Consider the following 55,920-nt stretch of genomic DNA (forward strand, 5'->3'; position numbering starts at 1 on the left):
TGTGGATCGGTTGATTTGAAGGTTGAGTGGTGGGTGAGTTTCGCTTTTATGGGTGTATACAGTAGGTCCCTTTTGGATCGAAAGTAGGCGGTCATGGCTGACCGCTTTCGGCCAGAAGCAGTCATCCAGAATCGCTTACGAAATCGGAACATTCATCCGACGTTGCAGGCGAAGCGGGGCCAATCTCGGGCATATTGGTGAGCGTATCAGGCGGTCAAAAAGATCCGCTTGGCAATATGAATTGCTAGGCTCTGTACGAAAAGACTTGTCCTGACATCGTGTCCGACCTTCTTGCGCGGATCCATATAATCATCGAGAGGAAATTTTCAGATGACACAGGACAGAGAGCATCCACTAACTGAACTGATATCGATTGCGGCCAAAGCCGGTGTAGGGCTTTTGCCAGGAGGCGGACTACTCACTGCTGGCTATGAAAGCTTGCAGATTTTGAGTAAGCAGGCAGCGATTCAGATGGAGCGTCGAACTGAAAAGCGCTACGAGGAGTTCATCAAGAATGTCTTTGAGGGTGAGGTCACACCAGAGGTGACCCAGCATCTCACTGCTGATGATTACACCGCGCTCCTTTCGGGCTGTATGAACGATATGGAGAACGAGAAAGCCAAATACTATGGCCGTTTGGCGGCTGCGATCGGTAGAGGTGAAATCAAGGGCAACAGCAGGCGATTCATGATTATTACGCTCAGCCAACTATCTGAGATTCAGCTTCAAATGTTGCGAAAATCTTTCATAGCCTCCCAGTTTTCGTTACGTCCTAGCCAGGGCAGCGGGCAGTTGGATGCTATTCAGATATTGCAGATCAGCGATCCGATTCAGAATCATGAGTACAACGACCTCGTTAGCAGGTCACTCTACGACACTGACAAGCTCTCAGACTTAGCAAAAGACCTAGTTAAAGCTTGTTTCGATCCGCAAGAGCTTCAGCCAGCAGCCATCGGTCATTTAGAGTGGTATCCCAGAATAGTGGATATTATTTTTGACTCGAATAAGACAGATCTAGTCTTTTCGTTGATTGATGCTTGTTGGGCGTCAGCGATTCGTTCGACAAATCGGGGGATTCAGATGATTGATCGAGCAGTTCTAGCCCATTTCGCTAGTCCGCACGTCATGATCATGGGGAGCGACGCTGAACCCGATTATTTACCGACCTTGAAGGCACGAATGAAAGATAATGACGTTCTTTTTGTGTGCTATAACAATCACGAACCACTCATTCGAGCCTATTACCCCCACAGCACAGTCATCAATACGGGTGATTTGTCTACGGTCGAGATCACTGAGCAGGTAATGACGCGGATCAAAACGGCGAACGGCTTGGCAATTTAACCGATACAAGGAACGTTATGCGACGCATTCTGCGTAAAAATTATGCTGCATGTGTAGCCTACTTATAGCTAGCGTTTAAAAGGATAAGCAATGAGCCTGGAAAATAAATTGTCCGGATGGACTGGCCCTTCGAGTGACACCGAGCAGGACAAGCAGGATAGAACGGAGCGAATGATTCGCCAAGCGATAAACTCACACGAACCATTCAACAATTGCTCGTTGAAGGTTTATGCGAAAGGATCTTATGCCAACAACACTAATGTGCGCTCAGATAGTGATGTCGATATAGCGGTGGAATGTACAGAAGTTCTATATTGGGAGGAGCATGAAAAAGGAAATTATACGCCTGGCAAACCATATGAGGGGATTTGGACCCCAGCAAAGTTGCGAGCCGAGCTTCTTTCGGCTATGAATGCAAAATTCCCCGACCAAGTAGACTCCATGGGGTCTACCGCAATACAGATAAATTCTAGCTCAGCGCGCGTAGATGCTGATGTCGTTCCATGCTTTAGCTTTCAATATCACCTGAGCCATGAGACGAGAAATGGAACTAAAATATTCAAGACGGATGGCACTAGTATCGTTAACTATCCAGCTCAGCAAATGGAAAACGGGACAGCTAAGAACAGACGAACTGGTAATGCCTATAAAAAAGGGGCGCGACTTTTAAAGCGCGTTGAAAACGCAATGGCAGGAGATGAAATGTTTCGCGAACTGCCATCCTTCTTTATGGAATGCCTAGCCTACAACTGTCCAGACACCGTGTTTGCTCATTCAACCTGGACAGAATGCTTCAGAGCTATGCTTCTTCATATTTGGGACAGTCTTCAAGGTGAAGAGCCGGACTCTGGGCGCTGGGTAGAGGTGAATGAATGTTTTTTTCTATTTCATCCAAATCAAAAATGGACTCGTGAAGATGGGCGCGAGTTTTCAAAAGCAGCTTGGAACTACTTTGGATTCAAATAATGCGCAATGTAACACTTAAAAACTCGCTGTATCTGCTAGTCGGGATTTCAGCAATTGTTTGGTTCTCGATTGCCTACTTCAGCGAGCTAGATCTATCTAAGATGCTGGATTTTTTTGGATTAATTCCGAAAGTTGTGAGCATTGATCTTTTGGTGGTAGCAGTATTTGTTAAATGGGGATGGAGATTTCAAATATTTAGAGGTTGGCTTGTTCCATTTCCGAATTTAAATGGAAGCTGGGTGGGCTTTATTTATTCGGATTGGAAAAATCCAGAGACGGGCGCAAAGCCGCCTCCTATACCAGTAATGCTGACTGTGAATCAATCTTTCTTCCACATTAGCTGCATGATGCGTACGAGTGAAATGGAAAGCTCTTCGTATTCTGAGGGCTTTCTTATCAATCCTGATCGACAGATTAAAAGCGTAGCTTATACCTTTACTAGCAAGCCCAGACTAAGCTTGAACGAGCGGAGTATTCCCCATGATGGAGCAGCAGTATTTCAGATCATTGAGAAGCCAAAACAAAAGCTAGTGGGTAGGTATTGGACGGAAAGATTAACAAAGGGTGAGATAGTTCTACGGTACTACTCAAAAGAACTTCTAGATGAGCTTCCAGAAGACTTGGGCGAGCATCCTGTAACAGAAGTTGATAATCGACGCTAACTAGGTGTTACTATCGTGCTGGCTGCTCTACAAGTTATAGCTGCTTTAGCTCGGCAAATTATCTCGCGAACTCTTAATGTCTAACAGGTCTTTACGGACAATACAAATCGACAGGAGGCTTGTTTGGTAAATACTACTAAGCCTTCTCCGAACGTACACATTATCAATGTTAATGCTCTTACGTCCTCATATTCATAAACTTGCGACTGACGGCTATTGGTCGGGAGCAGCTCATACTCCTACGTCTGTTTATGGCCGGTAGTTGCCGTTCATTAACGGTCACTACCAGTCAAGAATAGTCAAGAGATATAAGCATCCCAATGCACGCTGCGCATTACTAAACGACCGGTCACCTTTGACAGTAATGCAAGCAAGCGAGCTAGACCTACCCCTGCATCATTGATCTGAATGTACGGAGCAAAACTATCCTGCACCAATAGCACTCCATCGTTCTTAATCAGAATTCCCTTTGTGAGATCTAAATAGACATCTGGCTGACCTGCAGTAGGCAGTTCAGTTAGCTTTCGCTCAATGACATCCAAGGCGGATCCGCCGTATGTGAGAACGACATTTAATATTCTTGCATACGGCCAGTCCAGATCACCTAATTGAACACCCTCTAATGTGCTTGGTACCAACGTGTTGACACTTGCAATGTTGATCGCAATAGTTTCGAGAGTAGATGGTGATATTTGTGTTTTAATTTCAAAAGTTGCTACAGCTCCCTCCTGAAATATAAGATCATGACCACTGGCGAAGGGTAGTCGTGGCATCGACCGTAACATCAGTACGATATCTTGTTGTTTGGACCGCTGCCCACTCGAGTCAATAATCATCCCACTTACAACGCTGGTCATTTCTGGGAGATGCGCAATAAGAAAATCTTGGATAAGACGCTCACGCGCTGAGCCAGCAGTAGCAGAGTGACCTAGCACGTTGCTCATTTCATATTGAGCATTTAATGCTTTCACAGCTCCTTTGCAGTATTCGACTAGCGGTTTCATTAGACAACTCTTTTTTGATTTTACGTAAGCCACGATTCTGAGGGAGTCCAGGAGTGGTTGCAAATGGCCGATTTTTGCCCACCTGCGTAGGGCAGCTATTGGCCCTAAGCGGTCGGCCATCAACGTCCGCTTCTGGCCGAAACGAGCCATTCGCGGACGACCTCTATTGGCCGTATGCTGCCTATCGCGAAGGGTCGCAATCGGCCAAGTAGTCATCCGATCTCGTTTTTTAGCTATCTTCTGGTCATGCGAAATGACCCACCCTTCGATTTCTTCAGAGGTCGGTTCATGAATTCGAATCTTACAATCTCAAATTTTTTGGGTCCGTGGTGTGGGGATTCACCTACAGGTCTGATGCAGCGTTGCAGGGCGGTCTGGGATACCCCTTTAGCAAATTTGACCGACCTGATGGTTGCCACTTTTTTGAATCAGGACATCGCTGTCACGCAGATGCTTATAGAAGCAAAGCGCCGCATAAAAGAGCAGGAACGAGATGGGAGCGAGTACTTCGAGGGCCAGCTTCTCGAAGCCATGAAGAGCGTGCAGTCAGGGGAGTAAGTCATCCCTTCGCCGCTTGAATCCAGTCTTCAGTCAAGGCGTTCGATGGCGCGTGCAAGATTTGCGCGTGCCTGTTGCTCGAATGCGTCGAAGTACGCTGCGGTCGTATAGAGGCGCCCGCGCGCCAGGAAGCCTTCAAGGACCTGGCGCCGTTTTTGGCGGTACACCGGCAGAGGCACAAACTGGTATTCGTGGCGAATTTGCTGGTCGTATTCCTCGAACCGTTCGAACGACGCTCCAAGGATCGCCAGGTCCGTGTCCACCAACACCGCTTCGTCTGCCGACGCCGGGGCGCCGTCGTGTCGCGTCACCATGATCAGGTTGTAAAGCCTGTGTCGCGTTTCATCGCCTAGGCCACTATCACGTGCCACGTCGTCCAACCATTGCGCGCTGCGCAGTTCGTTGTCGCTGCGAAGGGGGTCGTAGATCGCGTCATGAAACCATAGCGCGAGGTCGATTTCGGCGGGGGCCAGGCAGGTCGCGTTGACGAATCGGCGCACTTGAAGGCATTCCTTCAGATGCTGGAGGTTGTGGTAGGCGCGGTGCGGCTCGCAGTAGTGTCGAATGAGTTCTTCGTATGTCTCGCGTGACACACGTACGACGCCAAGCTCCGCCCAGACGCGAGCCCAGGCGTCGAAACCCGTGACATCAGCCGCGTCTAGGTCGCCGTGTGTGCTGGCCGTGAATTGACCGTTCTCTTCTGGCGAACCCGTCATCGTTTCTCCTGCGCTTCAAAAATGAAAAAGGTATTTATTGGGCATCACCCGCCGGTTCATCTTCGACATCTTCCGGTGGCGCTCCGTAAGGTGCGCCAATCTCGACCCGATCAGCCTTTACCCAACCGGTATAGTCGTCGCCGCTCTTGGCGATGAAGTTCACTTCCAGCCATGATTCGTCTTCAAGGCTGGAGTAAACGGTGAGAGAGTCGCCGGGTATTACGAAAATCTTCTTATTGGCACAGGCTTCATCTGGTGCTTCGTGGAAATGCAGGCGCCCGGTGCCAATGACCTTGCCTTGCACTGACGGATGAAACTCAGGCACCGTTCCGGAGATCTTTTCCGCCAGGGCAGAACAGTTGACAGCGGCCTGGCTCAGGCTGCTGAAAAGGCACAGGCACAGGCACAACACGCTTGAGCGCAGGTACATCTTGGCGAATTCCGTTTGGGGTGGAGGCGTAAAGGATAGTTAAGTCGCAAGCTATTGGAAAAGAGACCTATCCAGAGGAAAAGAAGACAGCATTATTTTTCACGGTCAGCTGTGTTTGCAGGACGAAGCAGTCACCCATGTTCCGCTGCCAGCATCGACCTGAACTGGGAAATGATCTCTGGAGATAACCCGGCAGCTTCGAACACTGCGCAGGTGAAGCTCACAGGGGCAGGGCCTGGAGCAGTGATGATGCAGTCCGCAACCACAGCGACTGGGCTGCTTCGATAAAACTCATTTCCTTCATAACCCACGGTATTTTTTTGCAAGAAGTCGGCGCTGTTCGAGGTATGAGGAACCGTGTCGAGAAGCCCGGCCCTGGCCAGTGCCAGCGTTCCCCCGCAGATACCGGCAATTGTCGCTCCGCTTGATCGACTCGCCTGAAGAAAATCGCCAATATCGGGTGCTTCCGCACGTTCCCAGACCATGCCTCCAATGATGACGACAACGTCTGGTTTCCACTCCAGGCATTCTTGCAAACTGCTATCAACAGTTACGGCCAATCCACCCTGTGAGCGGAACTGCCCCGTAGCAGGAGCGAAAAACCTGACGTCGATCCCGTAAAAAGGGGACGCAGTTCCAGCGATGAAAGCATATTCCCAGTCCGCAAAACCGGGTGTCAGTATCAAACCCACGCGTGCCATCAGTCAGAATCCTCCATGAATGCCAAATGCCTGCCACGGCATTTTCGTTAAGCCGCAGCGAGTCAGTACCATCGGTTACAAACTGGCTTTTTTGTCTGCAGGTGATTGCGCCAGAAACTCCGCTATCAGCGATGCAACCTGCTGCTGAATCACTTCCCGAGCACGACCGCCATCACCATCCCGACAAATGATCCCATCCCCCGGCACTTCCTCCTCAAGCATTTCCTCCGCCCCGGGCTTACACATCGACATGAAGCTGAAATGGCTCGCATCGCTGATCTCGATGTAACGGCTAGACGCTGGGGGCAGGCGCTTGGCCAGGTTGGCAGATTCCAACTCAGCGGGAAGTTCTTGCGACGGTACCCCGGCAGCGATCACCAGAGCGGGGATAGGCAGCGCGGCCAAGCTTTTATCGGTCAGGCCCCGTGAAAGGCCGAGGTCCAATGTCACCACCGCAGTGACGCGTTTATCGCGCCAAGCGGCGGACAGTTCGGCCTTTGATTCAGCGGTGCCTGCGGGATTCATCTGTTCGTAAACGGTGCAGCTGGCTAGCTGCGGGTGGGTGCTGCAGTCTTGGGCGAAGCGCTCTGGGTCGAAGCGAGCGCCGGCAATCTCCAGGGCCGTCCAGCCGCCGAGTGAATGGCCCACGGCTGCAATTCGACCATTGGCGACCCGGCCAAATTTTTCAGGCTGGGTCGTGACCGCATCGATGGCTCGACGCAGATCAACGGGCCGCAGCCATAACTGCGCCGCCGCTTGGGGGCTGCGGTCATGGGTGGTGCTGCCGGGGTGGTTGACGGCGGCGACGATGTATCCCTTGTGGGCCAACGCACTGGCCAGCCAGATCTGGTTGCTCCAGTTACCCCTGTATCCGTGAGAGAGCACCACCAATGGATGTTCGCCGGCCGTTGGCGGCGCGTTACGCACGGCAGACGCGCCGACAAACACCGCGTTATCGGCGATCAGTTGCGCGGTTTCGGTCGTTGCGCCGGGGTACCAGACGACCATCTCCAATGCGCGGCCATTGTGCGGATCCGACAGGGTGGAAGATTGGAAACCGACGGGGTTTTCATCAGCCAATGCGGTCGTTGTCAGGCAGGCCAACAACAGGGCGCCGAAAGCTGTTTTCAATGTCGTTTCTTCCTTGATTAGACGAATGGGGGGCGATGAGCACGGGCATTAAAGCTCAGATTCGAACCGCTGCGCATCACTTTCATCAACCCGAGAAACTAGTCCCCGAAAGCAAACCCCGATGGTGCGAATCGGTCGCTGGTGTCCATACGAATATTGCGCAGCGCCACGGTTTCCAAGTGTGACGCGTAGAGCGACTCCGAGAAATAGCTGATCAGAATGGAACGACGGCGTGCGCCGATCACGTTCAGGCTGCCCGCATGCACCAGATCGACATCGAACACCAGGATGTCACCGGCAGAGCCCGAAAGCTGTATGGCGCCTGACTCGTCATTGAAGTCGAAGGGCGGGGCATCCGGCTCGGGGCGGTGGCTGCCGGGGACGATCCGTGTCGCGCCGTTTTCGGGGCCGTAATCGTCGAAGAAAGCCAGGGCGATGGCGATGTCGCCTGGCCGTTGGGCTGACAAGTCGCGGTGCAATTGTTGGTGGCCGTTACCGGCAAGGGGCTCGCGGCCTTCCACTTGGGAGAGGAAGAACCGCTCGCCGATCAATTCACCCGCCACGGCCAGTAGCTGGGGTAGACGACACACGGCCTGAATCTTCGGATCATCGTCCAGCATCGAACAGCGCCAGTCGATGCCGCGGGGCACTGGCCATTGGTCCGACGGTCGCACGCCTGCATCGAACACGGCACGAAGGTCGGCCAGCCACTCGTTCGGGATTGCTTGACGGAGCAGGGCGTAGCCGTCTTGGTGGAGTTGTTTGTGGTCAGCCATGGTTCGTCCTTGGGCGGGCATTTGGAAGGCTAGTCTGTAAACCAAAGTGGGACCACCCGACATTGGTAAAGGACGGCGACCAGAGACAATCCCGGTAGGTTTGCAGTTATCATCCAGCCACCATCCAAGAAAAGGACTTCACTGATGAAGCGTTTGTTCGCCTGCACCCTCCTGACACTGGCCGTCATCGGCTACGCCAAGGCCGACCAGAGCACCTTCGAAGAAACGAACCAGTGTTCGGAAGATATCGATTGTCAGGGCGATTTCATCTGCAAAAACGGCCAATGCGACAGCCCTCAGCTCCAGCGAAGCCCTGTTGCAAAAAACACCGCCAAGACTCAAGCCGCACCACCCGCGCCTCCGGGTGTTGCCTATCAACCGCTGCCCGTCAATACCGAGCGTGCCGGACCTTTCACCACGCAGACTGAGGCGATGGCAACTGCGCTGAATTATCAATCGCGAGCGGGTGTGATGAACGTCATGGAATCCATTGTCGAGCAGGCCGAGTACACCGGTTATGTGACGATTGAAAAGGCTTATACGTTTGGTCCGAACAAGTATGTGCTGGTGGTTTCCACGGGGGAGGGTGGCAATGCTTGCCCGGCGTCGACCTATGTATTCAGTTTCGACACCCAGGCCGAGCGCGTTGATGGCAAGCGTGAAGTGGACGGGTGTTCTGAATTGGTCGAGGCCATGGCGCAAGGGAACAAGCTCATGGTCAAGAAGGAGGGCGCTGCGACTGTTGTTTATAACGGGATTGTCGAGTAGTTCAGGTCGACGATGCACCCGTGGCGAGGGAGCTTGCTCCCGCTTGAATGCGCAGCGCTCACGAAAGGGGCTGCTGCGCAGCCCAGCGGGAGCAAGCTCCCTCGCCACAGGTTATCGGCGGGCAGGCTTATAGGGTGGTACCTGCCGGTGCCGCATCCAATCTTCGGGCAATCACATCCATCACGTCGCACCCATCACGCAGTGGGATGCAGCACAGTTGTGCGAGGTCCTGAAGGGTTGCGGGGTCGATGGTCTGTTCATCACGCATCGCCAGATTCTCCAGGAATTGGGTGGCGGCACGGATTCATCATGCGAGCCTTTGAATACGGCCAAGTGAGGGACAAGCTCGTTTCGATCTTTTCCTGCCCAGTGATAAAAACCTGAAAATAGAATTTTGTGAACGTCGAGTACAGTCTGGAAGGTAATGGGTTTCTTTTTCGCCAGACAGGCAAGAGCATCTTCGATACTAGCCTCGAAGGAAAGATGTTCAGATTCTTTTACTTCAATAGGATCTTTAAGACGTGGTGAGTTTTGAAGATATCCAGCGGTTTCGAAATCACCGAACGGATCAAAACTCATGCGCTACATTTCTTGGCGCGTCTTTTCTCCTGAAGGTACTCGCCTTGGAGCGTCAGGATCTGCGACTTACTCAGAACGCCTTTTCTCTTGAGATTGACGAGCAACTGTTCGATGCCATCCAACTTGACGACGTCTCCAGCCAGACGAGTGATGGTTGCAGCCATACGGCTTATACCGTCTAGTTCAGCCGTGACGTTGTGGGCTTTAGCAAGCTTTCGGACCTGAGTTGCTACACTGTCGGTAGCGGTTTGCATCATTGGGGAGTCCTCCACTACAGCCAAACCACGGCATGGAGCTGTTCTTTCGTGGCGAGGGAGCTTGCTCCCGCTTGAGTGCGCAGCGCTCACGAAAGGGGCCGCTGCGCAGCCCAGCGGGAGCAAGCTCCCTCGCCACAGGTTGTCGGCGGGCAGGCTTATAGCGGGGCGCCTGCCGGTGCCGCATCCAATCTTCGGGCAATCACATCCATCACGTCGCACCCATCACGCAGTGGGATGCAGCACAGTTGTGCGAGGTCCTGAAGGGTTGCGGGGTCGATGGTCTGTTCATCACGCATCGCCAGATTCTCCAGGAATTGGGTGGCGGCACGGATTCGGTAGGCGGCTGAGTCGAGCAGGATGTGTAGCGGGGCGGTGGTGTCGACGTAGAGGGGTTGATCGTCGGCGTTGCTGGTAAGGCCCATGTATTGATTCATAAGTAAGCTCCACTGGATAGTTTTGCCCACTGCGGGTCGCCAAACCCGGCCACCATTTGGGCGACTCGAAGACTATAGTCGCCGCCGCAAAAAATACGCAAGGGATTGATAGCGAAGGAGATTCCCAATCATATGTAGGACGTTGCCATCGTCGTAAGCATCCGAGCTGTACGTCTTACAACCCTGTAGTCTCGTTACCTACATCAAGCTCATTCCCTCCGATGCGTAAGACATTTCTGTAGTCTAACCTTCAGTTTCCGCCCTTCCCCCCCATTTGCCCCCCGACGCCTCCCACAATCCAATCGCGCATTCCCATCCGGCGCGGGATAATACGGCCCTGCTTGGGGTCATAAGCGTTTCCCCCCTCGTTGGTATTGGCGTCTCAGAAGGATCGAACGCAATGACAGATTGGCTTCAGAGCTCTGGAGAAATGGCTGAACGGGTTCGGCGCCATCCCTGGGGGGACACGCCGCTCGGGCCGCCTTCGCAGTGGCCTGATGTGCTGAAGACCACCGTGGCCCTGAGCCTTGCCTCGCATTTTCCCCAGGCCATCGTGTGGGGGCCGGACCTGATCACGTTGTACAACGACGCGTTCCTGCCGATCCTCGGCAGCAAGCCCGAGGCGCTGGGGCGGCGGTTCGATGAGGTGTGGCGGGAGGTCTGGAGCGATATCGGGCCGATCGTGCGCGCGGCCTTCGATGGGCAAGCGACCTTTATAGAGAACTTCCCCCTGGTCATCGAGCGCGGCGGCGGTCCCGAGCAGGCTTATTTCACGTTCTGCTACAGCCCCATCCGTGACCAGTTCGGCAAGGTCGTGGGCATGCTGGATACGGTTACCGAGACCACTTCCACGGTGTTCATGACCCAGCGGCTGGCGGTGCTCGATGCCATTGGCAATGCCGTGGCGAATGCCACCGACCCGCAGAGCATCATGGCAGCCACCACACGGATCCTGGCGGCGCACCTGAACCTGTCCAATTGTGCTTACGCAGACATGGATGAGGACGAAGACGGCTTCACCATTCGTGGTGATTGGGCCAGGGTGGGTTCGCCCCATATCCTTGGGCATTATCGACTGGCTGATTTTGGCCGACTGGCGGTCACTAAGCTGCGGGCCGGCAAGCCGCTGGTGATCAACGATAACCTCAAGGAACTGGCGTCGGAGGAAGCGGCGACATTCCAGGCCATTGGCATTGCGGCCACCATCTGCGTGCCGTTGATCAAGGGCGGGCGATTGACCGCGTTGATGGCGATCCACGATAAAACGCCGCGGGTCTGGTCATCCAACGACCTGGCGCTGCTGATGGAAGTCACCGAGCGATCCTGGGCCCACATCGAGCGCGCCCGTGCCGACGCTGCCGTGCGCGAAGGCCTGGCGGCCCTGGCCGAATTGAACGCGACGCTGGAAGAACGGGTCGAGGAGCGCACCACGCGCTTGAAACAGACCGAAGCGGCGCTGCGCCAATCGCAAAAGCTCGAAGCCATCGGCCAGCTCACCGGCGGCGTGGCCCATGACTTCAACAACCTGCTGACCATCATTCGCTCTTCGGTCGACTTCCTGCGCAAACCCAGCCTGTCCGAGGAGCGTCGGCAACGCTATATGACGGCGGTGTCCGAAACCGTGGAGCGCGCCTCCAAGTTGACCAGCCAGTTGCTCGCGTTTGCCAGGCGCCAGCCGTTGAAGCCGCAAGTCATCGATGTGGGCAAGCAAGTGCAGAGCCTGGGGGACATGCTGCAAACCGTCACCGGGGCGCGGATCCAGGTCCACGTCGAGTTGTGCGATCGGCCCTGTTACATCCGGGCGGATCTGAGCCAGTTCGAGACCGCGCTGATCAACATAGCCCTCAATGCCCGGGATGCCATGAATGGCCAGGGCACGTTGTGGCTTCGGCTCAGTTGCGGCGGTGGCATGCCGCCGATCCGTGGTCATGCCGGGGCCGGGCAATCCTTTGCTGCCATTGCCCTGGCGGACACGGGTACCGGTATTGACTCGCCAGTGCTCGAGCACATCTTCGAACCCTTCTTCACTACCAAGGAGGTGGGCAAGGGCACGGGGCTGGGCTTGTCCCAGGTGTTTGGCTTTGCCAAGCAGTCCGGTGGCAACGTCGATGTTTCGACCGTGGTGGGTGAGGGCACGGTGTTCACCTTGTACCTGCCGGAGGTGGCGCCCGAGAAAAACCACGAGCCTGTCCGGGAAGAACACACGCATCTGCTGCCGGAAAAGGGCAAGCGTCGGGTGTTGATCGTGGAAGACAACCTGGAGGTGGGGCGTTTTGCCAACCAGATCCTTCAGGACCTGGGCTACGAAACCGCCTGGGCGACCAACGCCGAAGAAGCGCTGGAAATGGTCGGCCCGGATGCGATGGCATTCGACGCGATATTTTCTGACGTAATGATGCCGGGGATCAGCGGCATCGCCCTGGCCAGGGAACTGCGCCAGCGGCGCCCGGATTTGCCGGTGGTGCTGACTTCTGGTTACAGCGAAGAGTTGGCCCACAGTGGCCATGAGGGCTTTGAATTCTTGTCCAAACCCTATTCGGCCGATCAGGTTTCCCGGGTTTTAAACAGGACGATACTGGGGGCTGAATGAGTGTTTCCTTGTTGAAACAGTGAGTTCCATTCGTCGGCCAAGGGCTTTGTTGAATCAACAGTCTGTTGATGACCGACTAGTCTCATTGTCGTGACGGTCGATATTTTCAGGCAACCGGTTGTTGCCGGTATGGGCCTCGATGAAAGGGGAAAGGCAATGGGAGCACCGTACAGCGAGGAGAACACTGCCGCGTATCCGATCAATGAAGGGTTGCAGTGTGGCCAGTCGGCCTATCATGCAGACTTCGGTGACGAGCCGATCAAGTCCATCAAGACAAAGGTGGCCAAAGTGCAGCGAGGGGAAAAGGCCAAGTTCTTGCCCAGGGTCCCGGTCAGAAAGTGACGGTGGATCATGGTAGGGGAGCTTGCTCCCGCCGGGCTGCATAGCAGCCCTTTTTTTGACCGTTTTTACGCTCCTGGGTGGGAACGTCGCCAGGGACGCTCCGCGTTCCGCTTCTGGGGTCTCTACACAGATATTTTTCATCTTTTCTCAACGGGCGATTTCTTTCACGTTTCTTTCACAAGCAAGTACGTACTCTCAGCTCATCCGTTAGAAAGCAGTACCTGCCCGTTTCCCCAGCGGGCTTTTTTTTGCCTGTCATAAAATAAACCGCCGTTTCGTTGTCCAACCGTCATGGCTGACGCTGTCTGGCGTAAACTCGCGCCCGCGCGCACCGGCCATTTCTCCCCGATGCGGCATTTTTGAGGTTTCTATCATGCGTTTGACTTTGTCCACCTTGGTACTGGGGTTGGTAGTTGCCCAGGGCGCGATGGCTGCCGGCGACGGTACCGCCGCGGTCGGCGGTGGTCTGGGCGGTGTATTGGGCAACGTGGTCGGCCAGCAGATGGGCGGCAGCACCGGCGCCGCGATTGGCGCGGGCGTTGGCGGTGCAGCTGGCAGTGCGGTGGGCGCTCGCAAGGGCAGCCGCACCGAAGCGGCCATTGGCGGTGGCTTGGGGTCGGCCGGTGGTTCAATTGTCGGTAACCGCCTGGGCGGCTCCACCGGCTCCACCATCGGTGCAGGCATCGGCGGCGCGGCGGGCGGCGCGTTGGGTAGCAACCTGTCCAATGACAACGACCGTCATTCCAGTGGCAAGAAGTACAAGCACAAGAAAAAGCATCGTTAAGCGGATGCTTGGATGAAGAGACCCGGCCTTGTGCCGTGATCCTGTTCGCTTGGAAAAAGCGGCGCTTCTTTCAGAAATGGGAAGCGCCTTTTTTTGGGCTTCTTTTGGTTGAAAGTGTACGGACCGGACACATGGTTGACGGGTGTGCGGGGACATGGTTGACACTTTCCAGCGAGCCGCCGTAACGGCGGAACCATAAGCGGCCGTTACCACAAAAACGGATATACACTCCAACCTGCCCCCCCCCAAAAAAACGGCAAATCAAAATCTCCGGAACGATTGCCATCCCCCCCGCTTCGAACACATACATCAACAATTGCGAGGTGTACCATGACGCCGCAAACGCAAGGCCAGGAAGAACAAGACTCCTCGGGCACGCCTGTCGTCAATGACCCGGGCAATGAAGACCCCGGGTCCCTGATGGATGACGCTCAGGTTCCCTTGATCGAGGAGGATGAAACCCCGGAATACCCGCTGCCTTCGCCCACCAACTCCCTGAGTCGCGACCAGCGTCCGCCCGATGACGATGCGGGCGTCGAGCAGGTACCCAGCGACGATGAGGATGTCGAAGCGACCCCGGATGACCCGGACATCGCCGGTGACGATGCCTCCGGCAAGCCAAGCTGATCGCAGGCCCGTCTGTCGATTCAGTGGCACCATCGTCCCGCCACGCGTGCCACACATCAGGTAAGGATCTTGAAAAGGAGACTCACCATGATGAAGTCCAACATGACAGCGCTGACACTCGCCGGGATTCTTTCGCTCAGTTCACTGGCTGCCTTGGCAGAATCTTCGGGCGGCACGCCCCCCGTGGACAAGGGCGGGATGCCACCTTCCTCAGAAATGGAGGCCGGCTCCAATTCCGGTGCCAACGGTAACGCCTTGCCCCCGGGCTCCGTGAGCGGCGGGAACGGCGGCGATGCCAACGGCAGCAGCACCAGCCCCGGTACGGGTAGCGGTTCGATGAGTGGAGGCAGCACGATGGGCGGTGCCGACACCGGCGGTGGGACCAACGGCGGAACCGGTACCAGCGACAGCGGTGGCAGCTCGGGCGGCAGCAGCTCGGGGTCGGGCGGCTCCGGCAGCTCGGGACAATAACCATCCCTTCACACCCATCCGCTTTCTGTGGCGAGGGAGCTTGCTCCCGCTGGGTTGCGAAGCAGCCCCCACGATCCTACGGTTGCTGCGCACCCGAGCGGGAGCAAGCTCCCTCGCCACGACCCCATCCATGGATTGCCCATTGCCGGTTCCAAGCCCCCTTCGTTATCCTGCTGAATCCTTTAAGGCGAACACGCTGCCCTGGCCGCACCTGAGCCATCCCTGGAATGTTGTGTTGATAACGGATCAGATGCGATGAATGCACCGCTGAAAGAGTTTGGCCCGATCAAAGCTGTGATTTTCGACATGGATGGGTTGTTGCTGGACACCGAGGGGATCTACACCGAGGTCACGTCCATCATCGCCGAGCGCTACGGACGCACGTTCGATTGGAGCGTCAAGCAGAACATCATCGGCCGCGGGGCCACGGACCTGGCCAATTACGTCGTCCAGGCGCTGGAGTTGCCGATCACCCCCGAAGAGTTCCTGGTCATCCGCGAGCCCCTGATGCGCGAGCGCTTTCCTCACGCCCTGGGGATGCCCGGTGCGGAGGAGCTGGTGCGGCATTTGAAAGCCCACAACGTTCCGATTGCGGTGGGCACCAGTTCGTCGAGCCCTACGTTCGCACTGAAAACCACCTTGCACCGGGACTGGTTCGCACTGTTCGACTTCATCGTAACGGCGGACGACCCCGAGGTCGGCGCGGCGAAACCCGCGCCGGATATCTTCCTCACCGCTGCCCGGCGCCTGGGTGTCGATCCGCGCGATTGCCTGGTGTTCGAGGATTCGCCGTTCGGCGTAACCGCCGCGAAAGCCGCCGGCATGACCGCCATTGCCATTCCGGATTCGGCCATGGCGGATGAAAAATACGCCCACGCCGATGGGATCATCCGCTCCTTGAAAATGTTCCAGCCGAGCCTTTGCGGTTTACCGGAGTTGGAGTGGGCCTGACAGCGAAGGGCTGCTGCGCAGCCCAACGGGAGCAAGCTCCCTCGCCACAATGATCGGCTCGGATCAGGCGCCAAAACCACCGTCGATGGTCAGGCTGGCACCGGTGATATAACCAGCTTCCGGCCCTGCCAGATAAGCAACGAAGCTGGCGATTTCATCGACATTGCCGTAGCGCCCGACAGCCATCAGCGACAGCAGGCTGGAGGCGAAGTCGCTGTCGGCCGGGTTCATGTCAGTGTCCACCGGGCCGGGCTGCACGTTGTTGACGGTGATGCCGCGTGGGCCGAGGTCACGGGCCAGGCCTTTGGTCAGGCCCACCAGCGCGGATTTGCTCATGGCGTAGGTCGCGCCGCCGGCGAAGGGCATGCGGTCGGCGTTGGTGCTGCCGATGTTGATGACCCGGCCACCTTCGCCCATGTGCCGCGCTGCCGCCTGGGTAGCGACGAACACGCTGCGCACGTTGACGGCCAGGGTCTGGTCGAAATCTTCGAGTTTGAATTCATCCAGCGGCCCCATGGCCAGCACACCCGCGTTATTGACCAGGATATCCAGCCGTCCAAAAGCTTCGACGGTGGCGGCGACGGCGTTACGAACGGCGTCGGCGTCGGCGCTGTCTGCCTTGATTGCCAAGGCCTTGCCGCCCGCTGCGATGATGCTGTTCTGCAGTTCTTCTGATTTTGCGCCAGAGCTGACGTAGGTGAAGGCCACGGCGGCGCCTTCCGCGGCAAGGCGCTTGACGATGGCGGCGCCGATGCCGCGAGAACCGCCCTGGATCAAGGCGACTTTACCGTTCAGTGCTTGGGTATTCATGATGTTCTCCAAAAAGTGCCGAGGCGAGGTGCCGCGGTGATGGAGCGAGTATCAAGAAGGTGCCGTGGGCTGTGTAGACCGTCATTGCTATAGTCTGTCTAAACCAAAAGTTTAGAGTGAGGCTCATGGAGACCTTCAACAGTATCGAATGCTTCGTGCGCAGCGCCGAAGTCGGCAGCTTTGCCGAGGCGGCGCGACGTCTGAGCGTAACCCCGGCCGCGGTGGGTAAAAGCGTCGCCAAGCTGGAGGCGCGAATGGGCGTACGCCTGTTTCAGCGCAGCACCCGCAGCTTGAGGCTGACCGAAGCTGGCCAGTTGTTCTTGAGGGAGGTCGGCAGCAGCTTCAACACCATCCAGAACGCCGTCGCCAACCTGGCCAGCGCCGGTGGGCAACCGGCGGGAACGCTGAAGGTGAGCATGGGCACGGCGTTCGGTCGATTGTATGTCGTACCGTTGCTGGGGGAATTTCTGCGACGTTATCCGGCGATCAACCCGGACTGGCATTTCGATAACCGCCAGGTAGACCTGATTGGCCAGGGGTTCGATGCCGCCATCGGCGGTGGTTTCGAGCTGCCCCAGGGGGTAGTGGCGCGCAAATTGACGGTGGCTCATCGGGTGCTGGTTGCGTCAACCGACTACCTGCAAACCCATGCCGCGGTGACAGAACCGGAAGATTTGTCACAGCATCAAGGCATCCTGATTCGTTCACCACAAACCGGGCGCGTGCGTTCCTGGCAACTGACCAGCCGCAATCGGGAACACAGCCCGCTGACGCTCAAGACGCGCATGACCATGAGCGATTCGGAAGCCGATTGCGCGGCCGCCACCCAAGGGCTGGGCATCGGCCTGGTGAGCATGCCGATCGCCGTTCCCTTCCTGGAAAGCGGGGCGCTGCAACGGGTGTTGCCGGACTGGTATGCCGACGATGGCAACATCTCCATCTACTACGCCGAACACAAGCTGTTGCCAGGCAAGACCCGGGCGTTCGTGGATTTCATCATCGAGCAGTTTGCCGAGCAGGGGTTGGCGCGGCGGTTTAGTGCGGTTTGAGCTGGGCACCAGACCGACTCGGGACACTTCGGTCCAAGCCTGTGAACTCACCGCCCAAACCGCCCCGGCCAGCCAATGATGGTCTTGGGCCGAGGCGTCGCGTAGGTGCGCACTTTCGACGTCGACAACCCCAGCCGCACCAGCGATTCAGCAATGGTCACCGCCGCCGTCACGCCATCGACCACCGGCACGCCGGTGCGCTGGCGGATCTGCTCGTCGAGCCCGGCCATGCCGCCGCAGCCCAGGCAGATCACTTCGGCCTTGTCCTGGCTCACTGCCAGTTCCGCCTGTTGCACGATGGCGTCAATCGCCCGTTGCGGGTCCTCCTCCAGCTCCAGCACCGCCAAACCACTGGCCCGTACCGAGGCGCAGCGGTCGAACAGGCCGGACAGCTTGAGCCGGTCTTCGATCAGCGGCACAGTACGGTCCAGGGTGGTGACCACCGAATAAGCGTGGCCGAGGAACATGGCGGTACTGGCGCCGGCATCGGTGATGTCCACCACAGGCACGTTCAGCAGTTCTTGCAGACCTTCGCGGCCATGCTCGCCGTAGCCAGCCTGGATCACCGCGTCGAACGGCTGGTCATAGGACATCACCCGGTCCATCACCGCAATGGCCGCCAGGTAGCTTTCAAAATTGCCCTCGATGGAATCGGCACCGAAATGCGGCGTGAGCCCGACGATTTCGGTGCCCGGCGCGGCCACGGCCTGGGCCTTGCGGGCGATGGCCTGGGTGATGGATTCGGTGGTGTTGACGTTGACCACGAGAATTCGCATGAACTGTCCTCCTTGATGCATGAAAGTAAGCGACCCGTACCGGCCGGGCCGTTTGAGGGATCAATGATGAACGTTATCCACAGCGATGGATTCACCGCTGACGTCCTCGTAATTCGGTTGGCGCTTGGCAATGATCAGGTACAGCAGCCCTGCAATCGAAGCGCCAATCAGCCAGGAAAATGGCGAAACGCTGTCAAAACCAGGCACCAACGCCAGGATAATCGCGATCAGCGCCGCCGGAATGAACGCCGCCACCGCGCGCAGGTTGACCCCGTTGCTGTAGAAATACGCACCGTTTGGGTCCTCGCTGTACAGTTGCGGCACGTTGATGCGGCCTTTTCGCAGCAGCCAGTAGTCGACCATGATCACCCCGTACAGCGGCCCGAGCAGGGCACCGAGGCCGGAGAGGAAATACACGATCACCAGGGGGCTGTTGTAGAGGTTCCACGGCAAGATCAGCACGGCAATGGCGGCGCTGATCAACCCGGCGCGGCGGAAGGTCAGGTACTTGGGCGCCAGGTTGCTGAGCACGAACGCCGGGGCGACGAAGTTGGCCATGATGTTCACCGCCACGGTGACGATCAGGAAGGCCAGGCAGCCCAACACGAGGAAGAAGGTGTTGGGGATCGAGGCAATGACCTGGGTCGGGCTTTCAATGATTTGTCCATTGATCTGGAACTGCGCACCGCAGAGCAGGATGGTAATCCCGGCAAACACCAGGATGTTCACCGGCAAGCCCCAGAAATTACCGACGATGATGGTCCGGCGGCACGGCGAGGAGCGGGCGAAGTCGCAGAAATTGAGAATCAAGGTGCCGTAGATCGACAGCCACAGCGCCCCACCGGCAAAGATATTGCGCCACATTTCACCACCGGCCAGCGGCTCGCGGATCGACCAGGCAATGGTGGCGCCAGCCTGGGTATACATCCAACCGGCCAGGGCCGCGACGGTCACCAGGATCACCGGGCCGGCGAAACCTTCATACCGGCGCACCGTCTCCATGCCGTAGGCCAGGATCACCAGTTGCACGAACCAGATCGCCACGAAACACACCCAACCCAGGCTCGACAGGCCGAGGATCGAGTCGCGGTCGTAGTCGGCGAAGCCTGGGTGGATCGCCACCAGCAACACGCGGAACACCACCGACGCCAGGTAGGTCTGGATACCAAACCAGGCAATGGCGATGACCGCCCTGATCAAGGCCGGAATCTGCGCGCCATGGATCCCGAAGCTGATCCGGCTGATCACCGGGAACGGCACCCCGGTTTTCTGGCCCATGTAGCCGGACAGGTTCATGAAGCCATACACCAGCGCCGCGCCTATCCCGAGGGACAGCAAGATCTGCCAGCCACCCAGGCCCAGGGCATAGAGACCGATGGCGAAGGAGTAGTTGGCGATGTTATGCACGTCATTGGTCCACAGGGCAAAGATGCTGTAGCGACCCCAGCGTCGACCTTCGGCCTTGGTCGGCGCCAGGTCTTTGTTGTGCAGCCTCGGGCTGAGGGCCAGGGACGTGGCAGTTGTGTCGTCGAGGGCCGTGGTGGCGGAGGGCAGATCCAGCGCGATGTTATTGGAGAGACTTGTACGCATTCCGGCAGGCTCCTGATTCTCGGCGCAGCGATGACTGTGCATGAGCGCGGGGCTCGACAAATCTTCGTCGCGGCGGGCGAGCATCATTGATTACGGGGCATCTGCAGCCTGTACGGGATAGGGCGCTTCAGGCTTGCGGATCTAAAGTGTGTGTATGTTTTATGTAAGTTGTATACAAAACACGTGTCAGATCAAGCCAGATCTATGCCACTTACGGATCTATCCGCAGAAGCGCTAATTTCGTTTCGTTATGATCTTTGAATAACTGACTGAAATACCTAAATTTAAAATTGACCGTTTAAACAGGTATTTATTTTTTGGCGAACGTCAGTGGGTTGGAACGGCTGGCGAGGCGGGAAGGTGTGTGTAACTTTTGGGGCATTAACGTAATAAGTGCACACAAAAATGCCACTTGAAGTGACATTTTTGTGTACAGATGGCGGCGGACGCTTAGACGGTCTTGGATTTGGCGATGATGTTCCCGGCGTGCAGCCCGCATTCTTTCTGCGTGGCTTCTTCCCACCACCAACGGCCTTCGCGCTCGTGCTGGTTTGGCAGCACCGGGCGGGTGCAGGGTTCGCAGCCGATGCTGATGAAGCCGCGTTCATGCAGGCTGTTGTAAGGCAGCTCGAGCATGCGGATGTAGCCCCAGACTTCTTCGCTGGTCATCTGCGACAGGGGGTTGAACTTGTACAGGGTGCGCTCCGGGGTGGAAAACGCCGTGTCGATTTCCAACACCGCCACCTGGCTGCGGGTGCCGGGGCTCTGGTCACGGCGCTGGCCGGTGGCCCAGGCGCGGACATCGGTCAGTTTACGTCGCAGGGGCTCGATCTTGCGGATGCCGCAGCACTCGCCGTGACCGTCCTTGTAGAAGCTGAACAGGCCTTTTTCCTTCACGAAGGGTTCAAGTTTCGTGTAGTCCGGCGAAACCAGCTCGATGTCGATCTTGTAGTGCTCGCGTACCTGATCGATGAAACGATAAGTTTCCGGGTGCAGGCGACCGGTGTCGAGGCTGAACACCTTGACGTTCTTGTTCAGTTTCCAGGCCATGTCCACCAGCACCACGTCTTCGGCGCCACTGAACGATATCCACAGGTCGTCGCCGAACTCGGCGAAGGCCAGCTTGAGGATGTCCTGGGGGGACTTGTTGGCATAGGTCGTGGCGAGTTCCACGACGTCGAACGATGGGCTCATCAGGGCGGTTTCCTACAGGTCGGTGGCGCTGGGCGCTCTATATGGGGCTGATGGTAACAAAAGCTGTCGGGGCTGGCGCGCTCCTGTGCGTTGCGCAGGCTTCGACGAATGGCTAGAGTCGGCAGGCCTTTTGTTCGCTCAACCGATAAACATCAGAAAAAATGGGAGTGTCTTGTGGAAATTGCCTGTCTCGATCTGGAAGGTGTGCTGGTCCCGGAGATCTGGATCGCCTTCGCTGAAAAAACCGGGATTGACTCCCTCAGGGCAACCACTCGGGACATTCCCGACTACGACGTGCTGATGAAGCAACGGTTGCGCATCCTCGATGAACACGGCCTCAAGCTTTCCGACATCCAGGAAGTCATTGCTACCCTCCAGCCGCTGGACGGCGCCATCGAGTTCGTCGACTGGCTGCGCGAGCGCTTCCAGGTGGTGATTCTGTCCGACACGTTCTATGAGTTTTCCCAGCCGTTGATGCGCCAGTTGGGCTTCCCGACATTGCTCTGCCATCGCTTGATTACCGATGACAGCGGGCGGGTGACCGGCTACCAGTTGCGTCAGAAAGATCCCAAGCGCCAGTCGGTCCTGTCCTTCAAGAGCCTGTACTACCGGGTGATTGCGGCGGGGGATTCCTACAACGACACCACGATGCTGGGTGAGGCCGACGCCGGGATTCTGTTCCATGCGCCTGAGAACGTGATCCGTGAATTTCCGCAATTCCCGGCGGTGCATACGTTTGCTGAGTTGAAGCGGGAATTTATCAAGGCGTCGAACCGCAATCTCAGCTTGTAAACCAGAGCGGGTTGTTGATCGTTCCCACGCTCCGCGTGGGAATGCATCTAGTGACGCTCTGCGTCACAAGCGGACGCAGAGCGTCCAAGGGGCGGCATTCCCACGCGGAGCGTGGGAACGATCAGTGAGGCTTAGGAGTTGTTCAGAGATTCTGCAAGGTTTCCAGCAGCACTTTCACCTTGGTAATCGACTCCTGATACTCCGCCTGCCAATCCGAGTCCGCGACAATCCCGCCGCCGCCCCAGCAGCACACCTGTCCATCCTTGACCAGCAAACTGCGGATGGCGATGGAGCTGTCCATTTCCCCGCGCACGTCCAGGTACAGCAACGAGCCGCAATACAGGCCGCGTCGGGTCGGTTCGAGTTCGTCGATGATTTGCATGGCACGGATTTTTGGCGCGCCGGTGATCGAGCCGCCGGGGAAGCTGCCGGCGATCAAGTCCAAGGCGTCCTTATCCACAGCCAGTTCGCCGGTCACGCTGCTGACCAGGTGATGCACATTCGGGTAGCTTTCCAGGCTGAACAGCTCCGGCACCCGCACCGAGCCGATGCGGCAGGTGCGGCCCAGGTCGTTGCGCAGCAGGTCGACAATCATCAGGTTTTCCGCCCGGTCCTTGGGGCTGGCCAGCAGCTCGGCGGCGTGGGCCGCGTCTTCGCTGGGGGTTGTGCCGCGGGGCCGGGTGCCCTTGATCGGCCGGGTTTCCACCTGGCCTTCGCTGACCTTGACGAAGCGTTCGGGGGACAGGCTCAGCACGGCGCCGCCATCGGGCAGGCTCTGGAAGCCGGAAAATGGTGTTGGGCACGCCGCCCGCAGCGCTTGGTAAGCGGCCCAGGCGTCGCCCTGGCAGGGCGCGCGAAAGCGTTGGGCAAAGTTGACCTGATAGCAGTCGCCGGCCTGGATATACGCCTGGATGCGTTCGAACGCCTGTCGATAGGCTTCGGCGCTGAGGTCGGGGGTCATCGGTCCTTCGAGGCTGAAGACGCCAACCGATGCCGCAGTCGGCTGGCTGAACAGCGCGATCAGGCGCTGGCGTTCGTCTTCGCCACAATGAGGGTGGAAGACCAATTGGCTGGTGCCGGCCTGGTGATCGCTGACCAGCGCCCAGTCGTACACGCCAAAACGCGCGTCGGGCAGTTGCAGGTCGTCCTTGGCGTGGGATGGCAAGGTTTCGAGGTGTCGGCCAAAGTCATAGCTCAAGTAGCCGATCACGCCGCCGGCAAAGGGCAATTGCACTGTGGTCGGTAGTTCCGCGTCACCTAGCTGCGTCAGCTGAATGCGCAGGCGTTGCAGGAAATCGCTACCGCTCTCGTCGGGCAACACGGCCAGTTGTTCCAGCGGCCAGGCACTGAGCAAGTCGTAACGCCCGCGTTCAGCACTCGGCCGGCCACTGTCGAGCAGCACGCTACCGGGGGCATGACGGATCGCCGCGAAGTACTCGGCGGGGTTGGCGTGGTAGGGCAGCGGGTATACGGAGCAGGTTGGCATGGGCGGGGCGGGTCAGCCGTTCAGGCGGGGGAGCGATTGTAATCCCCTGTAGGATTTGCTCCTAGGGGGATGTCGGAGATGAGTAAGTATGGAGGGGCTATCGAAAATATTCGGGTGTGAACACCTTGTGGCGAGGGAGCTTGCTCCCGCTGGGTTGCGCAGCAACCCCCAGGCAGTTGAACGCGGTCAGCCTGATGCACCGTGGTGCCGGGTTTGGGGGCGCTTCGCACCCCAGCGGGAGCAAGCTCCCTCGCCACAGGGGCAAACTTCAAACCTCAGTTTCAGCCCTCAGCCTTCAACCGGCGGAATATGCCCAAACAACGCCTGGGCAAACGCCACGCGCTCTTCCACGGTTTCGGTAACGCCGCGGGCCTTGAGTTCTTCCAGGTGGGCTTCCACTGCGTGGGTGCGCAAGGTCAGGCCGCAGTCGTTGGCGATCTGGATGTTCAGGCCTGGCCGGGCGTTCAGTTCCAGGATCAACGGGCCTTTCTCCTGGTCCAGCACCATATCGACGCCGATGTAGCCCAGCCCGCACAGTTCATAGCAACCGGCGGCCAGTTTCATGAAACCGTCCCAGTAGGGCAGTTGCACGCCGTCCACCGCGTTGGTGGTGTCGGGGTGTTTGGTGATGATGTTGTTCAGCCAGGTGCCGCGCAGGGTCAGGCCCGTGGCGAGGTCGACGCCCACACCGATGGCGCCCTGGTGCAGGTTGGCCTTGCCGCCGGACTGCCGGGTTGGCAGTCGGAGCATGGCCATCACCGGATAGCCCATCAGCACGATGATGCGGATGTCCGGCACGCCTTCGTAGCTGATGCTCTTGAAGATCTGGTCCGGCGTCACGCGGTACTCGATCAACGCCCGGTCACGGTGCCCGCCCAAGGAGTACAGGCCCGTGAGGATGCTGGAGACATGGTGCTCGATTTCCTCATGGCTGATGATCTTGCCGGACACCGTGCGGTAACGGCCTTCGAAGCGGTCGGCGATGACGATGATGCCGTCGCCGCCAGCGCCCTGGGCCGGCTTGATCACGAAGTCGGTGCGCCCGCCGATGATCTCGTCGAGCTTGTCGATTTCCTTTTCGGTGGAGATCACCCCGTACAGCTCCGGCACATGAATGCCAGCGGCAATGGCCCGTTCCTTGGTGATGATCTTGTCATCGACGATGGGGTACAGGCTGCGCTTGTTGTACTTGAGCACGTAATCGGCGTTACGCCGGTTGATGCCCATGATGCCCCGGGCTTCCAGGGCCTTCCAGGTCTTCCAGAAGCCGAACATCAGGAGTCTGCCTTGAGGAAGGCCTTGAACCGCACCAGCTCGGTCAGGCGGTAGCCGCGATAACGACCCATGGCCAGCATGAAGCCCACCAGGATCAGCAGGATCGCTGGGAAGGTGAACACGAAGTAGACCAGTTCCGGCACGCTCATGATCAGGTGCGCCAGGGACGCGGCGAACAAGGTGCCGATGGCGACTTTCATCGCGTGGCCGGCGCCGCGCTCTTCCCAGGTGATGGACAGGCGCTCGATGGTCATGGTCAGGATCACCATCGGGAACAGCGCCACCGACAGGCCGCGCTCCAGGCCCAGCTTGTGGCTGAACAGGCTGATGGCGGCGATCAGCACCACCACGAACGTCAGCACCACCGAGAGCCTTGGCAGCATCTGCAGCTTGAGGTGCTCCAGGTACGAACGCAGCGACAGGCCCAGCGTGGTGATCACCGTGAACAGGATGATGCCGAAGCCCAACTGGGTTTCACGGAAGGCCAGGGCGATCAGCACCGGGGTGAAGGTCCCCAGGGTCTGCAGGCCGATCAGGTTGCGCAGGATCAGGATCACCAGAACGCCGATCGGGATCATCACCATGATCATGAAGGTTTGCTGGGTCTGCAGCGGCAGGCCGTAGAGCGAGTATTCGAGGAAGTTGGCGTCGGTGTTCTCGTCCGTCAGCTTGGCCAGGCGAATGGCGTTCATTTCGCTGTTGTTCATGCTGAAGGTGACGGTGGCTTTCTTGCCGCCATCGACGGTGATCAGGTTTTCATCGCCGGTCCACCACAGCAGGCGGTCGGTGGGCAGGCCCTGTTCGCCGGTGTCCGGGTTGAAATACAGCCAGTCGGTGCCGTTGAAGCTGCGCAGCCACAGTTCAGGTGTCTGCGGCTGCTCGGCCACCAGGCGGATGGTGTGGACCTTTTCCACCGGCACGTGGGCGATGGACAGCACCAGTTCGACGATGCGCGCCTTGTTGGCCGAGGACGGGTCGCCGGCCAGCAACAGCTTGACGTTGTCGTCGTTGAGGTTGTTGACCCGCTTGATCGCTTCGCTGATGAACGTCTCGACGTCGGCCGAATGCTGGCGGATCGGCGCGAGCAGGGCTTCGGCGGCCAGTTTCTCCGGGCCTTCGACGGCGATGCTGTCGCGGAAGGTCGGGCCCTTGACCTTGGTTTTCTCGGCACTGTAGCGCTTGGTCAGCACCAGGCGGTAATACAGGGTCTGGTTGCCCTTGGCCCGACGGGCCGACCACGTCACCTTGCGGTTACCGTCGACCCGGTTCACCGCCACCCCGTAATTGTTGGAGATGAAGCTTTCGTTGAGGCTGACGTAGTCGCGGCTCAGGGGCGGCACGAACATCTGGATCTTCACCGGATCCTTGGCGTTGGGCACGAACTCGACCTTGGCGTCGATGTTCCACAAGTCGTCGGTGGCGTCTTCGGTGACCGGGATGCCGAGCACGAAAATCTGATAGGCCGTCACCGACAGGCCCAGCACCACCAGGATGGCGATCAGCATTTTCAGATGGAGGGTAAGGGAGCGCATTGGAATTACTCTGCGGTTTGAGCGGCATTGGCGCAGGCGGGTTTGCCGGCAGCGTATTTAAGACTGGGGTCGACCAGCGCATCGAAGCGCTTGAGCGCCTCGGAACCGATCAGCAACGGGTATTGGAAGGCGCTACGGTCGGTCAGGTTCACTTCGATGCTGCGCAGGGCCGAGCCCATGCAGATGTCCAGTTCGATGACCGGCCGGGCCGTGTATTTCTTGCCTTCTTCCGGGTCGTAGTCACCGGCGCGGCGCTTGATCTTGCTGACCCGGGCCAGCGGACGTTCGATGGGGTGCGAGTGGGCCGCGTCGATGGCCAGGTAAAACCGCACCCAGGATTCGCCATTGCGCTTGAAGCGCTTGATGTCCCGGGCGCTGAGAGAGGCGGTCTTGGCGCCGGTGTCCAGCTTGGCGGCGACCTCCAGGTCGATGCCCTGCAGGGCGGCGTATTCGTTGAGGCCGTACACGGTTTTTTCACCCGCCACGGCAAGCCCCGGCAGGCACATGAAATAAAGAGCAGCGGTGAAGGGCTTGAGTGTCATAGATCCTGGTGCGCAGCGTTCCGTTTATCGGTTCAGGCCCTGGCATTACTGCACAAGCTCCCTGGGCAGCCTTCCCTATAAAAGGAGAGCGGCAAATCGCGCGGCATTCTAGCACGGTGGTTTTCTGACGCCACCGCTGGCCGGACGCTACGACGCATTCAAACGAGCGGTTATGGCGGGTGAGCTTATTAGACGATTGTCGACAATATTTATTTTTGCTTTGACGTTAACGCCGCTATTGGTTAGTTTTTGCCATATTGATTTGCAAGGTGTCGACAATATGCTCGATCAGCTCGAAACCCCGGTGGTGGCCCAAGACGATTCGGAGACGCTTTCCGAGAACGTCTTCCGACGTATCCAGGCCGCCATCGTCAAAGGTGAGATCGCCCCCGGCAGCAAGATCTCCGAGCCCGAGCTGGCGCGCACCTACGGCATCAGCCGCGGGCCGCTGCGCGAGGCGATTCATCGCCTGGAAGGCCAGCGCCTGCTGGTGCGGGTGCCTCACGTCGGTGCCCGGGTGGTGTCGCTGAGCCATGCCGAGCTGCTGGAACTCTACGAAATCCGTGAGTCCCTCGAAGGCATGGCCTGCCGCCTGGCGGCCGAGCGCATGACCCTGGAAGAAATCGACGAACTGCGCCGGGTGCTGGAAACCCACGAGCGCGATGCGGCGTTCCAGGCCGGTGTCGGTTATTACCAGCAGGAAGGCGACTTCGACTTCCATTACCGGATCATCCAGGGCAGCGGCAACCGCACCCTGACGCAAATGCTTTGCGGCGAGCTGTACCAACTGGTGCGCATGTACCGCATCCAGTTTTCCACCACGCCCAACCGTCCGCGCCAGGCCTTTGCCGAGCACCATCGGATTCTGGACGCCATCGCCGACCGCGACGGCGAACTGGCTGAATTACTGATGCGCCGGCACATCGGCGCTTCCAAACGCAACATCGCGCGTCATTTCCAGGACAGCGCCACTGAACGAGGTGAGTCATGAGCAACAGCACTCCAGGCCAGCGTTTTCGCGATGCGGTCGCCAATGAGCATCCGCTGCAAGTGGTGGGCACCATCAACGCCAACCACGCGCTGCTGGCCAAACGCGCCGGTTTCAAGGCGATCTACCTGTCCGGCGGCGGCGTGGCGGCCGGCTCCCTCGGCGTGCCGGACTTAGGGATCACTGGCCTGGATGACGTGCTGACCGACGTACGGCGTATCACCGACGTGTGCGACCTGCCGCTGCTGGTGGACGTGGACACCGGCTTCGGTTCCTCGGCATTCAACGTGGCGCGCACGGTCAAGTCGATGATCAAGTTCGGCGCCGCGGCGATTCATATCGAAGACCAGGTCGGCGCCAAGCGTTGCGGCCATCGTCCGAACAAGGAAATCGTCTCTCAGCAAGAGATGGTCGACCGCATCAAGGCCGCCGTCGATGCCCGCACCGACGACAGTTTCGTGATCATGGCCCGTACCGATGCCTTGGCGGTGGAAGGCTTGGAGTCGGCCCTGGACCGCGCCGCCGCGTGCATCGAGGCCGGTGCCGACATGATTTTCCCCGAAGCCATCACCGAGCTTGAGATGTACAAGCTGTTCGCCAGCCGCGTGAAGGCGCCAATCCTGGCCAACATCACCGAATTCGGCGCGACCCCGCTGTACACCACCGAGCAGTTGGCCGGTGCCGACGTGTCCCTGGTGCTCTACCCCTTGTCGGCCTTCCGGGCCATGAACAAGGCGGCCGAGAACGTCTACACCGCGATCCGCCGCGACGGCACGCAACAGAATGTCATCGACACCATGCAAACGCGCATGGAGCTTTACGATCGCATCGACTACCACACCTTCGAGCAGAAGCTCGATGCGTTGTTCGCGGCGAAGAAGTAAGGCGCGACTCCCCTACAAATTCAAGAAAATGGAGACAGCAAATGGCCGAAGCAAAAGTACTCAGTGGCGCCGGGCTCCGTGGCCAGGTGGCCGGGCAAACCGCATTGTCCACCGTAGGCCAGTCGGGCGCCGGCCTGACCTATCGCGGCTACGACGTTCGCGACCTGGCGGCAGATGCGCAATTTGAAGAAGTGGCCTACCTGCTGCTGTACGGCGAGCTGCCGACCCAGGCACAGCTGGACGCCTACACCGGTAAACTGCGCCAGTTGCGGGATTTGCCCCAAGCCCTGAAAGAGGTGTTGGAGCGCATTCCCGCCGACGCCCACCCGATGGACGTCATGCGCACCGGCTGCTCGTTCCTGGGCAACCTGGAACCCGAGCAGGACTTTTCCCAGCAACATGACAAGACCGATCGCCTGCTGGCCGCATTCCCGGCGATCATGTGCTACTGGTATCGCTTCAGCCATCAAGGCCAGCGCATCGAATGCGTGACCGACGAAGTGTCTATCGGCGGCCACTTCCTGCACCTGCTGCATGGCAAGAAGCCGAGCGAGTTGCACGTCAAGGTGATGAACGTGTCGCTGATCCTCTACGCCGAGCACGAATTCAACGCCTCGACCTTCACCGCCCGGGTTTGCGCCTCTACGTTGTCGGACCTGTTTTCCTGCATCACCGCGGCCATCGGCTCGCTGCGCGGCCCGTTGCATGGTGGTGCCAACGAAGCGGCGATGGAAATGATCGAACGCTTCAGCTCACCGCAGGAGGCCATCGAAGGCACCCTCGGCATGCTCGCGCGCAAGGACAAGATCATGGGCTTCGGCCACGCGATCTATAAGGACAACGACCCGCGCAACGAGGTGATCAAGGGCTGGTCGAAAAAACTCGCCGATGAAGTGGGCGACACGGTGCTGTTCCCGGTGTCCGAAGCCATCGACAAGACCATGTGGGAGCAGAAGAAGCTGTTCCCCAACGCCGATTTCTACCATGCCTCGGCGTACCACTTCATGGGCATCCCGACCAAGCTGTTCACGCCGATCTTCGTCTGCTCGCGCCTGACCGGCTGGGCCGCCCACGTGTTCGAACAACGCGCCAACAACCGCATCATCCGACCGAGCGCCGAATACACCGGCGTCGAACAGCGCAAGTTCGTGCCAATCGAACAACGCTGAGCTGGAGGGGCCGCGCTATTACCATGATCGTTCCCACGCTCTGCGTGGGAATGTCGCCCGGGACGCTCCGCGTCCCTGTGACGCAGAGCGTCACTGGATGCGTTTCCACGCAGAGCGTGGGAGCGATCATGGTCGTGGCAAGCGCCTTTCTGAAACCACCGTGACCGAGTCCTGACGATGAACACAGAATTTCGCAAACCGCTGCCCGGCACTTCGCTGGATTATTTCGACGTTCGCGAGGCGGTGGATGCCATCCGCCCCGGCGCCTACGACGGCCTGCCGTACACCTCCCGCGTGCTGGCGGAGAACCTGGTGCGTCGCTGCGACCCGGCCACGCTGCGCGAGTCGCTGCTGCAACTGATCGAGCGCAAGCGCGACCTGGACTTCCCGTGGTTCCCGGCGCGCGTGGTGTGCCACGACATCCTCGGCCAGACCGCGCTGGTGGACCTGGCCGGCCTGCGCGACGCCATCGCCTTGCAGGGCGGTGACCCGGCGCAGGTCAACCCGGTGGTACCGACCCAACTGATCGTCGACCACTCCCTGGCGGTGGAAAGCGGTGGTTCCGACCCGCAAGCCTTCGCCAAGAACCGCGCCATCGAAGACAGGCGCAACGAAGACCGCTTCCACTTCATCAACTGGACCAAGAAGGCCTTCAAGAACGTCGACGTGATTCCGCCGGGCAACGGGATCATGCACCAGATCAACCTGGAAAAAATGTCCCCGGTGATCCAGCAACGTGATGGCGTGGCATTCCCCGATACCTGCGTCGGCACCGACAGCCACACCCCCCACGTCGATGCCCTGGGCGTGATCGCCATCGGCGTCGGTGGCCTGGAAGCCGAAAGCGTCATGCTCGGGCGCGCCTCGTGGATGCGCCTGCCGGAAATCATCGGCGTCGAGCTGACTGGCAAGCTGCAACCGGGCATCACCGCCACCGACATGGTGCTGGCGCTGACCGAATTCCTGCGCAAGCAAAAAGTCGTCGGTGCCTGGCTGGAGTTTTTCGGCGAGGGCGCCAGTGCCCTGACCTTGGGCGACCGCGCGACCATTTCCAACATGGCCCCGGAATACGGTGCGACGGCGGCGATGTTCTACATCGACCAACAAACCATCGATTACCTGAAGCTCACTGGCCGTGAAGACGACCAGGTGCGACTGGTCGAGACCTACGCCAAGCAGGCAGGCCTGTGGGCCGACAAGCTCAAGGGCGCGCAATACGAGCGTGGCCTGACCTTCGACCTGTCGTCGGTGGTGCGCAACATGGCCGGCCCGAGCAACCCCCACGCCCGTGTCGCGGTGTCGGACCTGGCCGCCAAAGGCATTTCCGGGCAGTGGGACGATGTGCCGGGGCAAATGCCCGACGGCGCGGTGATCATCGCCGCCATCACCAGCTGCACCAACACCAGCAACCCGCGCAACGTGATCGCCGCCGGCCTCTTGGCGCGCAACGCCAACAAACTCGGGCTGACCCGCAAGCCATGGGTCAAGTCGTCCCTGGCCCCGGGCTCGAAAACCGTGGCGCTGTACCTGGATGAAGCGGGCCTGACCAAAGAGCTGGAGCAACTGGGCTTCGGCGTGGTGGCGTTCGCCTGCACCACCTGCAACGGCATGTCCGGCGCGCTGGACCCGGTGATCCAACAGGAAATCATCGACCGCGACCTGTACGCCACCGCCGTGTTGTCGGGCAACCGCAACTTCGACGGACGTATCCATCCGTACGCCAAGCAGGCATTCCTCGCCTCGCCACCGCTGGTGGTCGCTTATGCCATCGCCGGGACCATCCGCTTCGACATCGAGAAGGATGTATTGGGCGTGGTGGACGGACGGGAAATCCGCCTCAAGGACATCTGGCCGAGCGACGAAGAAATCGATGCGGTGGTCAAGGCCTCGGTGAAACCGGAGCAGTTCCGCCAGGTGTACATCCCGATGTTCGCCATCCAGGAAGACACCGGGCCGAAAGTGACGCCGCTGTACGACTGGCGCCCACAAAGCACCTACATCCGTCGTCCGCCGTATTGGGAAGGCGCGCTGGCCGGTGCACGACCGCTCAAGGGCATGCGCCCGCTGGCGGTGCTGCCGGACAACATCACCACCGATCACCTGTCGCCCTCCAACGCCATCATGCTGGACAGCGCCGCTGGTGAGTACCTGGCGAAAATGGGCCTGCCGGAAGAGGACTTCAACTCCTACGCGACCCACCGCGGCGACCACCTGACCGCGCAACGCGCCACCTTCGCCAACCCGAAACTGTTCAACGAAATGGTCCAGGAAAACGGCAAGGTCAAGCAGGGCTCCCTGGCCCGGGTCGAGCCGGAAGGCAAGGTGATGCGCATGTGGGAAGCCATCGAGACCTACATGGAGCGCAAGCAGCCGCTGATCATCATTGCCGGCGCCGACTACGGCCAGGGCTCGTCCCGGGACTGGGCGGCCAAGGGCGTGCGCCTGGCCGGTGTCGAGGCGATCGCCGCCGAGGGTTTCGAGCGCATCCACCGCACCAACCTGGTGGGCATGGGCGTGTTGCCGCTGGAGTTCAAGCCCGGTACCGATCGCAAGACCCTGGGCATCGACGGCAGCGAAATCTATGACGTGATCGGCGAGCGCACCCCGCGGGCGACGCTGACGTTGGTCATCACGCGCAAGAACGGCGAGCGCGTCGAAGTGCCGGTGACCTGCCGCCTCGATACCGCTGAAGAAGTGTCGATCTATGAAGCCGGGGGCGTGCTGCAACGCTTTGCCCAAGACTTCCTTGAATCGGCGGTTGCCGTCTAAATCACAGCCGCGGACACCCGGAGTGTCCGCTTGAGGAGCATCATGGCTCACGCACCGCAAATCAGAATTCCCGCTACCTATATGCGTGGCGGCACCAGCAAAGGCGTGTTCTTCAGCCTGCAAGACCTGCCCGAAGCGGCCCGTGTCCCAGGCACCGCCCGGGATGCCCTGTTGCTGCGGGTAATCGGCAGCCCCGACCCGTACGAGAAGCAGATCGACGGCATGGGCGGCGCGACGTCCAGCACCAGCAAGACTGTGATCCTGTCCAAGAGCACCCGAGCCGACCACGATGTCGATTACCTGTTCGGCCAGGTGTCCATCGACAAACCGTTCGTGGACTGGAGCGGCAATTGCGGCAATCTGTCGGCAGCGGTCGGTTCATTCGCTATCAGCAGTGGTTTGGTGGACGCTGGTCGCATCCCACAGAACGGCGTGGCCGTGGTACGGATCTGGCAGGCCAACATCGGCAAGACCATCATCGCCCATGTGCCGATCACGGACGGCGCGGTGCAGGAAACCGGGGACTTCGAGCTTGACGGCGTGACCTTTCCAGCGGCCGAAGTGCAACTGGAATTCATGGACCCGGCGGCCGAGGAAGAGGGCGGCGGTGGCTCGATGTTTCCCACTGGCAATCTGGTGGACGACTTGGAAGTGCCCGGTGTTGGCACCTTCAAGGCGACGCTGATCAACGCGGGGATCCCGACGATTTTCATCAATGCCCGGGACGTCGGCTACATCGGCACCGAGTTGCAGGGCGCCATCAACGGCGATCCCAAGGCATTGGCCATGTTCGAAACCATTCGCGCTCACGGCGCTCTGCGCATGGGCTTGATCAAGCACCTGGACGAAGCCGCCCAGCGCCAGCACACACCGAAAGTGGCGTTCGTCGCGCCGCCGGCGGACTACGTTTCATCCAGCGGAAAAGCCGTCGCGGCCGGGGACGTTGACCTATTGGTGCGGGCGCTGTCCATGGGCAAGCTGCACCACGCCATGATGGGCACGGCGGCGGTTGCCATCGGCACGGCTGCGGCGATTTCCGGCACCGTGGTCAACCTCGCGGCCGGCGGCGTCGAGCGCAACGCGGTGCGTTTTGGGCACCCGTCCGGCACTCTTCGCGTCGGCGCCGAGGCCAGCCAGGTCAACGGCGAATGGACCGTAAAAAAAGCCATCATGAGCCGCAGCGCGCGGGTGTTGATGGAAGGGTTTGTGCGGGTGCCAGGGCAAGCTCTGAGCTGAGTTGAACCCTGTGGGAGCGAGCCTGCTCGCGATGGCGGTGTGTCAGCCGATATCAATGCTGAATGTGCTGGCCTCATCGCGAGCAGGCCCCCACAGTTTTGATCCCAGGTGTTCACGAATTCTGCGTCCACCACCAATCCCCTGTGGCGAGGGAGCTTGCTCCCGCTCGGCCGCGAAGCGGTCGTAGACCGGCGGATGCAGTGTGTCTGATGCTCCGCATTCGGCAGGTTTTGGGGCCGCTTCGCGGCCCAGCGGGAGCAAGCTCCCTCGCCACGGGTGTATCGATTGCCTTAATGGCCTCTTCGCGAGCAAGCTCGCTCCCACTGGGGATGGCCGTCAGCCTTCCGTCAGCGCGGTAACGACCAGCCCCACATTGCTTTCCAGCTCCGTCACCGGATCGGTCCCATCGGTGCTGAGCACCAACAACTGGCTGCCACCCTCGGTGATGGCGGCTTTCAGCGCCTCCGAAGGCTGGCGATGGTGCAGCACCAGCGCCACGTCGTTGTCTTTCAAGGTCGCGGTCAATTGCTTGAGGGCTTCGGCTGTCCAGTCGGCGTCGGGCCGGGTATCGGTGCTGATGGCGTCCAGGTTGAGCCCGCTGATCAGGTAGCCGAAATGCTCGCTCAGGCTGACCACGCTCAGGTTGTCGGCGCTGGCGAGGCGTTTTTCGCTATCGGCGCTGAGTTTGAGCAGGCGCTGCTTGAGGGCCGTCAGGTTGGCGTCGATCTTCGCTTTGTCCGCCGGGGCCAGGCGCACCAGGTCGGCGGCGATCACGTCGGCCATGCGCCCCAGGTTATGACTGGCCATCCACGGTTGGCTCGCCAGGCCGTCGGCCATGCCCGGTTGCACGGCGATACCGGGCAGGGCACCGTCCACCGGGCGCGCGGCATCGACTTCGACGATGCGAATATTGCTGCGTCGCGCCATGGGGTACAGCGGATCGTCCGGCCACAGCGAGCGCAGGCCGATGACCCCGTCAGCAGCGCTGGCCAGTTTGCTCAAGGCCGGCGCGCCACGGCCGCTGAAGTAGGCGCTCTGCCGGGTGCCGGGCAGATTGGCGGGCGCGGCCCGCTCCAGGCTGACCTCGGTGCCCTTGAGCAAGGCCTCGCCCAATCCGTAGGTGACCGGCAACGAAGCCAGCAGACGAACCTTTTCGCCGGCGAATGACGAGGTGATGGCCACGCCGCATAACGCGACGGCCAGGCTCAGTTGTCGCAATGAAAAAACCATTTATCCAAGATTCCCTTTGAGGCTGGGGACGACACCGCGGGCGATGGCGCTCAGGGCGAAGGCGATGCCGGCCACCAGGATGATCGCGGCACCGGATGGGATCGGCAGGTCGAACACAATTGGCGCGAGGATCCCGCACAAGGTGCTGGCGGTGGCGATCAGCACTGAACACCAGAAAAAGCCTTTCAATGATTGGCTGAGCAGGCGAGCCGCCGCAGCCGGGATCACCAGCAACGCGCCCACCAGAATGGCGCCGATGACTTTCACTGCTGCCACGGTGATCAGCGTCACCAGGATCACGAACAGGTAGTCCAGTGTCTTGACCGCCACCCCGCGCACTGCCGCCAGTTGCGGGTTGAAGCTGGCGAGCATGATGCGGTTGTACAGCGGCAAGGCCAGGGCCATCACCAGCGAGCCGACCACCGCCAGCACCAGCAGGTCATTGCCATTGACCGTCAGCACCGAGCCGAACAGTACGTTTTCCAGGATGTGCACATTGATCTTGCCCGCCAGGATCAACAGCAGGCTGGCGCCCAAGGCCAGGGACACTGACAGGAATACGCCGATCAGCGTGTCCGGCGCCAAGCCGGTGCGGTTGCGCAGGTAATTGAGCAGGATGCCGAACAACAGGCAGTAGCCGAACAGGCTGCCGTAAGGGCCGGTGTAGGGTTCGCCGAGCAGGATGCCGATGGCCACGCCGGTCAGCGCCGCATGGCCCACCGCCTCGGAGAAAAACGCGAAGCGCTTGACCACTACCAGCGTGCCGAGACCGCCCAGCACCGGGCCGATCAACAACCCGGCCAGCAACGCATTGACCACGAACCCGTAGGCCAGCGCCTCAGGCAGGTAACCGGACGAGGCCCAGCCCTGAACCATCAGACGAAAGGCTTCATAACTCATCAGGCAGCGCTCCCGTTCGTGCGCGGATGGGTGGAAAACAGCGTCAGCAGGCGTTCTGGCGTCAGGGTCTGGCGGGGCGGACCGTCGAACAGCACCCGGCGGTTCAGGCCGGTGACACGGTCGGCCAGGCGCCCGACGGCTTCCAGGTCATGTTCGATCCACAGCACGGTGATTCCGGCTTGGCGCCAGTCCTGCAGCAATTGCTCGAATACCTGGATACCGGCCTCATCCAGGGCCGACATCGGTTCATCCAGCACCAGCAGTTGCGGCGAGGGAATCAGCCCCTGGGCCAGCAACACTCGCTGGCGCTCACCACCGGACAGCGCGCCCATGCGCCGCTTGCGCTTGTCCTGCATGCCGACTCGTTCCAGGGCCTGGCCGATGGCGCCGGCGTAGTGTTTGCTCAAGCCGAGAAAAGCCGGTCGCCGCTGACACATCGCCGCCATGAAGTCGTCCACCGTCATGGGCAGGCCCCGGTCGAACTCCAGCGCCTGGGGCACGTAGCCGATCACCCCGGGCTCGCCTGGCCATTGCAGGCTCAAGCGTCCCTGGTGCGGCATCTGCCCGAGCAAGGTCTTGATCAGCGAACTCTTGCCGCCGCCATTGGGGCCCACCAAGGCATGGATGCTGCCGGGCTCCACCTGAAACGCCACGCGGTCGAGAATGGTGGTGCGGCCCAGGTTCAGGCTGACGTCGGCGAACTCAATCAAGGGGCCGACGTGCCGCAGAGTGAGGGTTTCCTGGACGGTCATGCGCCAGACTCCTGGATGGCCCGGACCACGGTGTCGAGGTTGCCGGCCATTTCCTTTTCGTACTTCTCGGGGCTGTAGTCGCCGTAGGAAATATGTGAGAGCGGGTACAGCTTCACGCCCGATTCACGCTGGATGGTGTCGACGTAGGTGGACGGGAAATCCATCTCCGAGAAGATCACCTTCACGTCCAGCTCGCGCAGTTGGTCGATGGTTTTCTTCAACTGGCTCGGGCTCGGTTCGATGCCATGGGCCGGCTCGACCACGGCGGTCACTTCCAGGCCGAATTCGCGCAACAGGTAGTCGTAGGCGGCATGCACCGTGGCGACCCGCAACTCGGCGTTGGGGGCCTGGGTCAGCTTCGCCAGGGCGGCGGCGCGCATCTGCCGCAGGCGCTTGCCGTAGGCGCGGGCGTTCTGGGTGTAGGCCTTGGCGTTGTCCGGGTCGAGCTTGCCCAGCTCTCGGGCGATGTTATTGACCTGGGCAATGGAGGCGCTGATGGACAGGAAAGTATGTGGATTCACGACCTTCCCCGCGCCACGAGCCGCCGTGCCGGTGGCAGCCAGCAGGGGCACGTTTTCATTGGCCTCGATTACTTTCACGTTCGGGGTTTCGCTGGCGGCGATCATGCGGTCGGCGAAGTCATCGTGACCCACGCCGTTGAGCACGATCACGTCGAGGCCGCTGATGCGCTTGATGTCCTCGGCCCGTGGTTCATAGGCATGGGGGTTGAAACCGGCCGGGATCAGCGGCACGACCTCGGCCTTGTCGCCGACGATGTTGGTCACATAGCTGTAATAAGGGTGCAGGGTGATGCCGATGCGCAGGCGCTTGGCTGTTTCGGCGCTCACCGGCGAGGTGAACAGGCAGGCCAGCAGGCCGATCAGCAGCAGGCGCAGCAAGGGGCGGCGTTGGGATGCAATAGGCATGGGCAAACGGTCTTCTCTCGAATGAAGGCGTGGGGTCAGTGCCGGTGCTGGCGGGTTACGCCGGCATCGAATTGCGCGACGATCTGTTGCCAGCCGGTGGCGGACAGCGTCGCATCGTCCAGCGCGGTGGGCGTCGCTAGGCCGGTTCCGCGGTTGAGCCAGATGTCCGGGGCGGCGTCGGACGCTTCGCCGATACGCATCAGAAACGAGCCGGCCACCGACGGATTGGCACTGGCGCCGAAGTAAGCCCGGTTCTGCAGTTGTTGCCAGGCGTGGCCGCCCCGGCTGACGGAACTGGCGTCCTGGGCGAATGGCGCGAAGCCTTCTTCGGCCAGGGTTGGCGGACTGGGCAGGGTGGGTTGGTCTTCGCGCAGCAAGCGAATTTCATCCAGGGTCACCCGCAGGTCGGCGTAGATGCCCTGCTCGGCGGCGCTGAGGTCGCGGCGGGCGTCGAGCTGGTTCGAGGCCAGGTGCGTGGTGTCTTCGGCTTTGCCATGCCAGGCCACCACAGACCCGGCGACCACCACGATGACCAGGCACAGCAGCAACACATACAGGGTTTCATGGCCCGCACCCGCGGGGCGGATGACTTGAGTCGTGGCGTTGCTCATGGGGCCTCGATGTCGGCTTGGTCGATTTCCACCACGTGGCCGGGGCCGGCGTCGAAGAGCACGTAGAATTCGGCGTTCGGTTTCTTGAAGGTCAGCTTCGAGTCGGCGCCGAGCTTGCCCGGGACGAGGATGGTTTCGTCATAACCGATCACGTCCAGGGTCACTCCGGGTGCACCGCTGCCGTCGGAAAAACCTCCGGTGCATTGGATCTGCTCGGCGTCGATGGCCTTGCATTCGCACATCGGGTTGTGGGCCAGGGCACTGGTGCTTGCACCTGCGCAGAACAGCAGCGCCAAGCCCTTGGATAAAGCGCGGAGGGTCATGGTTTGGCTCCTTGGTTCTTCAGCCAGGCGACGGTGGCCGGGGAGGCCTGGCTCAGGGGAATGGAGGCCTGATGCATCGAACCGTCCCAACCTTCGAGGGTTATCCACAGTTCGGCATCGGGCTGGGTCTTTGGTGGAACCGGCAACAAGGCGCCCATGCGATAGGGCGAGCCAAAGAAAATCACCCCGGCGGCCCGCAGGCTGCGGGGCTTGCCGATACGCAGGTAGGTGGCCTTGACTTGGTCGATACAGCTTTGGCACAGGGCGGCGTTGAAGTGTTTCATCGGCCCGGCAGGCCCTTGGACGCGGGGGGCTTCGTTGCGAAATTCGGCCAGGCGCAGGCTCCAGGGACCGACCTGGACTTCACCGACTTCCCGCTCGCCGAGCCCGGCGTCGCCGCGAAACAACGACGCCTCCGAGAAATACTTGGGCATGAAGCCCAGGGGAATCAGCAGCAACAACACGTTGAGGTGAAAGCGCCATTTGTGCCAGAACAGACTCAGGCGTGACGGTGGCGAGGCTGTGTTGGACGGGTTCACAGGTTGCCCTCCGGCGATTCACGTTGCATGGACGGCTGCAATGCCCGGGCAGCCCGGGCTTCACGTGCAGGTTTTTGGCTGCGCTTGAACGCATTGGCAGTGGCCAGGGCGGTGCGTTTGGTCCAGATCAGCAACCCGCTGAGGACCATCATGCTCAGGATCAAGCCGAAGAAGAACCAGATGAGTTTGATCCAGAGGCCGCCAAAATCCCCGGTGTGCAGTGGGCGCATGGACTCGGTGACGAACTCCAGCGTCGTGCGGTCCGACAGCAACCGCGAGGCCGCCACGTCACCGTTGTAGGGATTGATGGTGGCGGTCTGGTACATCAGCGGGTACCAACCACGGCCGCCGACTTCCAGATGGCTGTAGGCGTTGCCGGGCAGGCTGACAAAGCTCGCTTCCAAGCCTGGGATGCGCTGCCGGGCGATCTCGATGGCCCGGTCCAGGTTCAGTTGCGGCGGCGCAACGCCATCGACGGACAGCGGCACGCTTTCCCGGGCGACGACCGGGATGACCGGGGCGCTGGAGATGGAAACCTGGTTGTCGGACAGCAAGGCTTCGATCAGGAACCAGGTGCCGGTGACGGAGATGACCGCGATGAACCAGATCGACCAGATACCGCTGAGCCGGTGGAAGTCGCCCCAGAAAATGCGGGCACCGTGGCGGATACGCAAGGTTGGACGGAAAAAGCCTTTCCAGAAGCGCTTGTAGACCACCAGCCCGGTCACCAGGGACGCCAGCAACGGTAGCCCGAGGAGCGACACCAGGTACCAACCCCAGCTGTAGCCGTTGGTGAACGGCACCAACCACCATCCGTGCAGCGCGCGGGTGAAGCCCCTGAAATTGAACGCCGGTGCCGAGCCCTGGATGACGCCGCTGTACGGATTGACGTAGACCGTGTCGGGGCGCCCATCGGGATAGGTCACCTTGGCCTCCAGCGCAAAATGCGACTCGTCCGGACGCGCGATGCTTTGCACCTGAGTTTGCGGTTGGGCTTGCTTGATCGAGGCAATCACCTGGTCATAGCTGAGCAGCGGGGCATCGTCCGAGGGCTTGCTGGCACGCATGTCAGGGTTGACCAGCCAGACGATCTCCTGGCTGACCACCGCGAGAGTGCCGGTCACGCAAACGATGAGCACGAAAAACCAGATGGGCAGGGCCAGCCAGCTATGAACCAGGAACCAGAGTTTGGAGCGGGACTTCTTCGACATGATTGAACGTCTTGATTCGATGAAAGGTTCGGTATTACGGGCTTCGCAGTACCGTGAACCGTAAAAGGCAGGCCGTGGCTTTTGCCGACGCGGCCTACTGCATCTAATTAAGACGAACGAGCGAGCGAAATCCCGAAAAGGAAGATGAAAGAAAATGTTTCGCGTTTAGTTTCAGTGCTTTTTGTGGCCAGGGAGCTCGGCTCCCTGGCCACAAGGGCAGGGAGCTTCTGGGCAATCAGCCTTGCTGTTGGAACATCTCCCTGGCCCGTTGCTCGATCTGTTCCTGGCTCAGATCTTCCTTGTGCGTCGCCAGGAACCACAGATGCCCATAGGGATCTTTCAAGGTGCCGGTACGATCGCCGTAAAACTGGTCCTTGACCTCTGAAATCACTGTGCCACCAGCCGCAATGGCCTGAGCAAATGCGCTGTCCACGTCCTCGACATATAAATGCAAGCCGACCGATGGCGATTTGTCCGGGTTGCTCAGTGGGCCTTGGTCGCAAGGCGTGCCGAGCATGATCGCAAACCCGTTGATCCGCAGTTCGGCGTGCCCGATGCCTCCGTCGGGCATGGCCAAGCGCATGACCTCGGTGGCATTGAAGGCTTTTTTGTAGAAGTCGATGGCTTCGGCAGCTTTTTGAATGCCCAGGTAGGGCGTGATGTTATGGAAACCTTCGGGAATGGCTTTGACACCCATGACGGTTCTCCTTGTTGTTATGGGAGGCGAAGAGAGTCTTCGTCGGTTTTGCGCCCATCCACTATAGGTCAGCCGCCGTGGACGGGCTCATGTCCCGACGAACGCTTCACGGCTGCTCCAGCAGGTGAGCCCCTGGCCCGTGTTTGCCCAGCACGTCGCCCTGATTGCGCAGCGGGCAAGCCTCCATCGACAGGCATCCGCAGCCGATGCAGCCGTTGAGTCGATCACGCAGCGCCACCAATTGGTTGATGCGCTCGTCCAGGTCCCGGCTCCACTGCGCCGACAAGGTCTGCCAGTCGGCGGCCGTTGGCGCACGGTTGTCCGGCAGGCTTTTCAACGCCTCGCCGATTTCCGCCAAAGGAATGCCCAGGCGCTGGGCAACCTTGATCAGCGCCACGCGGCGCAATACTGCCCGTGAGTAGCGACGTTGGTTGCCCTGGTTGCGCGTGCTTTTGATCAGCCCCTTGGATTCATAGAAGTGCAGCGCCGTGACCGCCACGCCGCTGCGGGCGGCCACTTGGCCGACGGTGAGTTCCTTGTGGATATCGATCTGCGTCATCGCTTCGATTCGCTGCTTGACCTAAAGTTAACTTTAGGTTTTACCCTGCTCGCGTTCGGGTCGCAAGATCCGCCTTACGTGCAGAGGGGACCTTTCATGCAATCACCAAGGAACAACCGCAGTTTCACCCAGTTGATGGAGTTCGATATCGAACCGCAATGGCAGCAGGCGCTGGTAACCGCCTTGTCGGAACAAACCGAGCGCCTGGCTCGGGACCACCTGGGGTTCCTGAGTGCCAGTATCCAGGCCAGCGAGGATGGTCGGCGGGTGCTCAACTATTTGCAGTGGCAAACCCGCGAGGCAGGCGAGGCGGCGCTTCAAAGCTTCGAAACGGGCGAGCGGGATTTCTGGTGGCTGATCCAGGCTCATCGAGCCAAAGCCGTGACGTTTGGCTCGTTCCAAGTGCTGCGCAACATCGAGCGCAGTCTGGACAACGCGTTGCATTGCCAGTTGGTCGACTGAGTGCAGCGGCTGATCCGCAAAGGCAATAGCCACTATCGAGAGGGTTGATTTCTGCCGCGCAGGGCTGGCGGGTAGCCTTTGTTCATCGCCCAACTCCAGAACACCGGACACTTGCCATGAACCGTACCCTTGCTGTTTTGCTGCTGTTGACCGCCACCCTCCTGGGCGGTTGCGCCAGTTCTTCCCCGGAGCTGCGCCCCTACACCGCCGACGAGACCCGCGAACTGGCGCTTGAGGCCCTGAATCGCCGCGGCCTCTCGTTCGAAATACCACGCGAAAAAAGCCGAGTTACTCGGTTCGTCGCAGAAAAACGTGGGTTTCGACGATCAGGGCCAGATGAGTGCCGAGCGGGTCGTGCAACAGCCAGGTCGGTCAAGTTGAGGGACTGTACCGCTTAAAGTTTTGCCCAACTGTCCGTGGGTTTGCGCCAAGGCGTGGGGTAGGGTCGTGACTTGACTGACCGCCCTGATGGACTGCCTTGAAATGACCCTTTCGCTTGACCTGCTGCTGGGCTTCGCCCTGTTTGCCCTGGTGACCTCGATCACGCCTGGCCCTAACAACACCATGTTGTTGGCCTCGGGTGTCAATTTCGGTTTCAACCGCACCATTCCTCACATGCTGGGTATTACCTGCGGCTTCTTTTCCCTGGTGCTGGCGGTGGGCCTTGGCCTGGGCGCGGTGTTCCAGACTTATCCACTGCTTTATACCGCGCTGCGCTACATCGGCGCGGCGTATCTGTTGTACCTGGCGTGGAAAATCGCCCACTCCGGTCCGGTTTCGGAAAGCCAGCCGGGAGACAATACGCCGATCAGCTACTGGGGCGCGGCGGCGTTCCAATGGGTCAATCCCAAGGCCTGGATCATGGCCATCGGTGCCATCAGCACGTACACGCCACTTCAGGGTTATTTCTTTAACGTGTTGGTGATCGCGGCGGTGTTTGCCCTGATCAACCTGCCAAGCGTGAGTCTGTGGGTGGTGTGCGGCAGCCTGTTGCGCAACCTGTTGCGTGATCGTCGCTGGTTGCGCCTGTTCAACTGGGGCATGGCGCTGCTGTTGGTCGCTTCGCTGTATCCATTGTTGCTCGAAAGCATCAGTTGAGGGCTGAGCTTCGCCGCGATGCCTGCTAAGCTCGCTGTTCAGGAGCGTTCCTACGCACTTTTAAACGAAGTCCGACTTCTTTAAGGTCTTTGATCAGGTATTGCTAGTCTCGAACCCAACGAGGGCGCCTGATCCCGGAGCAGGCTCTGCGAGTTTCCTATGAATAAACGTCCTTTGTATTTCGACTACGCCGCCACCACGCCGGTGGATGAGCGGGTCATCCGGGTCATGGTCGAGTGTCTGGGCTTTGACGGCAACTTTGGCAACCCGGCTTCCAGTTCCCATGCCTTCGGCCAGGAGGCCCGGCGCTCGGTAGAGCGTGCCCGCCAGCAGGTGGCGCAACTGGTCGGGGCTCAGCCCGAACAGATCGTCTGGACGTCCGGCGCTACCGAGTCCAATAATCTGGCCCTCAAGGGGGTGGCCCAGGCGCGCGGTGGTTCCGCCGGCCATGTCATCACCAGTCTGATCGAACACAAGGCGATTCTCGATACGGCGCGCCAGCTTGAAGAGAGCGGCGTCGCGGTGACCTGGCTGGCGCCGGACGCCGAGGGCCTGATCAGCCCGCAAGCGGTTCGCGAGGCGTTGCGCGAAGACACGTTCCTGGTGTCGCTGATGCTGGTGAACAACGAGTTGGGCACCGTCAACGACGTCATCGCCATCAGCGAGATCGTTCGCGCGCACGGTGCGCTGTTTCATGTGGACGCAGCCCAGGGGGCCGGGAAGGTGCAGATCGACCTGTCTCGTTGGCCGGTGGACCTGATGTCTTTTTCCGCGCACAAGATCTACGGTCCCAAGGGCATCGGTGCGCTCTACGTCGGCGAGCGTGCCCGGCCACGGCTGTCGGCACAGATTCACGGCGGTGGGCATGAAGGTGGTTTGCGCTCCGGGACCCTGGCGACCCACCAGATCGCAGCCATGGGCGCCGCATTCGAACTCGCGGCCGAGGCATTCGAGGAAGAACTCGCTAAAATCGCCCGGTTGCGCAATCGTTTGCTTGAGCCGCTGCGGGCCTTGCCCGGTGTGCGTATAAACGGCAGTGCGAGCCGCCGGATTCCCCACACGCTGAGCCTGACCTTCAACGAAGGTGAGTTCAACCCGGCGGCGTTGAGCGCATCGATTGCATTTTCCGCCACCTCGGCCTGCAATTCGGCGCAGAACAGCCCGTCCCACGTGCTGCTGGCCCTGGGGCACGATGCGCGCGCGGCCGGGCGAACCATTCGCCTGAGCCTGGGCCGCTTTACCACTGAACAGGATATCGACGAGGCGGTGCGGCTGATCCAGGCGGCGTGCGCGACTGCGCCGGCGTTCTGGGCCACGACCCCATAAGCCGTTTTCGGTATCGAACAACAATATCAATGAGCAGGAGAAACAATGAGCACCGAGCCTTTGTCCCGTGGACTGGTTCCCCAGCGCCTGGCCAAAATCCGCCAACTGATGAGCCGAGAGGGCATTCATGCGCTGCTGGTGCCATCGGCCGACCCGCATCTGTCCGAATATCTGCCGGGCTATTGGCAGGGGCGGCAATGGCTGTCGGGCTTCCATGGCTCGGTGGGTACCTTGATCGTGACCGGCAGTTTCGCTGGCGTCTGGGCCGATAGCCGTTATTGGGAGCAGGCCACCAAGGAACTGGAGGGCAGTGGTATCGAACTGGTCAAGCTCATTCCCGGCCAACCCGGCCCCTTGGACTGGCTGGCGGAACAAACGCCTGAGGGTGGGGTGGTCGCCGTCGACGGTGCGGTCATGGCCGTGGCATCGGCCCGAACCCTGGGTGGCAAACTTGCGGAACGCGGCGCACGGTTGCGTACCGACATCGACCTGCTCAAGGAGGCCTGGAGCGATCGCCCAAGCTTGCCGGATCAGCCGGTCTATGCCCATTTGCCGCCCCAGGCGACCGTCAGCCGGGTCGAGAAACTCGCCAAGCTGCGCGAATCCCTCAAGGAGCGTGGTGCCGACTGGCATTTCATCGCCACGCTGGATGACATCGCCTGGTTGTTCAACCTGCGCGGCGCGGATGTGTCGTTCAACCCGGTATTCGTCTCCTTTGCCTTGATCGGCCAGCAACAGGCGACGCTGTTCGTGGCCTTGGACAAGGTTGACGCAGCGCTGCGTGCCGTTCTTGAACAGGACGGCGTGACCCTGCGCGATTACAGCGAAGCCGCCGCCGCGTTGCGTGAAGTGCCGGACGGTGCGAGCCTGCAGATCGATCCGGCGCGGGTGACGGTCGGCTTGCTGGATAATCTGGGCAGCGGCGTGAAGCTGGTCGAAGGTCTCAACCCAACGACGCTGGCCAAGTCTCGAAAAAGCCTGGCCGATGCCGAGCACATCCGTCGGGCCATGGAGCAGGATGGCGCGGCGCTCTGTGAGTTCTTCGCCTGGCTGGAAGGGGCCTGGGGGCGCGAGCGCATCACCGAATTGACCATCGACGAGCACCTGACCGCCGCCCGCACTCGCCGGCCGGACTTCGTCTCCCTGAGTTTCAACACCATCGCCGCCTTTAACGCCAACGGCGCGATGCCTCATTACCACGCCACGGCAGAAGCCCATGCGGTCATCGAAGGTGATGGCCTGTTGCTGATCGATTCCGGCGGCCAGTACTTGGGGGGCACCACCGACATCACTCGCATGGTGCCGGTCGGCACACCCACTGCTGAGCAGAAACGTGATTGCACGCGCGTGCTCAAGGGCGTGATTGCCCTGTCCCGGGCCAAATTCCCACGGGGCATTCTTTCGCCGTTGCTGGATGCAATCGCCCGCGCACCGATCTGGGCAGAGCAGGTGGATTACGGCCACGGCACCGGTCATGGCGTCGGCTATTTCCTCAATGTCCACGAAGGCCCGCAGGTGATTGCCTATCAAGCCGCTGCCGCGCCGCAAACGGCGATGCAGGTTGGCATGATCACCTCCATCGAGCCGGGCACTTATCGTCCCGGTCGCTGGGGGGTGCGTATCGAGAACCTGGTGTTGAACCGTGAAGCCGGAAGCAGCGAGTTCGGCGAGTTCCTTGAGTTCGAAACCCTGACCCTGTGCCCGATCGACACCCGCTGCCTGGAACCTTCTTTGCTGACCCAGGACGAAAAAGACTGGTTCAACGCTTACCACGCCGAGGTTCAGCGTCGCTTGGGCCCGTTGCTGGACGGTGACGCACTGCAATGGCTGAACACGCGAACGATGGCAATTTGAAGTAGAGGATCAGGCAAGGGCTTCACGGACGAAGTCCAACCGATCCTGGCCGAAGAACAACTCGTTGCCGACAAACATGCTCGGGGCGCCGAACACGCCCCGTGCGATGGCTTCTTCAGTGGCGGTCTTGAGTGCTTGCTTGACCTGCTCGTCGTTCGTCAGGGCCAGCACATAGTCGGCGTCGAAACCGCCTTCGTTCAGGACTGCTGCGACGGTCGTGGGGTCATTGAGGTTGCGGGCGTCCACCCAAAAGGCGCGGAACAGGCAATCGACGAAGGCCTCGAAGCGTTCAGGTTGGCGCAATTGCATGCCAGTCACCGCGCGCATCAGTTGCAGTGTATTGATGGGGAAGTGAGGATTGAACTTGAAGGCGACCTCATAGCGCTTGGCGAAGCGATTCAGATCCTTGAACAGGTAAGGGTTCTTGGCCGGCACAGTCGCCGGTGATGCATTGCCGGTTGCCTTGAAGACGCCACCCAATAACATCGGGCGATAGATCAGCTGGCTGTTGGTCTGCGCGCATAGCGTCGGCAACTGGGTGTAGGCCAGGTACGTGGTCGGGCTGCCGAAATCGAAGTAAAACTCCACCGATTTGCTCATGGGATCTGCTCTCTTGTTGTGTGAGGGGAGGTTTACCAGCGTTCGCTCCAGGGCCGCAGGTCCAGTTCGAAGGTCCAGGCGTCGCGGGGTTGGCTGTGCAGGTACCAGTAGTTGTCGGCGATGTGTTCGGGGTTCAGGATGCCGTCCTGATCCTTGGTGGCATATTTCTCCGGGAAATTATCGCGGATGAAGTCAGTGTCGATGGCGCCGTCCACCACCACGTGGGCCACGTGAATATTCATCGGTCCCAGCTCACGGGCCATGCTCTGGGCCAGTGCCCGGATGCCATGCTTGGCGCCCGCGAATGCGGCGAACCCCGAAGCGCCACGCAATCCCGCCGTTGCCCCGGTAAACAGAATTGTCCCGCGCTGGCGCTTGACCATGCGCTTGGCCACTTCCCGTGCATTGAGAAAGCCTGAGAAACAGGCCATTTCCCAGATCTTGAAATACTTGCGTGCGGTTTCTTCGAGGATGCTGCAGGGGACATTGGCGCCGATGTTGAACACAAAGGCTTCGATCGGGCCGATCTGGTTCTCGATTTGCTCGATGAGTGCGATCACGTCGTCCTCTTTGCGTGCATCGCAGGCAAACCCGTGGGCTTCGCCGCCTTGGGCGCGGATTCCATCCACCAGGGGTTCGAGTTTGTCGGCGCTGCGACGGGTAACGCAGGCCACAAAACCTTCCTGCGCAAAGCGTTTGGCAATCGCTCCGCCGGTGGCATCGCCCGCGCCAACAACCAGTACGACCTTCTTGTTATTCATGGTCAGCCTCATTGGTAAACGATCGTTAACTAAACGGACGTTATGCTAAGATCCGGCAAGCGTCAAGGTGAGCAATCAGGGGCAGGAACCATGCGATATTCAGCCAATCACAAAATGGAAACCCGCGAGAAACTGCTCGCCAGCAGTGCCGTCTCTGCCAAGAAGTCGGGTTTCTCCACGGTCGGCGTCGATGGTTTGATGAAAGCGATCGGGTTGAGCGGCGGTGCGTTTTATAGCCACTTCTCATCGAAGGATGAGCTTTTCAAGGCCATTGTTGAGCGGGAATTGGCCCAAAGCCTGGATCGTCTGAGTGGAGACGGTGCGATGGACTCAATGAAGCTGGAGCGCTGCCTCAAGCAGTACCTGAGCATGAGCCACGTTGAGCAGCCCGAAGCAGGGTGTGCGTTACCGGTGCTGGGTGCCGAGATCGCGCGATCGGATGTCCAGGTGAGGGAGGCGGCGCAAACGTGGATCTGTCGTTTGCACGAAAGCTGGGCGCGGATATTGGGAAGCGACAGTCTGGCATGGGCCATCCTGTCTCAATGCGTGGGAGCATTGGTGGTTGCGCGGATGCTGGTCACGCCGCAGGTCCAGCGTGACGTCCTCAAATCCAGTCATGAGGAGATTAGGCGCCGAATGGCCGAGCAAGGGCTCGACTGACGTGGCCTATTTACAGATGACGATCATGCTGCGGCTGGTATAGCCAGCGGGGTTGAGCCCGAAGGGATAATCCCCGGGCTCCTCGACGGCGTCGCCGGACTTGGCAATGACCTTGTAACCCTTGGGAGCACATGAATTGGCGGCGCTGGCGGCGCACTGATCCCAGGATGAGGACAGGCCGGAGCAGTTGATGTGCAGGCCTTTCTTGCCGCGCTTGACTTCAGTTTTCGATGTTGCCGCACAGCCCGCTACTGCAAGTACGGCGATCAGTATCAAAATTCGTTTCATTCCCGTCCTTATAATCGTCGTGGATCTTGTGTCCACGTACGATTGTGTTCGCTCTTGCTTGAAGCGTTCATGACGTCCTGTATGAAAAAATCCATGTCTGACATTGGGTTACCGGTCTAAACATGGCCTAAATGCGGGGCAAATACCAGACCTTCGTTAAATCCTGCTTCAATCTGCCGCGACGGCAGGCTTCGCAGTGTTACCCATGGTCATCGTTGCGCCGACCGACGCGAGGATGATGCAGGTAATGGCGAGCCATTGGGCCAAGGACAAGTACTCCTGCAGAAAGACCAGCCCCGACAGGGCCGCGACTGCCGGTTCGACGCTCATCAGGGTACCGAAAGTGCGGGCTGGCATTCGGGTCAGGGAGATCATTTCCAGGGTGTAGGGCAGGGCCGTAGACAGGATGGCGACCCCGATGGCGATTGGAATCAGGCTCGGTGTGAGCAGTGCGGCACCCGCGTGCACGATACCAATCGGGGCGACGAACAGAGCGGCGATCATTACCCCCAAAGCGGCGGTTTGTACGCCATTGTCCGCACCGGCTTTCTGGCCAAACAGGATGTACAACGCCCAGCAAACACCTGCGCCCAGCGCGTAGCCGGCTCCAAGCAGGTCAATACCGGCATTGGTCGCACCGGTCGGTATAAGCAGAAGCAGGCCAGCGACTGCCAGGGCGATCCAGAGAAAATCGATTGCCCTGCGTGAGGCGTATATGGCGACTGCCAGGGGGCCGGTGAACTCCAGTGCTACGGCAATGCCCAGTGGAACGGTACGAACCGACATATAGAAGAGAAAGTTCATGCCGCCCAATGCCATCCCGTAAACGATCACGGTGCGCAGGGATTGGGCGGTGAGCTTGGCGCGCCAGGGACGTAGCAATAACAGCATGATGAGGCTGGCAAAAATGAGTCGCAGCGTTGTTGTGCCCTGTGCGCCCACTACAGGGAACATGCTTTTGGCGAGGGAGGCTCCCGATTGAATGGAGGCCATGGCTATTAATAGTAGGGCAACCGGATACAGGGTGGAGGCCAGGCTGCGATGTGGAGGGGGTGTCATTACGAAGTGTCGTCCAGAATAAAGGCGGGGGGCAATGTTGAGCAGTATATTGCGCACATGCAGCGATTCCGTCTATATACCGGGCAGATTTAAGTGTCATGTCGGGCTAAAGATAGAAAAATCAAATTAAGGGTTGACGGCAGATTCTGGAAGTCTATAATTCGCCCCACTTCCGGCGCAGTCGAAACGGAAAACTCCTTGAGATTCAACGAGTTAAGTAAGTTTCGAAGGTGTTGGGCTTCAGTTCATCGAAGCCCGGAAGGAGCAGGTGGGGCGGTGTTGTTTGGCTCTATCGGCGGTTCGATCTTCTCGGTCGAAAGCGGTGAAAAAGAGGTGTTGACAGCAGCGAGTAACGCTGTAGAATTCGCCTCCCGCTAACGAGAGATCGAAAGCGCAAGTGGTTGAAGTTGAAAAGGAAACTTTGAAAACTTCTGAAAATAACCGCTTGACAGATACACGGGGCGCTGTAGAATGCGCGCCTCGGTTGAGACGAAAGACTCAGCCAACCGCTCTTTAACAACTGAATCAAGCAATTCGTGTGGGTGCTTGTGGAGTCAGACTGCTAGTCAACAGATTATCAGCATCACAAGTTACTCCGCGAGAAATCAAAGATGTAACCAACGATTGCTGAGCCAAGTTTAGGGTTTTCTCAAAATCCAAAGATGTTTGAACTGAAGAGTTTGATCATGGCTCAGATTGAACGCTGGCGGCAGGCCTAACACATGCAAGTCGAGCGGTAGAGAGAAGCTTGCTTCTCTTGAGAGCGGCGGACGGGTGAGTAATGCCTAGGAATCTGCCTGGTAGTGGGGGATAACGCTCGGAAACGGACGCTAATACCGCATACGTCCTACGGGAGAAAGCAGGGGACCTTCGGGCCTTGCGCTATCAGATGAGCCTAGGTCGGATTAGCTAGTTGGTGAGGTAATGGCTCACCAAGGCGACGATCCGTAACTGGTCTGAGAGGATGATCAGTCACACTGGAACTGAGACACGGTCCAGACTCCTACGGGAGGCAGCAGTGGGGAATATTGGACAATGGGCGAAAGCCTGATCCAGCCATGCCGCGTGTGTGAAGAAGGTCTTCGGATTGTAAAGCACTTTAAGTTGGGAGGAAGGGCATTAACCTAATACGTTAGTGTTTTGACGTTACCGACAGAATAAGCACCGGCTAACTCTGTGCCAGCAGCCGCGGTAATACAGAGGGTGCAAGCGTTAATCGGAATTACTGGGCGTAAAGCGCGCGTAGGTGGTTCGTTAAGTTGGATGTGAAAGCCCCGGGCTCAACCTGGGAACTGCATTCAAAACTGTCGAGCTAGAGTATGGTAGAGGGTGGTGGAATTTCCTGTGTAGCGGTGAAATGCGTAGATATAGGAAGGAACACCAGTGGCGAAGGCGACCACCTGGACTGATACTGACACTGAGGTGCGAAAGCGTGGGGAGCAAACAGGATTAGATACCCTGGTAGTCCACGCCGTAAACGATGTCAACTAGCCGTTGGGAGCCTTGAGCTCTTAGTGGCGCAGCTAACGCATTAAGTTGACCGCCTGGGGAGTACGGCCGCAAGGTTAAAACTCAAATGAATTGACGGGGGCCCGCACAAGCGGTGGAGCATGTGGTTTAATTCGAAGCAACGCGAAGAACCTTACCAGGCCTTGACATCCAATGAACTTTCCAGAGATGGATTGGTGCCTTCGGGAACATTGAGACAGGTGCTGCATGGCTGTCGTCAGCTCGTGTCGTGAGATGTTGGGTTAAGTCCCGTAACGAGCGCAACCCTTGTCCTTAGTTACCAGCACGTAATGGTGGGCACTCTAAGGAGACTGCCGGTGACAAACCGGAGGAAGGTGGGGATGACGTCAAGTCATCATGGCCCTTACGGCCTGGGCTACACACGTGCTACAATGGTCGGTACAGAGGGTTGCCAAGCCGCGAGGTGGAGCTAATCCCACAAAACCGATCGTAGTCCGGATCGCAGTCTGCAACTCGACTGCGTGAAGTCGGAATCGCTAGTAATCGCGAATCAGAATGTCGCGGTGAATACGTTCCCGGGCCTTGTACACACCGCCCGTCACACCATGGGAGTGGGTTGCACCAGAAGTAGCTAGTCTAACCTTCGGGGGGACGGTTACCACGGTGTGATTCATGACTGGGGTGAAGTCGTAACAAGGTAGCCGTAGGGGAACCTGCGGCTGGATCACCTCCTTAATCGACGACCGCAGCTGCTTCATGAGCTCCCACACGAATTGCTTGATTCATTGAAGAAGACGATAGAAGCAGCTTTAAGCTCCAAGCTGATAGCTCATAGCTAACAGTTACAAGCTCGAAATTGGGTCTGTAGCTCAGTTGGTTAGAGCACACCCCTGATAAGGGTGAGGTCGGCAGTTCGAATCTGCCCAGACCCACCAATTTTGTGTGGGAAACGCCTGTAGAAATACGGGGCCATAGCTCAGCTGGGAGAGCGCCTGCCTTGCACGCAGGAGGTCAGCGGTTCGATCCCGCTTGGCTCCACCACTACTGCTTCGATTGTATAAAGCTTAGAAATGAGCATTCCATCAAACGATGGTGAATGTTGATTTCTAGTCTTTGACTAGTTCGTTCTTTAAAAATTTGGGTATGTGATAGAAAGATAGACTGGACGTTACTTTCACTGGTAACGGATCAGGCTAAGGTAAAATTTGTGAGTTGCTCTTTGAGCAAGATCGAATTTTCGGCGAATGTCGTCTTCACAGTATAACCAGATTGCTTGGGGTTATATGGTCAAGTGAAGAAGCGCATACGGTGGATGCCTTGGCAGTCAGAGGCGATGAAAGACGTGGTAGCCTGCGAAAAGCTTCGGGGAGTCGGCAAACAGACTGTGATCCGGAGATGTCTGAATGGGGGAACCCAGCCATCATAAGATGGTTATCTTGTACTGAATACATAGGTGCAAGAAGCGAACCAGGGGAACTGAAACATCTAAGTACCCTGAGGAAAAGAAATCAACCGAGATTCCCTTAGTAGTGGCGAGCGAACGGGGACTAGCCCTTAAGCTTCTTTGATTTTAGCGGAACGCTCTGGAAAGTGCGGCCATAGTGGGTGATAGCCCTGTACGCGAAAGGATCTTAGAAGTGAAATCGAGTAGGACGGAGCACGAGAAACTTTGTCTGAATATGGGGGACCATCCTCCAAGGCTAAATACTACTGACTGACCGATAGTGAACTAGTACCGTGAGGGAAAGGCGAAAAGAACCCCGGAGAGGGGAGTGAAATAGATCCTGAAACCGTATGCGTACAAGCAGTGGGAGCCCACTTTGTTGGGTGACTGCGTACCTTTTGTATAATGGGTCAGCGACTTATTTTCAGTGGCGAGCTTAACCGAATAGGGGAGGCGTAGCGAAAGCGAGTCTTAATAGGGCGTCTAGTCGCTGGGAATAGACCCGAAACCGGGCGATCTATCCATGGGCAGGTTGAAGGTTAGGTAACACTGACTGGAGGACCGAACCGACTACCGTTGAAAAGTTAGCGGATGACCTGTGGATCGGAGTGAAAGGCTAATCAAGCTCGGAGATAGCTGGTTCTCCTCGAAAGCTATTTAGGTAGCGCCTCATGTATCACTGTAGGGGGTAGAGCACTGTTTCGGCTAGGGGGTCATCCCGACTTACCAAACCGATGCAAACTCCGAATACCTACAAGTGCCGAGCATGGGAGACACACGGCGGGTGCTAACGTCCGTCGTGAAAAGGGAAACAACCCAGACCGTCAGCTAAGGTCCCAAAGTTATGGTTAAGTGGGAAACGATGTGGGAAGGCTTAGACAGCTAGGAGGTTGGCTTAGAAGCAGCCACCCTTTAAAGAAAGCGTAATAGCTCACTAGTCGAGTCGGCCTGCGCGGAAGATGTAACGGGGCTCAAACCATACACCGAAGCTACGGGTATCACGCAAGTGATGCGGTAGAGGAGCGTTCTGTAAGCCTGTGAAGGTGAGTTGAGAAGCTTGCTGGAGGTATCAGAAGTGCGAATGCTGACATGAGTAACGACAATGGGTGTGAAAAACACCCACGCCGAAAGACCAAGGTTTCCTGCGCAACGTTAATCGACGCAGGGTTAGTCGGTCCCTAAGGCGAGGCTGAAAAGCGTAGTCGATGGAAAACAGGTTAATATTCCTGTACTTCTGGTTATTGCGATGGAGGGACGGAGAAGGCTAGGCCAGCTTGGCGTTGGTTGTCCAAGTTTAAGGTGGTAGGCTGGAATCTTAGGTAAATCCGGGATTCTAAGGCCGAGAGCTGATGACGAGTTACCCTTTGGGTGGCGAAGTGGTTGATGCCATGCTTCCAAGAAAAGCTTCTAAGCTTCAGGTAACCAGGAACCGTACCCCAAACCGACACAGGTGGTTGGGTAGAGAATACCAAGGCGCTTGAGAGAACTCGGGTGAAGGAACTAGGCAAAATGGCACCGTAACTTCGGGAGAAGGTGCGCCGGTGAGGGTGAAGCACTTGCTGCGTAAGCCCACGCCGGTCGAAGATACCAGGCCGCTGCGACTGTTTATTAAAAACACAGCACTCTGCAAACACGAAAGTGGACGTATAGGGTGTGACGCCTGCCCGGTGCCGGAAGGTTAATTGATGGGGTTAGCTAACGCGAAGCTCTTGATCGAAGCCCCGGTAAACGGCGGCCGTAACTATAACGGTCCTAAGGTAGCGAAATTCCTTGTCGGGTAAGTTCCGACCTGCACGAATGGCGTAACGATGGCGGCGCTGTCTCCACCCGAGACTCAGTGAAATTGAAATCGCTGTGAAGATGCAGTGTATCCGCGGCTAGACGGAAAGACCCCGTGAACCTTTACTATAGCTTTGCACTGGACTTTGAATTTGCTTGTGTAGGATAGGTGGGAGGCTTTGAAGCGTGGACGCCAGTTCGCGTGGAGCCATCCTTGAAATACCACCCTGGCAACTTTGAGGTTCTAACTCAGGTCCGTTATCCGGATCGAGGACAGTGTATGGTGGGTAGTTTGACTGGGGCGGTCTCCTCCTAAAGAGTAACGGAGGAGTACGAAGGTGCGCTCAGACCGGTCGGAAATCGGTCGTAGAGTATAAAGGCAAAAGCGCGCTTGACTGCGAGACAGACACGTCGAGCAGGTACGAAAGTAGGTCTTAGTGATCCGGTGGTTCTGTATGGAAGGGCCATCGCTCAACGGATAAAAGGTACTCCGGGGATAACAGGCTGATACCGCCCAAGAGTTCATATCGACGGCGGTGTTTGGCACCTCGATGTCGGCTCATCACATCCTGGGGCTGAAGCCGGTCCCAAGGGTATGGCTGTTCGCCATTTAAAGTGGTACGCGAGCTGGGTTTAGAACGTCGTGAGACAGTTCGGTCCCTATCTGCCGTGGACGTTTGAGATTTGAGAGGGGCTGCTCCTAGTACGAGAGGACCGGAGTGGACGAACCTCTGGTGTTCCGGTTGTCACGCCAGTGGCATTGCCGGGTAGCTATGTTCGGAAAAGATAACCGCTGAAAGCATCTAAGCGGGAAACTTGCCTCAAGATGAGATCTCACTGGGACCTTGAGTCCCCTGAAGGGCCGTCGAAGACTACGACGTTGATAGGCAGGGTGTGTAAGCGCTGTGAGGCGTTGAGCTAACCTGTACTAATTGCCCGTGAGGCTTGACCATATAACACCCAAGCAATTTGTATGCTCCAAGCCAAAGGCGAAAGAGACTAGATTGCGGTGTGTGAAGACGAAACGAACCGAAAGTTCGAGACGCTCGATTGCAACACACAAACTATCGCATACCCATTCGCTGGAACGTGACCGCAAGGCACGCGCTGGCTACCGAATTTCTTGACGACCATAGAGCATTGGAACCACCTGATCCCATCCCGAACTCAGAAGTGAAACGATGCATC

Annotated in this window: 54 protein-coding genes, 2 tRNA genes, 3 rRNA genes and 3 pseudogenes (2 of these 62 only partly in view); 30 read left to right on the forward strand and 32 right to left on the reverse strand. The window is 59.0% G+C overall.

The window, feature by feature from the left end; all coding sequences use genetic code 11:
* The 4 genes from TK06_RS30075 to TK06_RS31355 all read left to right on the forward strand — a co-directional run.
* On the forward strand, positions 1–19 hold the final stretch of the coding sequence (locus TK06_RS30075; RefSeq protein ID WP_063324982.1) for an SMI1/KNR4 family protein. Its footprint begins 605 nt before the window's first position; 19 of the gene's 624 nt are visible here — the last part of the coding sequence; its start codon lies beyond the left edge, outside the window; its stop codon occupies positions 17–19.
* Positions 20–330: 311 nt separating this feature from the next.
* Positions 331–1,344 carry a hypothetical protein gene (locus TK06_RS30080; protein ID WP_063324983.1) on the forward strand — a complete coding sequence of 338 codons (1,014 nt, stop codon included), beginning with the start codon at positions 331–333 and terminating at the stop codon, positions 1,342–1,344.
* Positions 1,345–1,434: 90 nt separating this feature from the next.
* The gene (locus TK06_RS31350) at positions 1,435–2,310 is read left to right on the forward strand and encodes a nucleotidyltransferase domain-containing protein (RefSeq protein WP_086936747.1); all 876 of its coding nucleotides are present in this window, start codon (positions 1,435–1,437) and stop codon (positions 2,308–2,310) included.
* Entirely contained in the window at positions 2,310–2,972 is a 663-nt protein-coding gene (locus tag TK06_RS31355; RefSeq protein ID WP_086936748.1) for a hypothetical protein, read from the forward strand. The genes TK06_RS31350 and TK06_RS31355 overlap by 1 nt, the downstream gene beginning before the upstream one ends.
* 299 nt (positions 2,973–3,271) lie before the next feature.
* Here TK06_RS31355 and TK06_RS30085 read toward each other — a convergent pair whose 3' ends face one another.
* A complete protein-coding gene (locus TK06_RS30085; RefSeq protein ID WP_153044858.1) occupies positions 3,272–3,976 on the reverse strand; it encodes a DUF6602 domain-containing protein in 705 nt (234 codons plus the stop codon).
* A 288-nt stretch (positions 3,977–4,264) separates the two neighbouring features.
* On the opposite strand from TK06_RS30085, the gene TK06_RS32520 reads away from it, so the two are divergent.
* Positions 4,265–4,534, forward strand: a complete 270-nt coding sequence (locus TK06_RS32520) for a hypothetical protein (RefSeq protein ID WP_153044859.1) — start codon at positions 4,265–4,267, stop codon at positions 4,532–4,534.
* A gap of 29 nt (positions 4,535–4,563) precedes the next feature.
* Here the strand turns inward: TK06_RS32520 and TK06_RS30090 are convergent, their stop codons facing one another.
* The 5 genes from TK06_RS30090 to TK06_RS30110 form a co-directional block, all read right to left on the reverse strand.
* The gene (locus tag TK06_RS30090) at positions 4,564–5,250 is read right to left on the reverse strand and encodes an HD domain-containing protein (protein ID WP_063324985.1); all 687 of its coding nucleotides are present in this window, start codon (positions 5,248–5,250) and stop codon (positions 4,564–4,566) included.
* Positions 5,251–5,284: 34 nt separating this feature from the next.
* Positions 5,285–5,680, reverse strand: coding sequence for a hypothetical protein (locus tag TK06_RS30095; protein WP_063324986.1), 396 nt, complete (start codon positions 5,678–5,680; stop codon positions 5,285–5,287).
* A gap of 131 nt (positions 5,681–5,811) precedes the next feature.
* Complete coding sequence (locus tag TK06_RS30100) at positions 5,812–6,381, reverse strand: DJ-1/PfpI family protein (protein ID WP_063324987.1); 570 nt, start codon at positions 6,379–6,381, stop codon at positions 5,812–5,814.
* Between the two features lie 75 nt (positions 6,382–6,456).
* Positions 6,457–7,512, reverse strand: a complete 1,056-nt coding sequence (locus TK06_RS30105; protein ID WP_063324988.1) for an alpha/beta hydrolase family protein — start codon at positions 7,510–7,512, stop codon at positions 6,457–6,459.
* 98 nt (positions 7,513–7,610) lie between these two features.
* Complete coding sequence (locus TK06_RS30110; RefSeq protein WP_063324989.1) at positions 7,611–8,288, reverse strand: phytanoyl-CoA dioxygenase family protein; 678 nt, start codon at positions 8,286–8,288, stop codon at positions 7,611–7,613.
* A gap of 144 nt (positions 8,289–8,432) precedes the next feature.
* Between TK06_RS30110 and TK06_RS30115 the strand changes: the two genes are divergently transcribed.
* The gene (locus tag TK06_RS30115) at positions 8,433–9,056 is read left to right on the forward strand and encodes a hypothetical protein (protein WP_063324990.1); all 624 of its coding nucleotides are present in this window, start codon (positions 8,433–8,435) and stop codon (positions 9,054–9,056) included.
* 127 nt (positions 9,057–9,183) lie between these two features.
* On the opposite strand, the pseudogene TK06_RS33155 reads toward TK06_RS30115, so the two are convergent.
* The 4 genes and pseudogenes from TK06_RS33155 to TK06_RS30130 form a co-directional block, all read right to left on the reverse strand.
* Positions 9,184–9,360 (reverse strand): annotated as a pseudogene (locus TK06_RS33155) (short-chain dehydrogenase); the annotation flags it as partial.
* Positions 9,360–9,635: pseudogene (locus tag TK06_RS31365) on the reverse strand (cell filamentation protein Fic); the annotation flags it as partial. The pseudogenes TK06_RS33155 and TK06_RS31365, both read right to left, overlap by 1 nt.
* Positions 9,632–9,892 carry a hypothetical protein gene (locus TK06_RS30125; RefSeq protein WP_063324991.1) on the reverse strand — a complete coding sequence of 87 codons (261 nt, stop codon included), beginning with the start codon at positions 9,890–9,892 and terminating at the stop codon, positions 9,632–9,634. The gene TK06_RS30125 and the pseudogene TK06_RS31365, both read right to left, overlap by 4 nt.
* Before the next feature lie 155 nt (positions 9,893–10,047).
* Positions 10,048–10,326, reverse strand: coding sequence for a hypothetical protein (locus TK06_RS30130; RefSeq protein WP_063324992.1), 279 nt, complete (start codon positions 10,324–10,326; stop codon positions 10,048–10,050).
* A gap of 400 nt (positions 10,327–10,726) precedes the next feature.
* Between TK06_RS30130 and TK06_RS30135 the strand changes: the two genes are divergently transcribed.
* The 6 genes from TK06_RS30135 (at position 10,727) to TK06_RS30160 (ending at position 16,091) form a co-directional block, all read left to right on the forward strand.
* Positions 10,727–12,916: a GAF domain-containing hybrid sensor histidine kinase/response regulator gene (locus TK06_RS30135; RefSeq protein ID WP_063324993.1), complete on the forward strand. Its 2,190-nt coding sequence runs from the start codon at positions 10,727–10,729 to the stop codon at positions 12,914–12,916.
* Between the two features lie 90 nt (positions 12,917–13,006).
* Positions 13,007–13,258: a hypothetical protein gene (locus TK06_RS30140; protein ID WP_238992573.1), complete on the forward strand. Its 252-nt coding sequence runs from the start codon at positions 13,007–13,009 to the stop codon at positions 13,256–13,258.
* 373 nt (positions 13,259–13,631) lie between these two features.
* Positions 13,632–14,042: a glycine zipper domain-containing protein gene (locus TK06_RS30145; protein WP_063324994.1), complete on the forward strand. Its 411-nt coding sequence runs from the start codon at positions 13,632–13,634 to the stop codon at positions 14,040–14,042.
* A gap of 420 nt (positions 14,043–14,462) precedes the next feature.
* Positions 14,463–14,669 carry a hypothetical protein gene (locus TK06_RS30150; protein WP_027911463.1) on the forward strand — a complete coding sequence of 69 codons (207 nt, stop codon included), beginning with the start codon at positions 14,463–14,465 and terminating at the stop codon, positions 14,667–14,669.
* Between the two features lie 87 nt (positions 14,670–14,756).
* Positions 14,757–15,140, forward strand: a complete 384-nt coding sequence (locus tag TK06_RS30155; protein ID WP_063324995.1) for a hypothetical protein — start codon at positions 14,757–14,759, stop codon at positions 15,138–15,140.
* A 255-nt stretch (positions 15,141–15,395) separates the two neighbouring features.
* On the forward strand, positions 15,396–16,091 hold the full coding sequence (locus TK06_RS30160) for an HAD-IA family hydrolase (protein WP_046065793.1): 696 nt from the start codon (positions 15,396–15,398) through the stop codon (positions 16,089–16,091).
* A 63-nt stretch (positions 16,092–16,154) separates the two neighbouring features.
* Here the strand turns inward: TK06_RS30160 and TK06_RS30165 are convergent, their stop codons facing one another.
* Positions 16,155–16,901 carry a 3-oxoacyl-ACP reductase family protein gene (locus tag TK06_RS30165; RefSeq protein ID WP_063324996.1) on the reverse strand — a complete coding sequence of 249 codons (747 nt, stop codon included), beginning with the start codon at positions 16,899–16,901 and terminating at the stop codon, positions 16,155–16,157.
* A gap of 125 nt (positions 16,902–17,026) precedes the next feature.
* Here TK06_RS30165 and TK06_RS30170 point away from each other — a divergent pair, with 125 nt between their 5' ends.
* Entirely contained in the window at positions 17,027–17,950 is a 924-nt protein-coding gene (locus TK06_RS30170; RefSeq protein ID WP_063324997.1) for a LysR family transcriptional regulator, read from the forward strand.
* 47 nt (positions 17,951–17,997) lie between these two features.
* Here TK06_RS30170 and TK06_RS30175 read toward each other — a convergent pair whose 3' ends face one another.
* The 3 genes from TK06_RS30175 to TK06_RS30185 form a co-directional block, all read right to left on the reverse strand.
* Positions 17,998–18,726, reverse strand: coding sequence for an aspartate/glutamate racemase family protein (locus TK06_RS30175; RefSeq protein WP_063324998.1), 729 nt, complete (start codon positions 18,724–18,726; stop codon positions 17,998–18,000).
* A gap of 60 nt (positions 18,727–18,786) precedes the next feature.
* Complete coding sequence (locus tag TK06_RS30180) at positions 18,787–20,316, reverse strand: NCS1 family nucleobase:cation symporter-1 (protein ID WP_063324999.1); 1,530 nt, start codon at positions 20,314–20,316, stop codon at positions 18,787–18,789.
* A gap of 450 nt (positions 20,317–20,766) precedes the next feature.
* Positions 20,767–21,510, reverse strand: coding sequence for a phosphoadenylyl-sulfate reductase (locus tag TK06_RS30185; protein WP_063325000.1), 744 nt, complete (start codon positions 21,508–21,510; stop codon positions 20,767–20,769).
* A 174-nt stretch (positions 21,511–21,684) separates the two neighbouring features.
* On the opposite strand from TK06_RS30185, the gene thrH reads away from it, so the two are divergent.
* Positions 21,685–22,302, forward strand: a complete 618-nt coding sequence (gene thrH, locus TK06_RS30190; protein ID WP_063325001.1) for a bifunctional phosphoserine phosphatase/homoserine phosphotransferase ThrH — start codon at positions 21,685–21,687, stop codon at positions 22,300–22,302.
* 142 nt (positions 22,303–22,444) lie between these two features.
* Here the strand turns inward: thrH and pabB are convergent, their stop codons facing one another.
* The 4 genes from pabB to TK06_RS30210 all read right to left on the reverse strand — a co-directional run bounded on the left by pabB (position 22,445) and on the right by TK06_RS30210 (position 27,137).
* Positions 22,445–23,788, reverse strand: coding sequence for an aminodeoxychorismate synthase component I (gene pabB, locus TK06_RS30195; protein ID WP_063325002.1), 1,344 nt, complete (start codon positions 23,786–23,788; stop codon positions 22,445–22,447).
* A 288-nt stretch (positions 23,789–24,076) separates the two neighbouring features.
* Positions 24,077–25,063: an alpha-L-glutamate ligase-like protein gene (locus tag TK06_RS30200; RefSeq protein WP_013693958.1), complete on the reverse strand. Its 987-nt coding sequence runs from the start codon at positions 25,061–25,063 to the stop codon at positions 24,077–24,079.
* Positions 25,063–26,595: an inactive transglutaminase family protein gene (locus TK06_RS30205; RefSeq protein WP_003204068.1), complete on the reverse strand. Its 1,533-nt coding sequence runs from the start codon at positions 26,593–26,595 to the stop codon at positions 25,063–25,065. The genes TK06_RS30200 and TK06_RS30205 overlap by 1 nt, the downstream gene beginning before the upstream one ends.
* 5 nt (positions 26,596–26,600) lie before the next feature.
* Positions 26,601–27,137 (reverse strand): ATP-dependent zinc protease family protein, encoded by a 537-nt coding sequence (locus TK06_RS30210; protein ID WP_003204066.1) that lies wholly within the window; start codon positions 27,135–27,137, stop codon positions 26,601–26,603.
* A gap of 280 nt (positions 27,138–27,417) precedes the next feature.
* On the opposite strand from TK06_RS30210, the gene TK06_RS30215 reads away from it, so the two are divergent.
* From TK06_RS30215 to prpF, 5 genes are all read left to right on the forward strand, one after another.
* Complete coding sequence (locus TK06_RS30215; RefSeq protein ID WP_063325003.1) at positions 27,418–28,128, forward strand: GntR family transcriptional regulator; 711 nt, start codon at positions 27,418–27,420, stop codon at positions 28,126–28,128.
* On the forward strand, positions 28,125–29,009 hold the full coding sequence (gene prpB / locus TK06_RS30220) for a methylisocitrate lyase (protein ID WP_047228278.1): 885 nt from the start codon (positions 28,125–28,127) through the stop codon (positions 29,007–29,009). The genes TK06_RS30215 and prpB overlap by 4 nt, the downstream gene beginning before the upstream one ends.
* A 41-nt stretch (positions 29,010–29,050) precedes the next feature.
* Positions 29,051–30,178, forward strand: a complete 1,128-nt coding sequence (gene prpC, locus TK06_RS30225) for a bifunctional 2-methylcitrate synthase/citrate synthase (RefSeq protein ID WP_063325004.1) — start codon at positions 29,051–29,053, stop codon at positions 30,176–30,178.
* A gap of 177 nt (positions 30,179–30,355) precedes the next feature.
* Positions 30,356–32,947 carry a Fe/S-dependent 2-methylisocitrate dehydratase AcnD gene (gene acnD / locus TK06_RS30230; RefSeq protein WP_063325005.1) on the forward strand — a complete coding sequence of 864 codons (2,592 nt, stop codon included), beginning with the start codon at positions 30,356–30,358 and terminating at the stop codon, positions 32,945–32,947.
* Between the two features lie 42 nt (positions 32,948–32,989).
* Entirely contained in the window at positions 32,990–34,183 is a 1,194-nt protein-coding gene (gene prpF, locus TK06_RS30235) for a 2-methylaconitate cis-trans isomerase PrpF (protein WP_063325006.1), read from the forward strand.
* A 336-nt stretch (positions 34,184–34,519) separates the two neighbouring features.
* Here the strand turns inward: prpF and TK06_RS30240 are convergent, their stop codons facing one another.
* The 10 genes from TK06_RS30240 to soxR form a co-directional block, all read right to left on the reverse strand.
* Positions 34,520–35,413, reverse strand: coding sequence for a metal ABC transporter solute-binding protein, Zn/Mn family (locus TK06_RS30240; protein ID WP_063325007.1), 894 nt, complete (start codon positions 35,411–35,413; stop codon positions 34,520–34,522).
* On the reverse strand, positions 35,414–36,313 hold the full coding sequence (locus tag TK06_RS30245) for a metal ABC transporter permease (protein WP_003204050.1): 900 nt from the start codon (positions 36,311–36,313) through the stop codon (positions 35,414–35,416). It abuts the gene before it with no gap.
* Positions 36,313–37,065, reverse strand: coding sequence for a metal ABC transporter ATP-binding protein (locus tag TK06_RS30250; protein WP_063325008.1), 753 nt, complete (start codon positions 37,063–37,065; stop codon positions 36,313–36,315). Before TK06_RS30250 ends, TK06_RS30245 begins: the two co-directional genes overlap by 1 nt.
* Positions 37,062–37,991 (reverse strand): metal ABC transporter solute-binding protein, Zn/Mn family, encoded by a 930-nt coding sequence (locus TK06_RS30255; protein WP_063325009.1) that lies wholly within the window; start codon positions 37,989–37,991, stop codon positions 37,062–37,064. Before TK06_RS30255 ends, TK06_RS30250 begins: the two co-directional genes overlap by 4 nt.
* Positions 37,992–38,026: 35 nt before the next feature.
* Positions 38,027–38,602: a DUF6162 family protein gene (locus TK06_RS30260; RefSeq protein ID WP_063325010.1), complete on the reverse strand. Its 576-nt coding sequence runs from the start codon at positions 38,600–38,602 to the stop codon at positions 38,027–38,029.
* Positions 38,599–38,925, reverse strand: coding sequence for a hypothetical protein (locus tag TK06_RS30265; RefSeq protein WP_063325011.1), 327 nt, complete (start codon positions 38,923–38,925; stop codon positions 38,599–38,601). The genes TK06_RS30260 and TK06_RS30265 overlap by 4 nt, the downstream gene beginning before the upstream one ends.
* Positions 38,922–39,464 (reverse strand): hypothetical protein, encoded by a 543-nt coding sequence (locus tag TK06_RS30270; RefSeq protein ID WP_063325012.1) that lies wholly within the window; start codon positions 39,462–39,464, stop codon positions 38,922–38,924. The genes TK06_RS30265 and TK06_RS30270 overlap by 4 nt, the downstream gene beginning before the upstream one ends.
* The gene (locus tag TK06_RS30275; protein ID WP_063325013.1) at positions 39,461–40,675 is read right to left on the reverse strand and encodes a PepSY-associated TM helix domain-containing protein; all 1,215 of its coding nucleotides are present in this window, start codon (positions 40,673–40,675) and stop codon (positions 39,461–39,463) included. Before TK06_RS30275 ends, TK06_RS30270 begins: the two co-directional genes overlap by 4 nt.
* A gap of 235 nt (positions 40,676–40,910) precedes the next feature.
* Entirely contained in the window at positions 40,911–41,372 is a 462-nt protein-coding gene (locus TK06_RS30280; RefSeq protein WP_063325014.1) for a VOC family protein, read from the reverse strand.
* A 106-nt stretch (positions 41,373–41,478) separates the two neighbouring features.
* Positions 41,479–41,931: a redox-sensitive transcriptional activator SoxR gene (gene soxR / locus TK06_RS30285; protein WP_063325015.1), complete on the reverse strand. Its 453-nt coding sequence runs from the start codon at positions 41,929–41,931 to the stop codon at positions 41,479–41,481.
* A gap of 96 nt (positions 41,932–42,027) precedes the next feature.
* Between soxR and TK06_RS30290 the strand changes: the two genes are divergently transcribed.
* The 5 genes and pseudogenes from TK06_RS30290 to TK06_RS30305 all read left to right on the forward strand — a co-directional run bounded on the left by TK06_RS30290 (position 42,028) and on the right by TK06_RS30305 (position 46,671).
* Positions 42,028–42,393, forward strand: a complete 366-nt coding sequence (locus tag TK06_RS30290; protein ID WP_063325016.1) for an antibiotic biosynthesis monooxygenase — start codon at positions 42,028–42,030, stop codon at positions 42,391–42,393.
* A 116-nt stretch (positions 42,394–42,509) separates the two neighbouring features.
* Positions 42,510–42,774, forward strand: a pseudogene (locus TK06_RS31370) (hypothetical protein).
* 102 nt (positions 42,775–42,876) lie between these two features.
* Complete coding sequence (locus tag TK06_RS30295) at positions 42,877–43,491, forward strand: LysE family translocator (RefSeq protein ID WP_014337373.1); 615 nt, start codon at positions 42,877–42,879, stop codon at positions 43,489–43,491.
* Positions 43,492–43,650: 159 nt separating this feature from the next.
* Positions 43,651–44,817 (forward strand): cysteine desulfurase family protein, encoded by a 1,167-nt coding sequence (locus tag TK06_RS30300; RefSeq protein ID WP_063325017.1) that lies wholly within the window; start codon positions 43,651–43,653, stop codon positions 44,815–44,817.
* A 45-nt stretch (positions 44,818–44,862) separates the two neighbouring features.
* Complete coding sequence (locus tag TK06_RS30305; protein ID WP_063325018.1) at positions 44,863–46,671, forward strand: aminopeptidase P family protein; 1,809 nt, start codon at positions 44,863–44,865, stop codon at positions 46,669–46,671.
* Between the two features lie 9 nt (positions 46,672–46,680).
* Here the strand turns inward: TK06_RS30305 and TK06_RS30310 are convergent, their stop codons facing one another.
* A complete protein-coding gene (locus TK06_RS30310; RefSeq protein ID WP_063325019.1) occupies positions 46,681–47,271 on the reverse strand; it encodes a 2-hydroxychromene-2-carboxylate isomerase in 591 nt (196 codons plus the stop codon).
* 32 nt (positions 47,272–47,303) lie between these two features.
* Entirely contained in the window at positions 47,304–48,032 is a 729-nt protein-coding gene (locus tag TK06_RS30315; RefSeq protein WP_063325020.1) for an SDR family oxidoreductase, read from the reverse strand.
* A gap of 90 nt (positions 48,033–48,122) precedes the next feature.
* Here TK06_RS30315 and TK06_RS30320 point away from each other — a divergent pair, with 90 nt between their 5' ends.
* The gene (locus tag TK06_RS30320; RefSeq protein ID WP_018600292.1) at positions 48,123–48,692 is read left to right on the forward strand and encodes a TetR/AcrR family transcriptional regulator; all 570 of its coding nucleotides are present in this window, start codon (positions 48,123–48,125) and stop codon (positions 48,690–48,692) included.
* Between the two features lie 6 nt (positions 48,693–48,698).
* Here the strand turns inward: TK06_RS30320 and TK06_RS30325 are convergent, their stop codons facing one another.
* Positions 48,699–48,980: a hypothetical protein gene (locus TK06_RS30325; RefSeq protein WP_014337379.1), complete on the reverse strand. Its 282-nt coding sequence runs from the start codon at positions 48,978–48,980 to the stop codon at positions 48,699–48,701.
* Between the two features lie 168 nt (positions 48,981–49,148).
* Positions 49,149–50,039, reverse strand: a complete 891-nt coding sequence (gene rhtA, locus TK06_RS30330; RefSeq protein WP_063325021.1) for a threonine/homoserine exporter RhtA — start codon at positions 50,037–50,039, stop codon at positions 49,149–49,151.
* A gap of 668 nt (positions 50,040–50,707) precedes the next feature.
* Between rhtA and TK06_RS30335 the strand changes: the two genes are divergently transcribed.
* The 5 genes from TK06_RS30335 to rrf form a co-directional block, all read left to right on the forward strand.
* Positions 50,708–52,244 (forward strand): 16S ribosomal RNA (locus TK06_RS30335).
* A gap of 123 nt (positions 52,245–52,367) precedes the next feature.
* Positions 52,368–52,444: transfer RNA gene (locus TK06_RS30340), tRNA-Ile, on the forward strand.
* Positions 52,445–52,474: 30 nt separating this feature from the next.
* A tRNA-Ala gene (locus TK06_RS30345) sits at positions 52,475–52,550 on the forward strand.
* Between the two features lie 244 nt (positions 52,551–52,794).
* A 23S ribosomal RNA gene (locus TK06_RS30350) occupies positions 52,795–55,685 on the forward strand.
* 169 nt (positions 55,686–55,854) lie between these two features.
* Positions 55,855–55,920 (forward strand): 5S ribosomal RNA (gene rrf, locus TK06_RS30355) (it continues 50 nt past the right edge of the window).
* The 16S, 23S and 5S rRNA genes sit together here with 2 tRNA genes alongside, the layout of an rRNA operon.

Source organism: Pseudomonas fluorescens, assembly GCF_001623525.1.
Lineage (GTDB): Bacteria > Pseudomonadota > Gammaproteobacteria > Pseudomonadales > Pseudomonadaceae > Aquipseudomonas > Aquipseudomonas fluorescens_Q.

Coding starts and splice junctions, on each gene's coding strand:
- TK06_RS30210 (WP_003204066.1), bottom strand. CDS start 27,137: ATGACACTCAAGCCCTTCACCGCTGCTCTTTATTTCATGTGCCTGCCG.
- TK06_RS30115 (WP_063324990.1), top strand. CDS start 8,433: ATGAAGCGTTTGTTCGCCTGCACCCTCCTGACACTGGCCGTCATCGGC.
- TK06_RS30275 (WP_063325013.1), bottom strand. CDS start 40,675: ATGTCGAAGAAGTCCCGCTCCAAACTCTGGTTCCTGGTTCATAGCTGG.
- TK06_RS30305 (WP_063325018.1), top strand. CDS start 44,863: ATGAGCACCGAGCCTTTGTCCCGTGGACTGGTTCCCCAGCGCCTGGCC.
- prpF (WP_063325006.1), top strand. CDS start 32,990: ATGGCTCACGCACCGCAAATCAGAATTCCCGCTACCTATATGCGTGGC.
- prpB (WP_047228278.1), top strand. CDS start 28,125: ATGAGCAACAGCACTCCAGGCCAGCGTTTTCGCGATGCGGTCGCCAAT.
- soxR (WP_063325015.1), bottom strand. CDS start 41,931: ATGACGCAGATCGATATCCACAAGGAACTCACCGTCGGCCAAGTGGCC.
- TK06_RS30290 (WP_063325016.1), top strand. CDS start 42,028: ATGCAATCACCAAGGAACAACCGCAGTTTCACCCAGTTGATGGAGTTC.
- TK06_RS30185 (WP_063325000.1), bottom strand. CDS start 21,510: ATGAGCCCATCGTTCGACGTCGTGGAACTCGCCACGACCTATGCCAAC.
- TK06_RS30325 (WP_014337379.1), bottom strand. CDS start 48,980: ATGAAACGAATTTTGATACTGATCGCCGTACTTGCAGTAGCGGGCTGT.
- TK06_RS30110 (WP_063324989.1), bottom strand. CDS start 8,288: ATGGCTGACCACAAACAACTCCACCAAGACGGCTACGCCCTGCTCCGT.
- TK06_RS30100 (WP_063324987.1), bottom strand. CDS start 6,381: ATGGCACGCGTGGGTTTGATACTGACACCCGGTTTTGCGGACTGGGAA.
- TK06_RS30145 (WP_063324994.1), top strand. CDS start 13,632: ATGCGTTTGACTTTGTCCACCTTGGTACTGGGGTTGGTAGTTGCCCAG.
- acnD (WP_063325005.1), top strand. CDS start 30,356: ATGAACACAGAATTTCGCAAACCGCTGCCCGGCACTTCGCTGGATTAT.
- TK06_RS30240 (WP_063325007.1), bottom strand. CDS start 35,413: ATGGTTTTTTCATTGCGACAACTGAGCCTGGCCGTCGCGTTATGCGGC.
- TK06_RS32520 (WP_153044859.1), top strand. CDS start 4,265: ATGAATTCGAATCTTACAATCTCAAATTTTTTGGGTCCGTGGTGTGGG.
- TK06_RS31355 (WP_086936748.1), top strand. CDS start 2,310: ATGCGCAATGTAACACTTAAAAACTCGCTGTATCTGCTAGTCGGGATT.
- TK06_RS30160 (WP_046065793.1), top strand. CDS start 15,396: ATGAATGCACCGCTGAAAGAGTTTGGCCCGATCAAAGCTGTGATTTTC.
- TK06_RS30155 (WP_063324995.1), top strand. CDS start 14,757: ATGATGAAGTCCAACATGACAGCGCTGACACTCGCCGGGATTCTTTCG.
- TK06_RS30250 (WP_063325008.1), bottom strand. CDS start 37,065: ATGACCGTCCAGGAAACCCTCACTCTGCGGCACGTCGGCCCCTTGATT.
- TK06_RS30245 (WP_003204050.1), bottom strand. CDS start 36,313: ATGAGTTATGAAGCCTTTCGTCTGATGGTTCAGGGCTGGGCCTCGTCC.
- TK06_RS30180 (WP_063324999.1), bottom strand. CDS start 20,316: ATGCGTACAAGTCTCTCCAATAACATCGCGCTGGATCTGCCCTCCGCC.
- TK06_RS30170 (WP_063324997.1), top strand. CDS start 17,027: ATGGAGACCTTCAACAGTATCGAATGCTTCGTGCGCAGCGCCGAAGTC.
- TK06_RS30130 (WP_063324992.1), bottom strand. CDS start 10,326: ATGAATCAATACATGGGCCTTACCAGCAACGCCGACGATCAACCCCTC.
- TK06_RS30200 (WP_013693958.1), bottom strand. CDS start 25,063: ATGTTCGGCTTCTGGAAGACCTGGAAGGCCCTGGAAGCCCGGGGCATC.
- TK06_RS30320 (WP_018600292.1), top strand. CDS start 48,123: ATGCGATATTCAGCCAATCACAAAATGGAAACCCGCGAGAAACTGCTC.
- TK06_RS30205 (WP_003204068.1), bottom strand. CDS start 26,595: ATGCGCTCCCTTACCCTCCATCTGAAAATGCTGATCGCCATCCTGGTG.
- TK06_RS30265 (WP_063325011.1), bottom strand. CDS start 38,925: ATGACCCTCCGCGCTTTATCCAAGGGCTTGGCGCTGCTGTTCTGCGCA.
- TK06_RS30080 (WP_063324983.1), top strand. CDS start 331: ATGACACAGGACAGAGAGCATCCACTAACTGAACTGATATCGATTGCG.
- TK06_RS30125 (WP_063324991.1), bottom strand. CDS start 9,892: ATGATGCAAACCGCTACCGACAGTGTAGCAACTCAGGTCCGAAAGCTT.
- rhtA (WP_063325021.1), bottom strand. CDS start 50,039: ATGACACCCCCTCCACATCGCAGCCTGGCCTCCACCCTGTATCCGGTT.
- pabB (WP_063325002.1), bottom strand. CDS start 23,788: ATGCCAACCTGCTCCGTATACCCGCTGCCCTACCACGCCAACCCCGCC.
- TK06_RS30310 (WP_063325019.1), bottom strand. CDS start 47,271: ATGAGCAAATCGGTGGAGTTTTACTTCGATTTCGGCAGCCCGACCACG.
- TK06_RS30315 (WP_063325020.1), bottom strand. CDS start 48,032: ATGAATAACAAGAAGGTCGTACTGGTTGTTGGCGCGGGCGATGCCACC.
- TK06_RS30165 (WP_063324996.1), bottom strand. CDS start 16,901: ATGAATACCCAAGCACTGAACGGTAAAGTCGCCTTGATCCAGGGCGGT.
- TK06_RS30280 (WP_063325014.1), bottom strand. CDS start 41,372: ATGGGTGTCAAAGCCATTCCCGAAGGTTTCCATAACATCACGCCCTAC.
- TK06_RS30300 (WP_063325017.1), top strand. CDS start 43,651: ATGAATAAACGTCCTTTGTATTTCGACTACGCCGCCACCACGCCGGTG.
- TK06_RS30255 (WP_063325009.1), bottom strand. CDS start 37,991: ATGCCTATTGCATCCCAACGCCGCCCCTTGCTGCGCCTGCTGCTGATC.
- TK06_RS30135 (WP_063324993.1), top strand. CDS start 10,727: ATGACAGATTGGCTTCAGAGCTCTGGAGAAATGGCTGAACGGGTTCGG.
- TK06_RS30295 (WP_014337373.1), top strand. CDS start 42,877: ATGACCCTTTCGCTTGACCTGCTGCTGGGCTTCGCCCTGTTTGCCCTG.
- TK06_RS30215 (WP_063325003.1), top strand. CDS start 27,418: ATGCTCGATCAGCTCGAAACCCCGGTGGTGGCCCAAGACGATTCGGAG.
- TK06_RS30260 (WP_063325010.1), bottom strand. CDS start 38,602: ATGAGCAACGCCACGACTCAAGTCATCCGCCCCGCGGGTGCGGGCCAT.
- TK06_RS31350 (WP_086936747.1), top strand. CDS start 1,435: ATGAGCCTGGAAAATAAATTGTCCGGATGGACTGGCCCTTCGAGTGAC.
- TK06_RS30085 (WP_153044858.1), bottom strand. CDS start 3,976: ATGAAACCGCTAGTCGAATACTGCAAAGGAGCTGTGAAAGCATTAAAT.
- prpC (WP_063325004.1), top strand. CDS start 29,051: ATGGCCGAAGCAAAAGTACTCAGTGGCGCCGGGCTCCGTGGCCAGGTG.
- TK06_RS30090 (WP_063324985.1), bottom strand. CDS start 5,250: ATGACGGGTTCGCCAGAAGAGAACGGTCAATTCACGGCCAGCACACAC.
- TK06_RS30095 (WP_063324986.1), bottom strand. CDS start 5,680: ATGTACCTGCGCTCAAGCGTGTTGTGCCTGTGCCTGTGCCTTTTCAGC.
- TK06_RS30175 (WP_063324998.1), bottom strand. CDS start 18,726: ATGCGAATTCTCGTGGTCAACGTCAACACCACCGAATCCATCACCCAG.
- TK06_RS30150 (WP_027911463.1), top strand. CDS start 14,463: ATGGATGACGCTCAGGTTCCCTTGATCGAGGAGGATGAAACCCCGGAA.